This is a genomic window from Phocaeicola dorei, assembly GCF_013009555.1.
GTDB classification, from domain to species: Bacteria; Bacteroidota; Bacteroidia; order Bacteroidales; family Bacteroidaceae; genus Phocaeicola; species Phocaeicola dorei.
The window spans coordinates 5,082,241-5,138,720 of the sequence record NZ_CP046176.1 but is presented as its reverse complement, the minus strand read 5'-3'; the positions used below and the strand labels follow the sequence as shown (position 1 = coordinate 5,138,720).

Sequence of the window (56,480 nt, the reverse complement as noted above, 5' to 3'; positions counted from 1 at the left end):
CAGTATCTCGTTCTTGGCAGGACGGTCAACGCCCACATCCTCCGCCGTGCGGTAGTCCGTGATTTCATTATAGAAGGCGGCAAGCTCCGGCACTTTGATGAAGTAGCGGAAACGCTCCTTCTGGACCACATTGTTCGTCACGTTAAATTCAAAATCCGTCGTCTTCTTGGCAAATATCGCCGCCCAAGCGTCGAAACACCTTATGTCCTGCCGTTCCAGCTCCTTCGGGCGCAGGTACTTGAACAGCAGGTACAATTCAGTCAGTGAGTTGCTGATAGTCGTGCCGGAGAGGAAGGTCGCACCCAAGTCTTTTCCTGTGCGCTCCTGTATGGTGCGTATGGCAAAGAGCATGTTAAGTGCCTTCTGGCTTCCCTCGCTGTTTCCCAATCCCGCCACACGGTCGTGGCGCGTGTTGAAAGTCAGATTCTTGAACTGGTGGCTCTCATCTATGAAGATGTGGTCGATGCCCATCTGCTTGAAATCCACCACGTCGTCCGTGCGTGACTTTATGGCGTGTTCCACCTTCTCCAGCTTCGCTTCAAGGTTGTGCTTGCGCTTCTCCAATCCTTTCAGCATCGCCCGCGACACGTTCTTTCCCTGCTGCCGTAGCACTTCGAGGTTTTCCTCCACCGTGTCAAGCTCTGCTTGCAGGATGCGCTGCTGCAATTCCGGCGACTGCGGTATCTTGCCGAACTGGTCGTGCGACATGATGACGCAATCGTAGTCGTTGTTCTTTATATTATTGAAGAAGCGCACACGGTTGGCGGTCGAAAAGTCCTTCTCCGAAGCGTACAGAATACGTGCGTTGGGATATGCCGCCTGATAGGTGGCTGCAATCTCCGCAACGTTGGCTTTCAGCCCGATAATCATCGGCTTGTGTGCCAAATTCAGACGCTTCATCTCATGCGCGGCGATGCACATTATCAGCGTCTTACCGGTTCCCACCTCGTGGTCGCAAATTCCGCCGCCGTTCTGTTTCAACATCCAGACGCAATCCATCTGTGAGGGATAGACGCTCTTGATACCCCGGCTTGCCAGCCCTTTCAGGTTGAGGTCGGGAAAGGTCTGATGGGAGCCGTCGTAGCGCGGGCGCACGAAACAGTTGAACTTGCGGTTATACATCGTCACAAGCCGCTCCTTGAACTGCGGCGACTGCTCTTCGAGCCATTCGGAGAAGCCGTTTCGTATCTCGTCAATCTTGGCGTTGGCGAGTTGTATTCCCTCGCTGTCGCGCATCTTGATGTCGTTGCCATGCTCGTCCTTGCCGATGGACTTCATCATGTCAGGGCAGGTGTTGTGCAGGGCGTGTTTTAGGAGGTGCATACCGTCATAGTTCCGGTAATACCCCTTCACCAGAAACTCGTCCGTGATTTTCATGGTGCGGTAGCCGCACACCACCGAAAACTCGTCCATGCTTGCGGAATAGGCGATTTTCACCTCCGTGTCGAACAGCCGGCTCATGTAGGCGGCATAGACACCCGTCGGAATCCAGCGTTCCCCGAAATTGAAGTCCAGATCCTCGAAGGCGATGCGCTGCGGCTCGGCATCTTTCAGAGCCTCCAACGCCTGCTTCACCTCCGGCATACGCTCATTTTCGGGATTGTCACCCATCCATGCCTCTATGCGTTCCGCTTTCTCTATGACATTTCCGGCGATGAAACGGTCTTTGATTTCGTAACCGGTCACGAGCGGATTGTAGTAGATGCGCCCTTGCAGGGCAGTGAGCAAATCCTCCGCCGTGCTGTCGGTTATCTCCCGCATATAGTCGAGATTGACCGTACCATATTTGTTGAGCGACGCAGACAGGGCTTCTTCGGGAGAGCCTACGTTGGCATGGCTCTCCACCGCGAAGGAAACAGGATGCTCGAAGATGTCCGCCTTGACGAACTTTCCGTTTTCCATCCGTTCCAGCGAAAGGATGTCGCGCCCGCCCGCATCCATCATCACTAACTTCACGTTCTGCTTGGCGTTGAGGTTGCCGTAGCGCATGACAAACTCATCGTAACAGGTATTCAGATGCTCTCGCCACGGAACATTTGCCTCGCGCCGGAGCGATTCATAACGGTACAGACGCTCGTAGGCGTCACGCAGCGACACATACAACAACGCCTTTTCCTTCTGGTATCCTTTCAGGTCGAGCGGCTGGAATGTCGCCCCGTATGGCGTGATGTCTTTCAGGTAGCCGATGTTATGACGCCCCCGGTCAGCCACCAGCGACCCTTCGCGCAGGTGCATCTCCGGCGTGCGGTGGTAGGCACGCGGAGAAAGGTCCACGACTTCCTCCTTCGGCTTTTCCGCTTCGATGTCGGGGAAAAGGAAAGTCCCCACCGCTTCCGATGGGGTATCTGTAACGGCAGGTGCGGCGACTGCCTCCGGCTGTGTTTCCTCCTGTCGTGGCTGCTCACGGGAAGTTTCCGGCACGGCTTTCACTTCCGTCTTTTCCGCCACTTGTTTCTCGTTATGCTGCCTTGCCAGTTCCCGAAGTTCTTTCCTACGCTCCGGCGTCAAACCCATCATCATTTCATAGAAACCGTTGATGGGAGGATTGGTATCCCAGTCCAGTGTGGCATAGATGTCGTCCGGGTCGGCAGGCTTGGCGGTGTTCTCCGCTTTCACCTCCTTATTCTCCATTGCGGGTTTTGCAGTTGGAGCTGTCGGTGTAACCGTGACTTTCGGTTTGGGCGGAGTGGACTTTGCCGTAACTGCCTTTTTCACCGTCTTTTTCTTTTTGGAGGTTTTCGGTTGGCTGACCTCTTCCGTCATCCCCCAGAGGTCAAGCAGGGTGAGCTGCACGCCTGCGGAATATTGCGGGCGCGGTTCTATCTCCGGCTTTTCATCTGCGGGTTGCGGCTTTTCTGTCGGAGTTTCCACCGTCTGCGCCGAGGATACTGTTTCCAATTTTATGGCAGGACGCTCTACTTTATTTTGAACGGCAACTTTTTCTTCCGTTCCTGCCTGCCGGATTGAACCCGAATACAAGCGCATGGCAAGCCTGTAATGGAAATCCTCGTCGAGCATACGGCGCAAATCCCCGGCGATGCCTGCTGCCTTGCCCTCGTGCAGATAAACCATAGCGGGCTTCCCGTAGGGGTCTGTGTCAAGTTTCGCCATCGTATGCACGATGCGTTCCGGGTGGTGGATGAAATAGGCGTTGTCGGTCAGGGCGGTTTTCGTGTCCGTCTGTATCACGGTCATCAGCCGCTCGTCCTGCGACATTTCCTTCTTGCTGAGGTTCTTTTGCAGGACAATCAGGTCACTGCCCACCTCCGTGCCCGCGTTGTCCGTGAACAGGTTGTTGGGCAGGCGTATCGCGGATACCAGATTGGCCTGACTGAACAGCTCGTTACGCACGGAGGTCTTGGTGCTATTCAATACCCCTTGCGAGGTGATGAACGCCACGATACCGCCGTTGTAATTTGCAAATTTTCTTGTGCCTTTTTTTAGAAAAGTTAAATATGCCACAGAATACACCAGTAACTAAGGCTTCATAAGTTCGTTTCTCGTTCCTGTTGTAGTCTTGAAAATCGTCTGCCTGTTTTCTAACCGGTAGCTACTGCCGGTGAACTTGATGACTTCACATCGATAAAGCAGCCTGTCAAGCAGAGCGCTGGCAAGGATTTCATCATTCAATGTTTCTACCCATTCTGTAGGTGCCTTGTTGGTTGTAATGATGATGGATGTCTTCTCATGTAGGGTGTTTATCAGGTTGAAGAAGGCAGTTGCTTCCTCTCTTTTCACAGGAAACAGCATGATATCATCTATTGCCAGCAGCTGTGCGCGCAGAATCTTGTTATAAGTCATCATGGCCGGAGTTGAGATGTCTTTAAGTCTGAGACAATTTACGATATCCTCCATTGTCATCAGGTATGCCTTGTAACCGGCCTTGACCGCATCAAAGACAAGACCGGCTGCCAGAAATGTTTTTCCAGTCCCTGATGGTCCCATCAGGATCAGGTTATAAGCTTCACGGAGCCATACCAGTTCACGAAGCTCCTTCATCTGCCGGCGGTCTATGCCTTCATAAAAATTGTAGTCGTATTCGTCAAGATCATGTTTTCGGGGCAGACGTGCCGCAACAAGGCGTCTCTCGTAGTCTTTCCTCTCTTTCATCTCAACTTCGGTGCCTAATACCAGGGACAGGAATTCCGGGTAGGTCGGTTTTTCTTCCTGTGCATGATGCAGAATGCTGTCCATGCGGTTTGCAATGTTGTAAAGCCGCAGACGTTTGGCGTGCTCTTTCAATTTTTCACTTTGTATCATTCAAAAAACTTGTTATATTGGTTTATATCTGTTTTTTCAGGATGACAGTCCGCTGTTTCCGGAATGGATGTCGGAGCTTGGAAAGTCATCCCGTTCATATTGTCCTTGCTCCTGTGGATTGAGCCGGATATTTCCTGCACGGAAAGGCTGTTGTATATGTTTTTTTCCAGACAGGTCCGCAGGGCTGCTATCACTGTTTCTTTGCCGTATTCGGATATCACATGAAGCAGCAGTTTCATATTGTCTCTGTAATAACGCGGCTTTTCCCTTTCCAGATTCCGGAGCCACAAAATAACGGTGGGGTCATCTTCCGTCCGCTTTCGGATCCGGACCTGCAAGTCATTCACACTCCGTGTCTTGTCCTTATGATGTCTTTTGTCACATACATTTTTCCCTTTTCCGGGACACAACTCATGCCTGCATATGAGTTTACCGCTCTCTTTGTCGTACAGCTCGATATGTCCGTTATTCTCAAGAAGCCATACAACGGTGTTCCGATTTTTATAGGTGCCGGAGGGCACACTGTAGTAGTTGGTCAGATACCGTACCGTATTGTCCTTGCGGACATGATACTCTTTCGGCTCGTCTTTGGGGGGCACCGGTTCTCCATAGTATGGCAACAGATATTTCCGTTCAATCTCAAATTCCTCAGCCGGAACCAGGCGTGTGGTTCCATGTATCTTGCCGTTTCCTGTTTTTTCCAGCCATTGCAGGACCTCGGTGTTAAGGACTTCCAGGCTGTTAAATGTCCGTCCGGCAAGAAAGTTACGCTTGACATATTTGACCACATTTTCCACTTTTCCCTTGCTTTCCGGATCAGCAGGACGGCAGAACACGGGCTGGAAATGCTGCTCGTTGACAAAGGCACGGAATGTTCTTGTCAATATGAGGTCACCCAGGTTTTCTCTGACCAACAGGACTTTGTCCTGGTCATAGATTATCCTTCTTGGCTTCCCTCCGAAATATGCGAAAGCCAGTTCATGGGCATATACGGCTAGGGCTGATGTGAAAGGCGTACAGGAAAAATACACGAACTTCTGCCTGGAACGGCTCATCACCATGACAAAAAAATAAACTTTGACAAAGTCGTCCCTGTATGTGGGCATACGGCTTTCTCCGAAATCCATCTGGGCATATTCCCCGTAAGGGGTATCCGGCATTTTCTCATAAACACGTTTGGAAAGACCCTCCTTGTCCAGATTATACTTACGACGTACAGTTTCCACAAAATTGTATACGGTTTTTCCGCAGACAACAGGAAGATCAGGATACTGTTCCTTCATCCAGTCATGAATCTGGGAGGCGGACAGGAACCTGTACCGGGAAAGAACGTCACAGACATAACTTTCGTATTTGTCAAGTATGCGGGGATATCGCCTGCGATGCTGCAATTTTGCAGTTAATGTGTCCTCGTCCATTTTCAAGTACCGGCGCACCGTACTTCTATGCAGACCAAGCTGGAACGCGATCTGGGTCTTGTTAAATCCTTTTGAATATAATTCTCTTATTTTGTACCACATGATGACTCTGTTGTTTGATTGGTGTCTGCATGCGTCCTTAGTTCTGTCCATATCATTTATATTATTGAAACGCAAATATAGACATTTTCAGGAGGCATAATGGCATATTTCCTTTTTCTAAAAGGACATGGGGCAAAGATACGGATTACAACTCCATACCCGTCCGTGTCAATATTTTAATGTTGTAATATTTTAAAATTAAAATTGTTTGATATTTTAATTTTTAAATATTCTGATATTAATATGTTTTCAAATCGAACCGTCGGCATCCCTTTGAAAAAAGAATATCCATTGATTCTCACATAATGTAAAGGGTGGATTACAGAATTACGTGTATGATATTTTTAACAATGATACGGATTCTACATATAAACAAATATCATAAAACAACAGATCATGTAAAGTGTTCATGACCGAAGTTTTAACATTTTAATATTTAAATGCTTTAATGTTTTAAAATTAAAACACTTTAAAATATTGGCATTAAGTATTGGATGGATATTTTGAATGGCTATTTTCTTAAAAAAAAATGACACGTCAATTTGGAATGTATACCTATCGGATTCGCGGAAAAAGAGGACCATTCAAAATAATCCTGCCCGATTCCTTTTGTTCCTTCTTGACGCCACCAGCATGTCCGGTTCTCCACCATCATTTTCAGATTACCTATATTTTTATTCGTTCATGAACAGGAAGATTCATGCACACTTCCATTGGCAACCCATAAGTATTGTCAGGTATTGTTCATTTTCTTTTTTCCGGGAAGATTATGCAGAAACAGTTATTGTACTTTTCCTGATTTTCAGAATCGGTTTGTTTGATAATATCTGCCCGTATTGTCTTCCGGTTTGTCCGCCGGCCCGCCGCCACTTCTCCGATCCGCTCTGAGGACACTTTCTTTTTTCCGGGATTACAAATCAGGTCTGCCGTCCGTTCTCCCGCATCTTGCGAGATCGGAAACGGCACATACTCCTGGAAGTTCGCACCGGCAATATCGCCGGTCTCTCTGCAAGCCCCCAAGGACGGAATACGCCTCCCTCAGTCTGTCACATATCTTCCGTATCCATCTCCGTACCGCATGGCTTTCCTTCTCTCTAGGGAAGGGCTCTGCCCGAGAAATTCCATTTTTTCTTTGAAAAAATAATAAGGAAGAGCAAGCGGCGCGCACGTTTTGACGTTCGCTAAATCACGCAGAGCCGTGATTGTCAATAGGTTGTGAGATTTTTTGTAGACAAATTGTCTACTTTTTCTGTAGATTTAAGTCTTTTTCCTGTTGATTATCAAGTAATTGTGTTGTCTACATAAAATCGACATGTTTTTTATATATAGTTGATTGTTAACAATTTGCGATGTAGACAAAAATCTACAGAAAAAAAGATGGAGGCAGCACAAAAAGGTTGTGCCGGTCCGCCCTTACATTTGCGGAAAGATTCAAGATTATGCAAACAAAAATTACAAAAACCATTCGTGTATCCATAGATGTGAAACAGCATCTGGACGAAATGAAAGGAAGCGTGTCGGCCAGTGAGTTCATTGAGACAATGCTGTCCTACTTTGAGCGGAACGGGGTGGATCCCCGAACGTCAATCAACGGGAAGTTCAAGACACTGGAACTTCAGGGAATCGAACGGATCATCAAAATCATCCGTGCCATAGAGAAAGACAAGATCGACAAGCTGCTTCCGGCGCCGGAAGCGCACAGTGATGAATTGCTGGACCGGGCCGACAAACAGGTCACCCAACTGAAAGCGGAAGTGGAGCGGTTGAAGCAAGCAGGTGCTCCTGACGTGGAGGACAGACGGAAACTCGGACAGGTTGTCAGGCTGCTGGAAAACGCTTTCGACCAGAAGAACTTCAAGAAGGCGGAAAAAGGAACAGATTATTTTGTCGCACCGGTTTATCTGGAAATGTTGTTATATAAGGTAAAGGAAATATGTTCGTAAAACAGGTAATGGCCCGTCCTGTACCGGCTCATCCGAAGTGGAAATACAGTTTGAACAGAGAAAGTATGATACTTTTTTTTCACAAGAAAATATTATATGGCGCCAATGCGGTTTATGCGGAAGGCTGGCAACAATCAAAAAAAAGAATGGCATATTCTACCATATTTCCAGCAATCCTTTACAGAATGAAGTGTCCATATAGTCCGGCGAATTATCTGAAAGGGGATTATGAAGTTCGGGCTGTCACCATGAAGGAACAGAGGACGACAGGCGGTGAGTTGAAAAAAATGCAGTATCATACATGAATCTGTATTCAAGAAATTTCAAAAGGAACCTTATGATTATTATCAGAACTAAATCCAGGTGGAATGTTTGTAAAAGTACATAAACCGGTCAACACACCCTGTGTATGCGACAACAAGGACAGGTGCCGGGCACTGGTGGAATACCTGTTGAAGGAAAGTCTTGAAGACAAACCTTATTATGACACGTTCTTCTCCCATGAGGAGGATTATGTCGCACCGGTGACGGTCATGCAAAAGATTGACAACAACCATAAAAGATTGAAGAAGAGGGATGATAAATTCTATATGCTGTCCATCAATCCCTCACAGGATGAAGCGGCCCACCTGATCCGGCGGGTTACAGGAAAGCAGGTGGCGGAATTTGAGCGGCTCACCGTGGAGGAACAGGAAAAAGTCATTCATGAGTTGAAGAATTACTCCCGGAACTGTATGGACCTGTATGCAGAGAATTTTCGCAGGGAGAAGATAAGATCAGGAAAGGATCTTGTTTATTTTGGGAGGGTGGAAACGGAACGCCATTACAGGAACAGTGATGAGGAAGTGAAGGAGGGACGGGCAAAAGCCGGGGACAGGAAACCCGGGCTGCAACTCCATGTTCATATCATCGTTTCACGGAATGATGTGACACAGACGGTAACATTATGTCCTCTTGCCAACAGCCGGGGATCTGTTAATATCTTGAATGGTAAAAAGGGAATTATCGGCTTCGACCGTATGGAATGGAAAGCCCGGTGTGCGGACCGGTTCATCAGCATGTATGGTTACAAGGCCACGCACAGGTATTACGAGGACGGCAGGGAACACACCTACCATTATGTTCCGGGAAAGAACGAGGCGATGAGCATGGCCAAATCCGCCATCCTGCAGAAAGAATTCAGAAACGAGAGGAAGATGCTGGATGTGTCTTACCGGATGTTCCGTTTCATGGTGAATCCGAAACAGGCTCTCATAGCGGAAGCTAAAAGACTGGTAAAGGATGCGCTTACCGGAAAAATCTAAATCAATTTATGAATATGGATCATATGTTTGTTATGAAACTGGCAGCCCTGCTTTTTGGCGGCGGCATCGCCAGCTGTCTGTTTCCGGGAAAATCCCGGATGTCACATGTCCTGTTCCTGCTGCTGGTACTTGCAGAAACAGCTGTCGCACATGCCACCATCCCGGACGGGTGGTGGTTCCTGCTTCCGGGTGTCGTTTCCGTACTTCTCCGTCTTTCTTTCAAAGGAGGAGCAGAAAGCGGAAAGGACGGAAAAGCCCTGCTCTCCCTTCACGCCACGGACGGGACAATTATCAGATATTATTACTGGTTCTCCAATTTCCTTGTCTATGGAGGAGCCGGTTCCGGCAAGACCAAATCCATAGGCAAACCGCTGATGGAACAGTACATCAGGTCCGGATTCGCCGGTTTCATCTATGACTTCAAGGATTTTGACTATACCCGGACTGCATACAACCTGATCAGGAAACACGGATACCCCCATGAGTTCTATTATGTAAACTTCACGGACATGAACCGGACTTACCGCTTCAATCCGCTGGACAGGAGGAATATAAAGGACAGGACGATGCTCATGCAGCTGATGGAGGACGTACTGGGCGCGTTGATGCCGCCCACATCCAAACAGGACGAATGGTATACAGGAGCGCTTGGCATCCTGAACGGCGTGGCGTACAGGCTTTGGGACGAGTTCCCGGAATGCTGCACGCTGCCGCATATCGTCAACTTCGTGATGAAGGCCGATACGGGACAGCTTCAGGAATTCCTGAAGCTGAACGATATCAGCGCCATGATGGCGGGGGCGTACCTCAAGGCGGAAGGCAGTGAGAAAACACAGGCCTCCTATGTGTCCACTCTCAGCAACTATGTGGCGAAGCTGGCCACCAATGAGAACATATGCTATGTGCTGACAGGGAATGACTTCGACTTCAATCTGATTGATCCTGAACATCCGAAACTTTTTGCAATCAGCAACAACTATGCGACGGAGTCGGTGATATCCCCCGTCATCGCCATGGTAATGAGTATCGCCTCGCGCTCGTTTTCCATGGAGAACAGGGTCCCCTTTGTATTTATCCTGGACGAGATGACCACCTTCAAGGTGCGTGACTTCGAGAAGCTGCCTTCCGTCCTGCGCGAGTACGGGGCGGCGTTCCTGCTGCTCACCCAGTCCGGAGCCAAGCTGGAAAAACTGTACAGCAAACTGGACAGGTCGTCCATCGAGGCGAATTTCGGGAATATCTTCCTGGGCCGCACACAGGATGTGGAGGCATTGAAATATTACCCTCTCTTTTTCGGGAAATACGAGAAGGAGAAGAAGTCCACCAGTTCCGGCAGCAGCGGTGGCGGCCGTAATTCCAGCGTGACCATCAGCACACAGAAGGAAGAGATCTATGAATCGAAGGACTTCGCCTCACTGGAACCGGGGGAATTTATCGGAATGGGAAACCGTTCCAATATCAAAGGGCATTTCAGAAAGAAGTTCAGGCTGTTCGAACTGGAGGAGGAACCGCTGCCGGTAGTCGCGTTCAGGACGGAGAAGGAAATATCTGACAATTATACCAGAATACTGAAAGATATCGAGAGGGTGCTTGGGATGGAAGACGCAGAAGTGGATGTAAATTCTTTATTCTCTGACAGGTAGGAAAGATGTTCATGTCCGTTTTACAGTATATAAAGGACATATATACAGCAGAATTATGAGAACAGCTATTTTTTGTCAAGCTGGTATGGATGCAGACGACAAGCCAGGGTTACTAATGGTTCTATAATGTGGATATGAATGTGGAAGGGAGCCAATAGCAAGGCGGGATACTATTTCATTACGGATGGGACTAACCAAGATGCCTTTTATGCAATTCTTTTCGGACAGATACGGCAGACCTGCTCATACTGTGGCTACTGCTTCCGACTATGGCTCTCCGAGGAAAATTACCGTTTCATGTAAGAAAACGATGTGGCGTTCAAAGTATATATGTTGCTGCGGAAAGTATTGTCCCATAACAAGTCGTCCAGTTCTGATAGCAGGGATATTCCTAATATATTAGACACCAGTTCTTCCAGGAGCATGAATCAGCAATTTCTTTGCTAAAGATTGCTAACCTTGATTAGCCCAATGTTGCCTATTTTTCAGTTCTGAAGGATTTATATAATTAAATTTGGAATAGTGTATTATTAAAACAATCAAGAGAAAACCCAAAAGTACAAATAATGATTTAAAGAATATTTATGCATTAAATCTACAATATACAACATTTTTAATCAAATAATTTTCAATTTACTTGGTTTGTGCCTTTTTTTTCTGTTTCTTTACGGCACAACCATTAAACTTTTTACATATGAAAAAGAACTTGCTTTTTATCCTAATTCTAGCTATGCCTATAGTTCTTATAGGTATAAGCATTTACAATAAAGATATTGAACGTATAGAAAGAGCTTTCTACTTTTTGCTGTCAATATGGGGGGCATATATTATGTCTTCTTTGAAAGAAGCTAAAAATATAAGGATCAGCAAGAAGACGAAAAGAATTATTATATTCTCATTTATTGGGGCTCTCTTTTCAATTTTTGTATCTTTCTTCCTAGAGAACATCTATTTAGGCTGCATTATAGCATCAATGATTGCTATATATCCATTCTCTCTGATATATAAAGAACAAAAGTCTTAAAAAAAGAAGCAGGGGGTAGATTCCTTCTGCTTCTTTTTTTTTCTTTCAATTCGCATTTTTCAGTGTCTAACTGCATTTTTTGATAATTGAATACGTTGTATAATTAGTTTTCCCATCATTGTATGGGTAAAATTCAACATATTCTTTAGACGTAGTTGGGTCGTTCAGTTCTCCCGTTCTATCGTAGAATGAAAAGATTGTCTTATCCAGTTCTTTAATATCCCAATAGTTACTACCGCCAAAGTATAATGTGCTAAAGTTAGGAGTGGCGAAAGACCATCTTCCACGAATCTCACCTTCTTTTTTGTTCCCATCCTTATCAATCTCTACATTGGTTCGTGTATATGTTCCATCTTTATCGAAATTCCAAATAGATTCCCAAGAGCTTCCATCTTCATACTCTTTTTTTCCACCAGTCCAGGTTATATCACATATTAGTGCAATTATGCTTTCTTCCCCACTGTCATAATATCCTTGTTTCTCAACACAACAGGAAAGAAGCGCCATCTGTACAATCACTGCAAAAAAAACGATTATTCTTTTCATAATTAATATATTAAACTACACAAATGTATACAAACTTTTGTAGATTTGACAATCTGAACTTTTAATTTAGGAAAATTAAGGGAAATACAGAACTATAAACCTTAAACTGAGAATGATTTGCCTACTTTTGCAATATAAAAATTAGTAACATGAAAAACCTAGAAAAATATATCATAATAGCTATTTTAGCCAGTGTTGTTATATATTTATCAGGATGTGCAAGTCTTACTTATAATCCGCACAGCCAAACAGAAAAAGTAAAAGTGACTTTAAAGAATAAATAACTGTATCATATCAGTTTATGCAACTTGTAAAAGTCATATATATAACATTGATGCTCTGTCTGTTTACATTTGGAGCTAACGGGCAAGAAAACATCAGAGAGAACCATATCAAACTTAAAAATGACAGTTCAGGAATTCTCTCTGATAAAGCACGTATGCCGTTCAATAAGACAGATTTATTATTGCCCAATCCCAATGCGAAAGACGTAGAAACAGCCATTGACAACACAAATTTTAAAACGGATAGACCTTTCTATATACCACCATATTACATTAATCCTACTCCAATGTTTTATGGGGACTATAGTACAAGCGGACATATTTTCTCTCATTTCTATGGCAGTGGCTCACAAGCCACGCTGCCGGGAATAGGACGGATAAACGAGGCTTCAATAATGTTTCATCATCAATTCAACAATTATTTTGAAACCCGACTGGGTGTTAATGCCACCAAATATTACTTCCCCAAAAGTACCGGACAGGCTTTTGGCATCTATGGCGCAATGATTTATCACCCAAATGAAAGATTAAGACTAAAAGCGTTTGGAGCATATACACCGACTTACCAGTATGGCTTTTATAGAAATACATATGGCATTACTGCCGGGTATGATTTTACAGACCGGTTGGAAATGGAAGTCGGCATACAAAATTATTACAATCCGGAGAAAGGTTGGGATGTGGTTCCAATAGTCATACCACGCTACAAGTTTAAGAAGTTTGATATTGGAATAGACGTAGGCGGGCTGCTTTATGAAACAATACGGAAATAGGAAAGGAAAAGCTGTCCTTCCATATCTCTGACGTTTTTTTGTCATATCCTTAGTCTTTTTCCTTACCGTTTCTTTCATAGCTTCTTGCTGTACTGATCGTCCCTTTACAAATGTAGCGTGCGGATCTTTCTGGGCCGCACACAGGATGTGGAGGCATTGAAATATTACCCTCTCTTTTTCGGGAAATACGAGAAGGAGAAGAAGTCCACCAGTTCCGGCAGCAGCGGTGGCGGCCGTAATTCCAGCGTGACCATCAGCACACAAAAGGAAGAGATATATGAATCAAAGGACTTCGCTTCATTGGAACCGGAGGAATTTATCGGAATGGGAAACCGTTCCAATATCAAAGGGCATTTCAGGAAGAAGTTCAGGCTCTTCGAACTGGAGGAGGAACCGCTGCCGGTAGTCGCGTTCAGGACGGAGAAAGAAATATCCGACAATTATACCGGAATACTGAAAGATATCGAGAGGGTGCTCGGAATGGAAGAGACGGAGGAGGATGTAAACTCCCTGTTCGCTTCCCGGTGAAACATGTACTGCTGCGGATATCGGTTTCCCATCTGCAGCAGTGCCCCTTGCAGGGGTACAGGTTATTTACAGGCTTGCGAGCCATTTCTTCCCAGATTTGGTTTTGAGCCAAATCAAAAATGCTCCTGCTACTATAATGCCTGCGGTGAATATTGCTGCTAACATTTCCATATTGTGTTATTTTAAAATTAAGTTTCCAATATTGGCTAAAATTATGGTCAGTGTAATTCCGGCTACTAATATATACCAATTTATTCCTACTTCAATATTAGTGTATAGTGGAGTTACACCACCTAATACCAATGCAACAAAAGTCAGTTGGGAAAGGTTGAAAAAATATCCTGCGAGTTTATCTCGTCTGGTTTTATCTTTTTCTTTCCGTTCTTTATTTGCTTCCTGTTGTTCGCTCCAATTTCCCATATTATAATTTTCCAACCATCCGGTTTTTCCAATAAGCGGCACGATGCTAAAATCGGATATTGGACCTTACCAAAGTTTGTTGCAGCAAAATTACCAATAATATGGCAGATTCCAAACATTCCAATATTAAAATACCGAAACATTAAAGCATTAAAATGTCCGGATGCCTTCCTTTGAAAAAAGAAACGGGTACTCAGGAGCTCCGTCCAGCTCCTTGCCGAGCCCTTCCGCATAGTGCCGCATCACATCATCACGGACATCCTTTCTCCTGTTTTCCCGCCTCTCTCTTTTTCTCCATATCCTTTTCAACCAGGGTTGTGATCACCCTGGATGGGGAGGAATTATGGATGTACATGAACAATCCCGGATTTTCTTTCAGGGCGACAATCACCGCCTTCTCGCAGGGTTCCTCTATATATCTGACCGTCTCACAATCTTGTGACACCGCACTTATCTGTAGTTTTTCAGACGGTCTGGATATATACATGATATTGTCCGCACATGCGCTGACCGCCGCATACCTGACCTTTTCCGTCGGGGATCCGATATAAATGAAAAGCTCCGGATCGGCCGTGACAGCCCTTATCTGAACCTTCTCGGTGGGATGTTCAATGAATATGATGGAGCCGCAGTCACTCTCCACAGCCTGCATCTGGAGGTTTCCGGACGGATTGTCCATATAGATGATCTGTCCGCTGTCACTCTTCAGCACCTCGGACTTTACCTTCTCCGTCGGTTTGTTGATATACAGGAACACCCCTGTGTCCTTCCTGACCGCTTCCAGCTGTACCTTCTCGGATGGCGCATCAAGAAGCATGATCAGGGAGGCGTCCTTTCTGACCACCTCCAGCTGCACCTTTTCAGACGGCGTGCCGATGAATTGTATCATCTCCGGATTTTGTCTGACGACATACAGCTGGGCTGCCTCGGACGGGTGTTCCATGCCCATTATCTCCATCGGATCTTTCCTCACCCTCCGCAAATCTGCTCCGGACAGATTGTCAATCAATCTTTTCAATATATTTTTTCCCATCTTTATACTTCTCTTTTCTTCAGTCTTTGATCATATTTCCTGAGCGGCAGCCGAATGAACCTGTTTGGCGATCTGGAAGGCCTTCAGGCCGTAGCCCGCCGGTCCCTTGACAATAGCGAACACCGAGTTTCCCGATGCTCCGGGCAAAGCGGTCTTGTTGCCTTTCAACATCTCGCTCATGGCCTTTCCGGATACCCTGCCTATGTCAACCCCGTGGGCGCTCATGCCTTTCAGGATATCCGTCGCGTCAAAACTCTCCCCGTTGGTGCGGAGCACCGCACTTCCGTTCCTTATGGTCAGTTCACGGCGGCCGCCCTTGAACCTCATTTCTCCGGAGGACGGTTGCGCCTCCGTTGCCTCTGTTTTCTCCATGGCAACAGTCTTTTCCGGAACAGCGGAAGTTTCCAGGACCGCCTCTTTCCTGAACGTGCCGACTGCCGCGGAAATTTTTCTTGTACGGTAGGCTTCCGCCTTTTCCGTCGCTTCGTATCTGGCGTCGTAGGTGTCCATATGCCCGGCATCCCGCATAAGCTCTCCATATCTCTCCTCTATTTCCCCGAGCCTGGTAAAAAGATTCTTTACCGCTTCTGAAATGTCCTCCTTGAAATGGATGCCTGCGGTCCCTCCGGGCATGACGGAACCGAGACATGACAGGTATGCCTGCCGGGACGGGTTCTTTATCCTCAGGATGTTTGCCGGACTGTCATGCACCGCCATCAGCTGGACTTTCTCCGTGGGATTCCTGATATGGCCTATCAGGGAGGAATTTCTGCCAACGGCCAGCATCTGTGCCTTTTCCGTGGGGGTTCTCACGAGTCTTATCAGGGAGGCGTCCCCGTTAAGGACAGACAGCTGTACTTTTTCCGCCGGTTCGCTGATAAACCTTATCAGTTCCGGATCCTGTCCGACCGCATACAGCTGGGCCTTCCAGTCGGGTACGCTTATCTCCCGGATGAGGTGCGGATCCTTCCTTACAACGGAGAGCTGCGTGTTTGCGGAAGGGCTGCCGATAGCGGTGATCAGCCCGGGATCCGCCATCACGGCCAGCAGCTGCGCCCTCTCGCACGGATTTTCCAGAAGGGTGATCATTTCCGGATTCCGTCTGACGACCAGCAGCTGCATCTTTTCCGTGGGTTCATGGATATAGCGTATCATTTCCGGATTTTCGGCTATGGCGGCCAGACAGACCTTTTCTGTCGGCTCACGGAGCTGGAGCAGACAGTCCGCCTTTTGTCTGACAGCGGCCAGCTGTACCTCCTCCGTAGGATTGTCCAGAACCGAAACCAGATCCGGATTCTGCCGGACGGCGGCCAGCTGCATCTTCTCTGACGGATTCTCGACCGCGGTGATCAATTGCGGGTTTTTTCCCAGTTCTCTGAGCTGGGCACGTCTTATAAAAAAATCTGTTATTCTCATATATGTATGCCCGTCATGCCGGTGGCTCAGCGTTTGGTTGTCATAATTCTCTTTGAACTGATGAGGAAATCTTTCCGCTGATGTCCGCTATACGCACACCGTAGCCGGAGGGCTGTTTCCGGATAGAGAACAGCATTTTCTGTTTTGCGGGGTTCAGGACGGTTCCCCGTCCCCGTAACATGCTTTCCCATTGGCTGCCGGATATGTTCCTGACATCTATTCCGGCTTTTTCCAGCCCCTTCAATATGCCGGTCGCATCATATTGGTTCCCGTTGGTACGTATGACCGCGCCTGCGGATGTGATCTCTATCTCACGACGGCCGCCCTTGAAAAGAAGAGGGGTCGTCATGCTCTTGTCCGGCGCGGCTGCTTTCTCATAATGGTTGATTGTGACCTTGCTGCCTGCCTTGATTATACTACGGAGATGCGTATCCAGATCGACGTGACGGAACGAGGCTGTCATGACCGGCGTGCCGTCTTTTCCCGACACCGCTTTCCTTGCGCATACGCCAAGTACCTCATGGAGTCTTTCCGCATCCTGATTATATGCCTTGTATTCATCCCCCACACGGATGAGGGCCATTGCATCCGGATATTGTTCTTTCGAGCGGTCATACATATCGAGAATGCCGGAAGGAACCGTTTCGTTGTTTCCTTCTTCTTTTATGGGAAGTGGGGATACGTCCTCTTCCCTGGCGGATGTGTCTGCCAGGGTGTGCTGTTTTTCCACACTTTCCTCTATCATGGCGGATGCTTTGCCGGCCTCCCGTAACACACTCATGACATAGCCGGGGTCCTCCTTCAAATTTGACAGCCAGCTTTTCAGATACTGTGCGTTCTCCTTTCTCGGAGTTACGGCTATCCCCAGGTCCCTGCCTGCGACGGCAGCTGTGAATTCGGCGATGATTTCCTCCCGGGCATATCCGCACGTTCCGAACGGGTGATGCAGCCCTCGGTCCAGTCGTGAGGAATGCCCGGTGGAGTGGGCCATTTCGTGAAGGGCGGTCATCTGGAATGATTCCATGTCCTTGAATTGTCCCGGAGCCGGAAGAACGATCCTGTCTTGGGACGGGCTGTAATATGCCCTGTCCTGCACCTTCAGTTCTATGGGACAGAGCCATTTCTGTTCCTTTATCATTTTATCCAGCCGGGGGTTCCCGTTTCCTTTTACGTTGTCCGCTACGGCAGGACCGGAGAATCTGACCCTCATGTCCTCATACCGCTCCGGATATTTTTCCTTGAAATCCGTCTGGTCTATGTTGAACACATAGAAATGTTTCATGAAGGGAGTCACCTTATATTCCTGCTTCTGAAGTTCCGGGAGGCTTTTGTAATCATCGAAGCTGATTTTTTCTCCCGTCGTCTTATGCTTCACGGTGATATCGTAAAAAGTCACGGGAAGGGCGTGCGATCCTTTTATGACCATCAGGTTCTCATCCTTCAGCTGACGGAAGGTCATGAATACCGGGAGGGTGTATCCCATCCTGTCCATCTCCATGTAGAGCATAAGACGGTTCATGCTGTTGTACGGACGCCCTGATATGTTCTGTGGCAGGCCGGTACGGGGGGTGAACCAGGGCTTCTGCCATTCACCGGCGGACATCTGCCTGATCTTGTCAATCATCAGTTCCGCGTATCTTTCCAGTACCTTCCCGTTCATGGCAGCAGTTCCTGATAAAGCCTTTCCTCGTATTCCTTCAAAAAACGCACCGCATCCGCTGCTGTGGGACAGGTGATGCCATTGCCCCGGGCATAGTCCGAAAACGGTTCCTTCAATTCCGGGTTGAGCATGACATAACCAAGCATGTCCAATTCCCCGTTTTCCACCTTGTGTATCAATTCCATTTCTTCCATTGTGTATTTTTTTATGGTTAATGGGACAAATGTAAGGGCGGACCGGCACAACCTTTTTGTGCTGTATCCATATTTCTACAAAAAAAAGAGATCTTCCCTTTTCTTTCTTTGGCAGTTTAATGTATTATTCGTATATTTGCAGTGCCAAATACCATTCAATGTGTTTCATTGTCGCTGGGCAGCGATTAATTGCTCACAAATAGTCGGGCTTTTTTTATGCCTATATATAACCATTTTCATGAGTTTATGAAAATGATAAAGATACTAAGCTACGGCTGTCTTTCCCGATTTACAATTCTGCTCTGGCAGTGACTGTGATGGTGTTTGGCGACACGGGAAATGGCAGCCGTTCTTTTTTCTGCCTAAAATGCCAAATACCATTACAGTTATGAAACAAACAGTTTCTATTTTTGCTCCCGACATAAATGTCGCAAGCAAATCTTCAGCTATTCAATTATGGCTGAACCGTAAAAACCAATTCTTTTCTTCTGTACTTGAAGAGGGCGTATCCAACCGCCAGGTCCTGCTGCTTGGTCATGCCTCTTTTGTTTTCTCTGCATTAATATGCGCATCTTTCGTATCACAGGTTCCCGCTCTGATTTGTCTGGCCTGGTTCATGGTGGCATTACGGCTTTGTGTGAAAGGAGGCCTGGGATGAAGTTCATTATAGAGCCTTCCGCGGCTTCCGGTATGGTCCGTCTTCCTTTGAAAAAAGAAATGAAAGTTCCTTCGTTATGGGAGATCATGGTATCAAAATATTTTAGTGTTAAAATATATAAATATTAAAGCATTAAAACATCAAAATATTGGAAAAGAGAATTATTTTCCTTAACTTCGTAACACACTAAAAAACAAATAGATATGGTGAAAATTATAGCAGTCCATAATCAGAAGGGTGGAGTTGGCAAGACTACTACCACTACCAATGTGGGGTTCGAACTGGCACGAAAAGGATACAAGGTCCTTCTTGCTGATTTGGATCCGCAAGCCACTCTGACCTCGGCTTTGGGGGTGACAGATCCGGAAGAAACGGTTTTCTCGGCCTTGCAGGGTGCGGTGGATGGCAAGGAAACGCGGCTTCCACGGATACGGTTGCAGGAGAATATATCCCTGTGCCCGTCATGCAGGAAAATGGCGGATGCGGAGTATCTTCTGCAGAACGAATACGGGAGGGAAAACTTCCTTAAAGAACTGGCTGCCAGAACGGATGAAGGGTACGATTTTGTGCTCCTTGACTGCCCGCCGGCCGTCGGACTGATCACGGTCAACGCGCTTGTGGCCGCCACCGACCTGATTATACCGGTGCAGCCGGAAGTGGCTTCTTTATATGGTCTGGTTTCCATCCTGGATACGGTTGCTGTAATACGGAGGAAGATCAACAGGGAACTGAACCTGCTCGGCATGCTGGTGACACAGTATGACAGAAGGACTACATTGCATGCGGAGATATTGGAAGCGATGCGGAAACAGTACGGGGAAACGGTCTTTTCCACGGTCATCAGCCGTTCCATCAGGGTGGCAGAGTCCATGGGCAGAAAGACGGATGTCGTATCTTACAGCAGGAACAGCAGTGGAGCGGCGGACTACCGGTCCCTTACCCGGGAGATCCTGTCCAGATTGAATATGGTTGACAACAAATAAAAGTAAAAAAGAATATGGGAAAATTTATTGGAATTGACGAGATTCTGCAGGGCGGGACACCAAACCGTCCCACACACTCCACTCCGGAGGAGGGGAAGAAAGGGGAAGCACTGGCCAGAACCTCACTGGAGTATCCGTTGGAACTGCACCGCAAGGTGAAGAAATACGCTGTTGACGCCGGAATGAAGGAGAAGCAGGTCATAGCACAGGCCATACGGGAGTTCTTCGAGAGAGTGGAGAAAGAATAAAGAACATAAAAATGAAGAAAATGAAGACATTCGGATATTTGTTGATGGCGGTCATGGCGTGCATGACATGTTCCTGCCGGGATGAGGAACCGCTGCCGGCCCCGGTTCCTCCCGTAGTGGAGCCGGAAAATCCCGGAAACCCGGAAGAGCCGGATACGGGAAAGGTGTACCTCGGCATCGCCCCTATCATCGAGAACATGCAGGAACAGAGGGCCGTGGTGGAGAACTGGAAGGAGGGGCATTGCCTGGGAGTGACAGCAGCAGGGGATGTGAACATACCCTTCACTTTTGACGGCAGGCGGTGGAAAGCCGGAAAACAGGTGGAGGTGACGGCTGAGCAGAAAGTGTCCGCCTACTATCCTTATAATGTACAATATACGGACATGACCGCCATACCTGTGGACATCACGACACAGGAGGATTATATGTATGGAGAAGGAGGGGTAAGCGTTGAGAAGCCGAGCGCGGCCCTTGTGATGAAGCATGCTCTCTCCCTGGTCAGGATCCTGATAAAAAAGAATGATTATACAGGTGACGGGATGGTGGATGCGGTCACTTTTGGAGGTGTAAGGCTGTCTGCGTCCATGGATGTCACGTCCGGAAAGCTCCTTCCGGCAGGACAGCCCGGAGAATATAAGGCCGGAGGGAACTACACACTGGACGATGCCTCTCCGGTATATGTGGAGGCGATCCTGATGCCTGTGGGTACGGCTGAGGGTATCACTGTCAATGTACATGTGGACGGGAGGGATTTCACCTATGCCCTGCCGCCTACCCATGTGTGGAATCCCGGCATGATCTATACTTACACTCTGAATATGAAATCCGGTTATAACTGTGAGGTGGACGTGGACCATGTGCCGATGGATGAGGAGTATTGGAGCACTTTCGGAAAGACCGACCGGATTGTCATGAGGAATTGCGGGACGGACAGGATTTATATACGGCCGAATTATACGGGATATGGCTATGACACCTATACCGGTGAGGGTAAGGTCTGGGGATTCTTTTTGCGGTATAGAAACCGTGGAGGTGGGGAAGACTTCGCCGGACAGGCACGGTTCGTGCTGATGGATGGGAACAGGATTGTGGAACAGTACCAGCCGTTTGATATCAAATGCGGAAACGGTGCATGGGACGGATACTGCAAGTATTGTTATGTGCAGGCTGTGCCGGGGACATACCGGCTGGCAGTGCTGTTCAAAAAGAACGGGGAGTCAACCTGGTTCAAGCCTTACGGATACGATCAGAATTCCAATGACGGGGAATGGATGTATGAGGTGAGACCGGCCACTGATATACCGGCACTTCGTATGATAACATTGGAGAACCAAAAATGCAATACGTTTCTGGCATATCCTGTTCCTGATAATGACTGGTTCAATATAGTCTATACGCTTTCAAACAAAAGCAGGAAAGCCATGAAAGGGACTGTAAAGGTTGTATGGGAGAGGGAGTTTAAACTGGAATCCAACTCCTACAGACCGAGTGCCAAAAAGGAGAACAAGATTGATGACTATGAATGGTGCGATGAACTGGGAAGCTGCACTGTTGACATAGCGGCAGGAGTACGTTTTTGGAAAGGGATAGTATCCTGCAAGTTCCCGGTCCAGAGAAAAGAGCCGAGAGATCCTGTTAGCGGTGTTGGTTATTGCACTCCAATGGTACATTTGTATTATCGGGAAGAAGGAAGCAGTGAGTGGAAGCTTTTGCGGTGTGACACAGAATACCTGTTCAACCGGAACTATCCGGGTTCCGAGTACGCAAAAATGGATGAAGCGTTCAATTATCTCTATATCGATCCGGAAAGCTGGAGTAGGAAACAGTAATATATTAACCTTCAAAAGCAGGAAAAATGGAATGGCATGAACTGTTTGACAGCCTGGCAGGGAGGCTGCAGGAAGGATGGCCGCAGGTTGTCCGGACTATACAGGACGGAGACTTCGGGGAGCTTCTGCAGCAGCCTGCAATGATCATGGCTGCGGCGGGATTGCTCCAACTGGCGGCACTCGTGGTGCTGGTGAGGATGAGACTTCTGGGACCCGTCCTGAAATTCATCGGGTTTGTATTGATAGCCGGAATAGTCCGGCTGATGGTAGCAGCCATCAGGGAGTCCATGCGCTGGTAGTACCGAAAAGAGGCGTATCAGAGCTCAGTCCTTGATAATATGAACCTGTAATTTGAAATTTGAGCATCCTGAAAAGATTAAAGAAAGGATCGTATCATAACTCGATGAAGAGTCTGATATGGTCCTTTTAAGCGTTATAATTAGTAACCGTAACTTTTCGGAGCTGTCATTTTAGTTTTGAAGCACCTCTTTTCCTATCACAGGAACATGGTAAAAAACATACAATAAAAAGATTGTGCTCTTGCCGCTTTTGGGCTGGCCGGGAACAGGGTAGAATTCCGGTAGAAAATGTTTTCTCCACCCTTTTGAAGGAGAGAAAGTACGGACAGACGGTCTTGCAATCGCTCCGTTCCGGTGTTTTATCTTGAGTTTTGTTATGTTTTTTCTATTTTCTACCATTGTTCTACCAGTAGGGCGGGGAAAGTAATGATATCACACTTTTATCAAGGAATTACATATAGAATGCAGGGTTATATTGGTCAGATTTAGTATCTTTGCAAAAAATGGTACTGATATGGAGGACAAGTTGATTTCCCGATATGATATTTTAGTGAACCGGTACAAGGAACTTGTATCTGAGAAGCTGAGCAGGAAAGATTTTATAGAATACAATGAAATTCTATTCTCGGCGCATAGCTGTGCTATAGAGGGGAACAGTTTTTCAGTGGACGAGACCCGCACCTTGAAAGAAAAAGGGCTGGGCATGATCCCCAAAGGCAAGACCTTGCTGGAGGCATTTGAAATCCTGGATCATTTCCAGGCTTATGAATATCTTCTGAAGAATTTGAACAGGCCGCTGACCGAGGAACTCCTGAAGGAAACCCACCGGCTGCTGACGGAACATACCCTCTCTTACAAGACCCAATACGATGAAATACCGTCCAACCCGGGAGAATATACAACAGTGGACATGTGTGCCGGTGATACGATATTTGGGGACCATGAGCAGCTGATAAAGCAGGTCCCCCGCCTGTTGCAAAGCACCCAGCAGGTCCTGGACTCCGGGAAGATCCATCCGATGATCATCGCGGCAAGATTTCATGGATTTTATGAATATCTGCATCCCTTCCGGGACGGAAACGGTCGTCTGGGACGTCTGATGTCCAATTTTATATTGCTCAAAAAAGAACAGCCGCTGCTGATAATCCCCGGTTCGCAGAGAGAGGAGTATATCACCGCCTTAAAATATATCAAAAAAGAGCGTACAGATGAATTTCTGATAGATTTTTTCTTCCGGACATCCATAAAACGGATGGAACAGGAAATCGAGGAAAAAAAGAATCTCACGGAGAATTTTATCAGGGGGATGGAATTTGTTAGAAATGTAAAATCATCCAATGAGGACATTTCAGAAATCTAATATTACATTCTGACAGTCCGAACAGTACTTTGCAGGCGAACTTTACAGCCTCCAAAGATTATCAGTACACCATAGGAGTGGTCAATCCTCCAGAAGATACCTCTTCCGCATTATGCATATCATCATCCAGTAACTATGATGACATTTATGAAGGATACAACAACCAGACTTACAAGGCCCGGTATGGTGAAACTATAGAACTCAGCATACGTTATCAGTCAGAAAAAGTGGATTTTGCAGGATGGTATGAGAATGGCACGTTGCTGTCAACAGCGGAGGTATACACATTCACCCCATCTGATACTCCGGACAGGGTACGGTATATAACAGGCAAGTTTGTGATGAAAGCTACGGCGGAGCCCTCGCTGACATTCAATATCAGTGCCGAATCACCAGCCGGTTTCATCTCTTCCGGAAGTATTGAAGTGAATATAGACGGTAATAAAACAACATTGAATACAGCATCCGGCATCAGAAGTTTTACCATTACAGGACGGCAGAAGGCGGTTCTCACTGTCAAGGACCTTCCTGACTATATCAATGGAGAGGGACGCTGGCTGGGATGGTATGTATTTTATAATGGCAGCGAAAAACAGGTGTCTACCTCCTATACTTATGAGATCACCACACAAGGGGATGCCACTGTTTATACCGCCCGATTCCAGAAATAATATATACCGTCTGTTATAAATCGTATGCCAGTTATTTGCCGTATGGATGTCCGCACATGGCGATGTACATCAGGAACTGGACGGTTCAGATATGGTACCGGACCGTCCAGTTCAAATGATTTGAATCTTGTTTGAAATCACATTTTAGCAAGTTAAAAAATCAATTATCTTTGTATCGTTAAAAAATAAATTGGGCAACATGGATAAAGCTGATCTGATTGATAAAATAAGAAAGGTCTGTAGAATACGGAATGATATCAAAATAGATATGACGGTTAAAGGGGAAAATTGGTTTTTTGATGCAATATATGTGTTTTTGGGTGAAACCGAAATATATGTGACGGATACCTTATATATAATAGATATAGAAGAACTTGATACAGAGTCCCTGGCCGGAATATATCAAAAAATTGTTCTAAAATAGATTTTCACAATGTACTGGCAGTTATGAACGGCAACATAAAAATTAAAAAGAGCAACTGTTCATCTCGGACAGTTGCTCCTGTAAAAACGGTTCAATATTAGTAAAAAACGACAATCTTTATGAATGAAATTATTTATAAAGACCCTGTATCTTTTGATAAGAACTGTTCTCTTCTTATGAGGGCAAATTCAGTTCTTTATCAAGAAAGACGCAAAATATATTATTTCAGTATTTCACCTTTCTCATTGAAGAACACCGTACTTTCAGCTCCCTCCTTGTCTGTCAGAACAACCTGATAGGTCTTGCTGCCATCCTCTGCCGCTTCCACCGCCGCTTCCTTGACGGTTGATTCCGCAAAATTTTTGGCGATTGCTTCCGTTACCGCTGCCGGAAGGTCTTTCACTTCAATAGGGGTGAAATCATTTACTGCCATGACTGTTTCAACACCTGAAGTCAAATTTTCGGCAAATGCCACTGTTGTTCCTAATCCCATTACCAATGCTACTGCAACAAAAAATTTTTTCATAATCTTATATTTTTAATGGTTATTGTTTTACGATAATGATAGGGCAATTCCCATGCCAAAAGAATATTTATTCTGATTATCAATTAATTGTCGTTTTTTTTACTATGTAACAAATGGAAATATTCCTCATATAGTGTGGTCTGATGTAGAATGTTTCCACACTTATAAATAGGCAGGAATCCTGCCTATTTTGTGCGTAAAGCCAAAATCTGTTGCACATTAATTTCTGTAACAGGTCCTTTTTTATTTTGTATGACAAGATAAAGGCTATTATAACAAGAGGCTGTCAAGTCATTCTTTTAAGACAGCCCCTTGTATTTATCTGATAGTGGGCATGAATACAATGTTAATAGTTATATCCTTTGTCGCTGTAAATGAATATGAACCGGCTGATGTCTGGGAGTATTCCCCAAGATCGTCCAAAGCCTGCCATCCGGTAGTAAAGAAACCTCTCAGATAGTTATATCTCCAGCGGTCACCTTCTCCCGGCACGGCGTAATCCGCACCATCCGCATATATTGTCACACGGTCTCCATATGAGAACTCACGGGTTTGCTGGCCGGAACTCAGACCGGTAGCAGAAAAGCCAATTCTGAAATCACCGTGCGTATACAAGGAGAAAGAACTGTTACTCCACATGCCGGTCTGTATAGTCACCTTTATAGGATTGTCCGCTTTGAAATCGTATACGAATCTGGTTCCATCAGGATAACGGCTGTAATCGTTGTACGTAAATAAATATTGACCGTATTGTCCGGAGGGTATCCCGTTACCATTCACATACCATTCATCCTCTCCATATTTCCAGCCGGATTCCGGCTCTGGAGATATCAGGTAACCACCTCGATCCAAATTTTCATCATCCGGTGAAAGATTCAACACTATTTCTGAAGCGGATGGCAGCAATGTGGTTTCACCACGTTCATCAAAGACATCCAGTTTGCCTCTTCCCGTCCGGATGGAGAAATAGAACGTTTTACCGGCTTTTGTAAAGTTCGCCTGCAAAGTACTGTTCGAACTTTGCAACTGCACAGTGGTGCTGGCTGAGGAGGCATTCATAATTTTTGCATCTCCTTTAGTCACAGTCCATCCGGAAAATGTGTATCCGGATTTTGCAACAGCGGTGATGGGGATATTGGTTTTTACTTTGTATGTTCCCCCTCCGGTAACAGTTCCTCCGGAGGTCGGATTGGCAGTCAGGGTCAAAGTGCGTTTCTTTTCCTTGAACTTGCACTTGAAATGGTGGTCCTCGCCACCAAGAGGAACTTTATATGATACGGAACTTCCACTGCCTGTATAATTGTACCTTTTTGGTTCAGCTGACGGTCCCCCGTAGAAATAGTCTATCTCATATCCGTCAGAGGCTTCAGCACCTACCGTGGGTTTTTCTTCACCATCATAAAGTCCCTCTCCATAAGCGGTACCACCGGTAAACGATACGGTACGTGAGTCCGCATCCTCTTCTCCGTCAACCTCGATAGTCACCGCGGTCTTTCCGGTTGTGAGCTCTTTTTCAATTTCTTCACTGCATGAGCAGCCTAAGAAGATGGTTGCCAGCAGCACAATGTAATGTAAATGATTTGTTTTCATAAATTTTATTTTGATAGTTTTTAATATGCAAATGTAAGTGGGAAGCAGCACAACCTTTTTGTGCTGCCCTTCACTAAATTTTAATTTTCAGTTGGATATCAAAAGATTTCTTGAAATAATATGTATTTCGTTCATTGTCATATTCAATCTCTGCACCCATGGCCCGGAGCTCTAAGAAGTAATTAATGATTGTATTGCGATGTACGCCCATTTCCTTCGCTATTTTCGCGGCACTTCCTGTATGTTCTTTTTTCAGCAGACGGGTCAGTGTCTGTAATCTTTCCATGTAGTCCAGTATTCTCATAATCCTCTTCTTTTTCTGATGTATGGCCTGACCGGCCTTCCGTACTTTCTCACTTCATAATGCAGATGGTTTCCCGTGCTTTTTCCGCTTGATCCGATGAATCCGATCACTTTGCCACTCCTGACCTCTTCCCCTTCCGGAACATAACAGGCGGACAAGTGCCCGTACAGGGTCACAAAGCCATAGGCATGGCGTATCATCACACAGTATCCATATCCTCCCTTTCTTCCTGAGTATATGACCTTTCCATCAGCTGCGGCATGCACGGTCGATGCAAGTTCCGCCGCAATATCCACTCCTGAATGGAACCTGCGCTGTCCGGTAACCGGGTCGCTCCTCCATCCGTAGGCGGAACTGATACGGTGGAACCGGTGTACAGGGGGATGTACCGGTATCCTGTATTCCAGATGATGCCTCTCCACGATGTCCATGATCTCCCCGATGCGCTCAAGACTGGAACACCGGGAGAGTGCGTCCTCCAATATGGCCCTTTCCTTATCAGGTACCGGACAGAAGAGGCATAGGAACAGAACTAGTTTCGTTATCATGTGGTATCCTTTATGGTTTTCCTACAATCTCCGGGAACAGTATCTCCGCATTGATCAGCTGTTTGTTCTTCAATTTGTAATAGAAATGTCTTCCCCCGTTTCTCTCCTGTATCTCTATGATGAGCACCTTCTTGTCCGGTATGGTGAATTTCGGAAGGGCGACCGTAAAGTCACATGAGGAAAGCGCAGCCACCTCCTCCGGACGGTTGAAAGAGAAGAGGGGCTGCTGCTCCAGCTGCTGGACGGCGGTCTTTTTCCGTTTTTTCGCATCCTGTATATAAAAACGGATGAAGTCTATGGTATAGCCGATCTGGGAACGGTTGTGCAGCCCGAAGCGGAACAGCAGGATATCATTGTCCACAAAGATATTGGTCACGCAGAATCTCATGCCGGCCACCTCGTCCCTTATATTGGTCAGCAGCTTCGGCCTCCGTGATATCTCTTTTTCAAGCAGTGCTTTCTGCCGGGTATTCCGCTCTCTTCCCTCCAGTATGGCCACCTGCTTCTTTTTGGTGTCCTGTTTGTCCACAATGAAGGAAAATCTCTCACATCCGGGCGCATACCGCAGGTCAAACGTATAGAACCTGCCGCTTTCGGTGATGGCTGTAAGGTTGGTCTGCAGGGCAAACGGCGACACGGCCCTGAGTGCGACAATATTGTTCACATTCTCCGCTTTCTCCACCTGTACGGTGGTGTTTCCGAAATCCACATACACGATTTTTTCCGGATAGATCACATGGGTCAGTTTCTCGTCAGAAACCGGAAGAACCGCCGTTTCCGGCATGGTACCGCCCTCCTTGTAGACAGCCTGCGCTCCCTCGTCGAAGGATATGCAATAGGTGTAATACCTGCTGTCCTCCGTAACAACCGACAGGTTGGTCTCTCCTTTGAAATCCCTTACCGTTGATTTCAGCCGGATGACGGACGGACATACCTGTATGACTTCCCCTATGATGTTCTCATCCCCCATGTTCAGGTATTTCACGGGAGTGGGGAATATCATATGGAGCGTCTTCTCATAACCGATCTTCAGGTTTCTGCACTCCAGCTCGTCAATACGGGGCTGCTGGGCTCTTCCTGATAAAAAAGCAAACAGGAGAAGTATTCCTGTGATGTAAATTCTGTTTGGTCTCATATGATTAATTCTATATTTTTGCGGCTTCATAAAAAAATATCTAACATGTACAGAAAAATAAATTCTCTTTTTATACGTCTTAAAAACTTCATACGGATTCACTTCAGCCGGAGCTACACAGCCTCTCTTGAAGGAGCCTATGATTTTACTGTCCGTAATTTTGGTCATCAATTCAAACTTCCCGATGTGCGTTTTCCAGTTGACAAAGACACCTTGAATGCCAATGACTTGCCGGAAGTATTCTCTTGTATAGTTGATTATATCGAGGAACAAGGAGAATCCAATATTGCATTCAGGTGTAATATAGTATGCATGGAAATTCATGACAGACTAAAAAGCCAATACAACATTGATTCGATTGTCACATCTGGTGATTGCCGGCTTAACGGGAATAAGATATGGTCTGCCACGAGAAGGCAGCTCCTCGCCCAATTTGGGCATAGGGTACCTACCATGTCCCATCATGTCTGGCTCACTATCGGAGAATATATAATAGATCCGACTATCATGACGACCATCCGCCAAAAAAAACGGGAGTTGTTTTCTAATAATATTTATGAGGTAACACATATGATATTCCTCTGTAAACATAAGCATAAAACCATGCGCTTGGAGAACGTAATCCTTGAATACAAGCCCCGTTTAGTAGGATGTGAATTTTATGAACATACTCAGTATGGCATTCCGGTCTTTTCCATATCTTCGGGTGCCCCATCAAGTAATTCGAGATAATTCGATATAAACAGGCGGAGTGGACACTATTGGGTTTATGTGTGGCCGGTGTCCCTCTTTTTCCCTTTCGGCATCTATCTTTCTGAGGATTTCGGCATAAGAAGGTGGAAGATCCGCGTATTTTTCTCTTTCCTTAGTGCTGTTCCTTCTGGCTTTCAGAAAGGTCGGATCTACCGTGTCGAAAATACAGTGGGCCTGGCGTATCAGCATTTCGACCCTGACGGGTATGTCATCCGGTTGTAGTTCCGGCAGACCCGGTAATCCACCCATATCCGGAATGAAGCATTGTCCGGTAGAAGGCTCTTGCAAATACAGGCTGGTTTGACCGGCCTTCTCCTTTACGATCCATGCGGGGAAACATGCTTCCGGTTCATATTCCGATCTTTCTATACCGGTATCGTCTGCTCCCGGATAACGGAGCCGTATCCGATACCGTACTGAAACTTCGGGGCTTGAACGAATCTGCAGATACTGTTCATCCCAGTCATAAACCTGATGAAAGGCGGAGATATCGGGGGAGAGTAGCTGTCCCGGAACATATTTTCCATCCTCTGCAAAATGTATCCGGTCATTCGCATACAGGACGGTTTTCTCCTCTGCGGTGAACATAATCCACACAAGCACACCTTCTTTCATCAGGTCGCTTTTTCTGTTTGTTCTCTTTTCCAGACACTCGAATATTCGGGGAAACTCCCCAAGAGGACTTGCTCGTCGTATCAGCATTTCGCCCCTTACGGGTACACCGTCCGGCTGCAAATCAGGCACTCCCGGTAATCCGGTTATATCCTGAATAGCGCATTGGTTTATGGATGGTTCCTCAAGGTATAGGCTGACCTGTCCGTTCTCCTGTGGCACTATCCACACGGGAAAGCACATTTCCGGCTCATACTCCGATTGCTTTACTACCCTGTCCTCAGTTCCCTGATATCGTAGGCGCATCCTGATCCGTATCGAAATCCCGTATTCAGGAAGGGAAAGAAACCTGTCAGCATCATCCGGTGTGAGGATTTCATGCAGTACGGATACATCAGGGGACAACAACCTTCCATAGCCGACTTTTCCATTCTCGGGATGTACTTCGTAATCCATACGCAGGGCTGCTTTCCCCTCTTTGGTAAATATGGCCCACATGATGACACCTTCTTCCATCAGGTTGCCTCCAAATTCTTTTTTATCAGTCATATTTGAACTTTTTAAGTCGTTATTCTTATCATCCGTCATTTTATCTTTATTTCGTTTCTTTCTCGGTGGAGTATCCCAAAACCGGGGGATAATGAAAAGAGCTCCCATAACCCACCATATTGTGGCCGGCCATTGTTTTATTGTATCTATAATTTCCTGTATGGTTTCCATTGTATAATTTTTGTTTTTATTTATTGTTTACTTTTCAGGTTCCGGACCATTATCCGGGACTTTTGCTTCTCATCCACAGATGCCTTTTCATCACTTCTTTGCCCTGACTGTTCGTGGCGTGAATACACACCATTTTAATGTTTCAATATGCCGTTTCCGGTCAGCTTTCCCCCGGTTCTTTTTTCTCCATCAGAAACACGGCATAGTTGGTCTTGATGGTGACCTTCACTTTCTTGATATTCTTGCTTGCGGCCTGCTTGGTGGCGTTCACCACACCGTTCACGCCTCCGGCAATAAGCTGGCTGCCCATGTCCAGGCCTCCGGTTATCTGCGGATTTGTCCCGTCCACCGCCCCGGCCGTGGCATCCTTGTTGATTTCCGCCTTTGCGTTCCCCGGTACATAGATACCTTCCATTGCGTCAGAAGAATATACTTCTTTTTTAAACGGAAGGATATTGCCGCCCACATTGACTGTCCTGATCTCCACAATGACCCTTTCGCCGTCTATCTTCCTCACTTCCCCGTACACCGGCGAGTCCTTCCTCACCCGACGGCCGTCATCGGTGAGACAGTCCTCACCCAGACGCATCTTCAGCGTGGATCCGGCCATCACGACCTGGTCGGAATGCACGTACGCGCGGATGGCGTTCCGCCTGCTGCTCTTGTGCAAGGCGACCGTGTTGAATCTTGTCCTTGCCTCAGGGGCTTCCTTTGTCTCTTCCTTCTTCTCCACCTTCTTTTTCTCCTGTTTCCTTTTTTTCTTCTTCCGCAGTTCACGGGTGATACTGTCCAGGTTCTCTTGTGTGGGAAGGATATAGGAGGCGGTATCCGCCTTCCGCCCGTATTCCTCTTCCGGCGGCATCTCACTGTTGATGATGAGTTGACGCATACGCTCTATGTCCACCGGATTGTCCCCGCCCTGTCCCTCCGCCTGCTTGCGCAGGGGGGTACGCTCGAGCTGGGCCTTCACATCCGTAATGGTCACATCCTTGTTGTCCGTGCTAAGACGGACGGTGTTCTGATTCTCTTCCTTTCCTTTCATCGCGGAGATTGTCCAGATGACAAGAAGGACAAGTAACCCGAACACGCTGACAATGATTACTTGAGTCTTCTTCATGTTCTTCTGTTTTATTCAATTCCTTTCTTTGTTTCCATCCGAGCTATCCAACAGCTCGTATTCCTGTGTATAGTTCCGGAAGAAGAAGCCTGTCACATTCTCCGGATAGGACGGGGTGGTGCGTATGGCGTCGCCCCGGCTGTATATCCTTATACGTTTGACCCCGCCGGCATCATGGATGGACAGGATGGAGGTGAACAGCACGTTGTAACCGTCATCACGTATCCCGACCCTGTGCAGCTTCTCAAACACGCACTTGTAGATGACACCCCTGTCCGCCGCGTCGGCATAGGCGCGGTCGTTCAGGTATTTGTTCCAGATGGCGTTCAGCTCGGATTTCTCCACCAGAAACACGGCCTGCGCCTGGTTTCCGGAGATGCTCATCCTGTCGAAAGAGTTTACATAATAGGCCACCGCGTTGCAGTGGGCCTTCAACAGGGTCTCGTATAACTTGTCCGTTTCCATGGACTTCAATTGCAGGAACTCTCCGCCGGTATTCACGACAAGGATCCTGTCCGTCACTCCGCGGACGGTCATGTTCATGAAGAACAGCACCAGGGCGACGATGGCCGCACACAACAGGCTGACCGCCTTGACATAGACGGAGGACCGCTTCTTGGCCTCTCCCAGTGAGGCGAAGTCCCTCACCATATTCTTTATATCCATTTTCATATTCTTCCGTTGTTTTAAAAAAGGTTATGGATCCTGCCTCTCACAATCGCCAGCAGGGACAGTTTCAACGCAAGGGAAAACAACACCTGCAGGACGACATTCCACGAGGTGTTCATGACATACTCGCAGACGATGGCGTCCGAAAACTTGCTGGCAAGGATGAAGGCCGGTACCATCAGATAACAGACCAGCAGGTTCTTGCACCACGTATGGAAATACGTCCGGGTACTCTCGTTGTAGAAACAGGCTATCGCCACAGGGGATATAAGTTCCAGCAGGAGCAGGAACATGTATCTGCCGACTATGAACAGGGTCTGCGCGTACATGTAGAAAGGGGCGGCTATGACGCCGGCCACATACGCCAGCAGATAATCGAACGAACTGCCGACCGGATTGAGCAACACGCCGGCAACGTCCATTACCGACATGTCGCTGAACTGTTTCTCGAACTGTGCGATTATCGGCTTCTGGAACAGGTCGGCCACATCATAGACCTTTCCGCCGAATCCGGCCTGCAGATCGTCCATCAGTTTGCCGAACACCGTTTCCAGGGCTTCCAGCAGCACGGGGAACAGTGCGACGGCGGCTATGCAGAATACATACTGCCACACCAGGTTCATGTAATCCTTCATGGTGGGCGTGCCGTCCTCGTTGGACTGTACCTCCCGGTATACCGTATACAGACGGTGGATGAGCGTGACAGCCATGAATCCCGTCACTACCGCATAGAAGGCTTCCACGGCGATGTTCCCCCGGATACTTTCATAAGCATTGTGGATATGCTCGACCGATATTTCTGTTATTGATGCCATATTCCTATTCCGTTACAAGTCCCAAATTCCGTCTGATGGTACGCGTATGTGACATGATCTGTCTGATGGTGCCCAGTGAAGCCTCCTGGCGACGGACTTCCTGAAGACATCCGTCGAGCTGCTCCATCCGTTCGCTGTCGTTCATTTTCAGGTCACTGCTGAGTATATCCCCGGTCAGGGAGATGATGGCGGCGTTGTTCGCCACCACGTCCTGCACGGCCGAAGTGATGCCCGGCAGCCCCTTCATGTCCATCTTCTCCGCCTCTTCCAGCGTCCTGAGGCAGTTGCTGTTCAACCGGTTCTGCCGGTCTATCAGGTCCGTGAACATCCGTGCGCGTCTGACGGTGGCGGACACCTTCTGGACATAGTCCAGGGCGGTCTGGAGCCTGTTCACCTGTTCCACCGTCTGCTTCACCGTACTGGCCGTATTGGCGGCATTGATGATTCCCTGTGCCGTATTGCCGGGGTCGGTGACCACCCACTGGGCTCCCGCCGTCACGCAATGCAGCGACATTCCTGTAAAAAAGAAAAAAATTGAAAGCAATCTCATGATATTCCTCCTTTGTTCTGATTCCTATTTTGTTACAAGTCCCAAATTCCGTCTGATTGTCCGTGTACGGGAGATGGTCTGACGGATGGCGGACAGTCCCGCCTCCTGCTCCCTCAGCTTTTCCAGACACTTCCTCAGATGCTTTATCCGTCCGCTGTCGTTCATTTTCAGGTCACTGCCGAGTATGTCCATGGTCAGGGAGATGATGGCGGCGTTGTTCGCCACCACGTCCTGCACGGCCGAAGTGATGCCCGGCAGCCCCTTCATGTCCATCTTCTCCGCCTCTTCCAGCGTCCTGAGGCAGTTGCTGTTCAACCGGTTCTGCCGGTCTATCAGGTCCGTGAACATCCGTGCGCGTCTGACGGTGGCGGACACCTTCTGGACATAGTCCAGGGCGGTCTGGAGTCTGTTCACCGATTCCGTCACCTGTTTCACCGTTGCAGCGGTATTTCCCGCGGTCAGTGTGCTCTGGGCGGTGTTGAGAGGGTCGGTAATCGCCGCCTGTGCGGCAGCCTTCAAGGTCATTCCGCCGCACAGGAGCAGAAGCAGAAGCGGCCTGTATCCCTTTAATCCTTTTTCCATACGGTCTCCTTTCATTTCCTGTCCTTTGACGGGTGTCTCTCCATGTATCTGCCTATCGCTTCCTCCATCGGCATGGTCCTGGAATAGCCGTCAATCTCAGCCCATGTCTCCCCGTCGGTCTGGAAGGCGAGGAACTTCTCCCGGCTCAGTTCGTTGCGCACCACCACCGCATACCTCCCCTGGCCGCCGGTGAAGCGGATGAAGCACTCGGAATGCGGACGCTCCCCGGAAAAGTCGTTGCGGATGGACCGCATCATGTTGCACTGGGCGGGGTCGCCCCCCATCTCGAACCTTTTCTCCACGGCCCTGTATACCACATCCGTTGTGGGAAGGATGTACAGCAGCTGGGTGTTGGTGATCATGCCTTTGGTAAATTCGTCATCGGGAAGCTGGTCGGGACTCTGGACGATGGTCATCACCGCACCGTTCTCCTTGCGTATCTTCTGGTAGCAGAAGGCGACTGCGGAATGTATGCTGATATCCTCGCCTCTGGACTTCATCTGCGCCGTCTCGGCATACTCGTCAAAAATGATCATCCCCCTTCTGGTCCGGTCGGAAAGGATCTTGTCATGAATCACGTCGAAGATCAGGGCCATGACCAGGTCGGAGAGGAACTTGTCCTGTTTGATCTGCGTCAGCTCGAACACGACCAGCCGCCTGTTCCCGAAATCGGGCACTCCGTCGGTCCTGCATACATTGGCATACCGTTCACCGGGAAGGAACTCGCTGCATATGAGGCGGAAGGAGGACAGGTCAAAATAATTGGGGTCTACGTCCTTCCGCCGGCAGATATCCTCATAATGCTCCGTCACGTGGCGGTAGAAAGAGGGAAAGGAATGGGGCGGCAGGCAGGTGGTGTAATAATCCTGGATGAATTTTGTGAGGGCTACGGACTGCTCCTCCTCGTCCTTCCCGAACATGCGGCGCCAGAAACGCTGCACGATACCCGATAGCACCTCTATCTTGTTGTTGTCAAGGGAACGGCCCTCCAGATCGAAGGGATTCAGGCCCAGCGGTGTCTCCCCGTCATAGTCCACATGCAGCGAGATTTCAGGATAAAGCTTGCAGAGCTGTCCGAAAGAGTACCCGAACTCCACCACCACCACGATATAGCCCTGCTCGATGAGCTGCTGCACGATATTCAGTGTCAGCACGGACTTGCCGCCGCCGGTGGATGCCACCACGATGCCGTTGCGGGCCGGTATGCGTTTTTTCTTCGCGTCCCAGATATCCTTTTTCAAAGGTATCTGATAAATACGGTCATTGAAATACACCCCTTCCTCATCCGGGGTGAATGTCGTGTAGTTGATGAACAGACAGAGCGCGAGGGAAAGCGGGGTCAGGAACAGGAAACCGCTGTCAAGCCCTTTCTCCTGTCCGGGAACCGAAGCCAGGTATATGTTGGCCAGATGCTCGTAGGACGGTATATAGAATTTGAAGTCCGAGACGGTCAGGTATTCCCGCAGCTTCTTCTCGGCCCGGTCCAGCAGTTCCGGGCTGTCATCCCATATCATGACGGAAAAATTGGCACGGCAGAGGAGCTGCCTCTCCTCCATGATCTCCTTCTGCATGTTCTCGAGCTCGTCCGCCTTCGGCTCCAGCATGGCCCTGTCCCATCCCTTGTTGGTGCGGTAGACCGCCACACGGCGGGAGAACTCTTCATAAAGTTTCTCCGAGCCCTCGAAATAGAGGATCTGGTTGACCGCATGGTTGCAGTGCAGGTGCACGCCCAGGCCTTCCAGTTCCGCCATGTACAGGCTGCATCCGGACACGGGCAGTGTGGTGTCCTCCACATCGCTTCTGACGGTGCGGTCAGGCAGATAGTCACCGTCACAGACGGTATAGCAACGCGCTTTCTCCCGGTCGACGGTGATCTCTCCGGAGAAATGGATGTCACGGTCGCAGTCAGCCCGGGGGAAGAAGTTGATGTACCGGATGACATACTCCCTTAGGCTGGCGGCGGCCATCCTTTCCAGACGGGTGTCCCTGATACTGTTTATCACACCAATGGCGGAGTTCACCCCCTCCAGAAATTCGGTGAGTTTCTCCCGGTCGGACACATGCAGCCTCTCCCGGTAGGAGAACGGGTTGGCATTGTACGAGGCTGCCAGGGAGGACAGGCCGGACAGGGTGAATATCAGAAGACAGTCATGTTCCAGATACTCACGGCCGGAGAAATGCCTCTGTTCCGCCTTGTCGATGAAGCTGTCCCCTTCCAGCTCATGAACGTACTCCCTTTTAAGGAACACGTCCTGCTTGTGCACGAAGCTGCCGGAGGGCAGGTGTTTGAACGCCTGGTAGAGACGCGCGTTGCGCTCCTCCAGGTCGGTACGGTGCAGGCTGTAGCATTCCGGATTGTACATGCGGAACGCTACAGACACGCAGCCGTTTCTGGTAAGGATGACACCGTATTCGTCATTGATGACATCCAGTATGGAATATCCTTCGTTTGCCATTTTCTTATTGTTTGTTTATTTTTTATCCATTCGGTTGTTATTTGTATCTTTGCACAGGAATCAAACACTATTATTGTCTAACTTGATCTGTCTTATGATATGTTAAATGAATTGGGAGATATCTACCAAAAAATGGAAAGGGGCATACGGTATACTATTGTTTCCCTTGCCGCCTGCACTATTATTGTGTATCCGTTTTTGTTTATGTATATATCATCTTTCAGTAGCTATACTTTTGTCGTACAACTGATGTTGGCTACGGGAACTGCCGGAGCATATCTCAGTTTAACCACTCTTGTTTCCTGTCCGGTACAACCACCTCCATATGCTGTATTCGTTCCGATTCCTGTTCTCGCTTTTGGGGAGTTGATTTACCTTTATCTGATCGAAAGTAAAGGAATACAGATTTCTTTGGCCTGTTATTGGACAAGGTTTCTTGTGCTATATTCAAGTGTTGCCTACTTTAGTATTCTTCTCCTGTTTGCAAAGATTTGTTTGGGTAAGATTACATTGGGGGGCAAACACTGTTGGCAGCTCCTTAAAAAAAAAGTTGAATCATGCAGACGATGAGTCGTTCCTTTCTTTAGAGGGATCATTGATTTTTTTTTCGGTATCATTGCCACTCTTGCCATACTTTTTTAAGAACTCCATGTTCCCATGTATGGCAATTCTTATCAAAACATGCAGTGTCAGCATCCCCATGATAATGATGCATATATAATCAATTGGCATTCCGATTGTTTGTTCCAGCCAGTTTCTAACACTTTCCATACTGTCAATAGTTTATCTGTCTTTCATTAAAGCATTTCTCACATCACGGTTTGTAACCGTCTTCTCCCAATGCGGCGGCCTGTACTTCTTCCTTGAGGCATTCTTATAGAACTTCCTTGCCAACAACAGGCCACATCCGACAAGCAATACGAATATGAAAAGCATTTCACCGCCTGTCGTACCGTCCTCCAGCCAGCTCTTGACGTTCAGCAGGAGCACGGCCACGGCGAATCCGCCGTAACCGAGCAACAGATAGAAGTCGCGTACCAGCAGCCCGTGTATCTTGCACGGGTTCTCGATCCCTTTGCGCACCTTGTACTCCATGGCGGTCAGATTGAGAAGCTGACACCGGCTATCTTGCCCACGCAGAAGCTGATGACGGTCACCGCGATAAGGACATAGCCGACCATGTAGGCGACGTTCATCCATCCCTGTTTCTTGTTGCCCTCGCTGTTCTCGTCATTGATGAGTCTCCAGTTCTTTCCTATGCCTACGGCAAGCGCCATGACCATCACACCGAGGAAAACCGGCAGTGCGATGTCGTTCAGGACGGTGTTGATGTCACTTTTGATGGATTGTGCCCCTGCCGGAAGAACCGCCGCCAGCAGGACGGATAAAGTATAAATTTTCTTTTTCATTGCCTTTCTTGTTCTTTTTCAGTTATTGTTCCTTCATAATTGCCTCCGGGCTGCCAGCCGGTGATGGTGATGTCCTCTATCTCCACCCCGTTTCCGGCGGTTTTCAAAGTGTAGACATATTCCTTTCCGGATCGGAATGCCGCCGCCGGCATGACGAAGTCGTATGGATGTCCGCCGGCCACCAGCGCCACGTGCATGGCCGGACTGTCACCGGGATAGAGCAGCAGGCTTCCTGTCCCGGAGGATATTGTGCCTTTTTCCGGTTTTATCTCCAGTGAGCCCGTCAGAAGACTGTACGAAGCGGAGTAGCTGTAATCCGCCACTCTGACCGCGGTGACGGCGGCGGGCATTCTGAAAGTCACCTTCGAAAGAAGATGATACAGGGTGATGGAGGCGGAGGGTGCGTTCCCGGACACCATGGTCCTTTCCGAATACAGATAGTCTGTCTGGCTCCTTGCGTCCAGGCCCATCTTTCCGCCGCTGAAGGACGGGTTGTAAGGATAATACGCATATATGCCTTTATCCCCGTCCGACAGGGAAATCTCCGCGAATGTCCATTTCCCGGACCGGTTGAGGACTCGGATGTTGTCCGGATACAGGTTTCCCGCCGTATCCGTTACAAACATGCCGAACTCGCTGACGGACATTTCCTGCCCGTCATCACCACGTGCCGTGCAGGAGCTGATGGACATGACGGCGTCCTGCTCCGGACTGTCGTTAGGGCCGGAGCAGCCGCTGAGGGCTGCAACCGGCATTACAAACGTCAGACAAATAATGAGATGATTGAATGGTTTATCCATATTTATAGTTTTTAGTTTATGTCCACCGATACCTTTCTGTCCTGGTATACAGTGATTGACAGTTTCCTTCCGCTTTCGTTCTGGGTCAGCGTAATCGTGCCGCTACGGTCGGAAGTTGTCGGGTTTTCACTGACGGTTGCCGAGTTTGTGCCGGCACTGATCCAGGACACGTTGGCGGAAGCCGACCAGCCGATATTGCTGCGGGAGGTTTCGCTGCCGTTGGTGTATGTGATCTTCTGTGAGGTGACACTGTAGGTGACGGTTCCCCCGGTGGAGACGACGTCATCACCGCTGACGGCTCCGAGCGTGAATATGTACCCGTAGGTGATTACATCGGCGGGCTTTCCATCCTGATGGATTGTCACATGGCCTGATTTTCCTCCGTAACTTGCCGTATAGGTACAATTGCGGGATGAAGTGCTGCCATTGGCCGCCACTGTGACAGTCGTGCCGCTCCGGCTGAAGCCCGACGCGCTTCCTGACCATGAGGCGGATGAGCTCACATCCACACTCCGGTATTCTGTGGTGGTGCCTGTTGTTATGCCGTTCCACTTCGTGTATTTCGGACGGCTTTGTGATGCTGTCGCACTCAGGCGGCTTGTGCCTCCGGATGAGCCGATACCGGACGGGCTGGCGGACACTGACAATGAGCCCGTGGTCCAGTTGCCGTACTCCGTTGTCTGACTGCCGGCGGACTGTCTGACCGTACAGGCGGCCGACCTGCCGTTTGAAGTGGCCGTGACTGTGCAGGACCTTTCAGACGCTGTTGTGTTGTTGCCTGCTGTCAGTGTTGTTCCGGACAGGCTGAATCCGCTGCCGGCTGCCGACAATGACGGTGTGGCCCTGTCTGTTTCCGTACCGCCGGAACCGCTGACACCGTTCCACGTCCATGTGCGGGTACGGGTTGCCGCCGCGCTGATGGAGGATGTGCCTCCGCTTGCGGCTATCGTGGCCGGATTGGCTGACACTGTCACGTTCCAGGCACTCCATGACGCATATTGCCTGTTTCCTGCAGACTGGGTGATCGTACAGCTGGCTGATTTACCGGCATGGGTTGCCGTATATGTTATACTTCGCGTGCTTGTTGAGGTGTTGTTGCCGGCGCTGACTGTTTTTCCGGACAGGCTGAATCCGGCTGCACTGCCCGAGATGACAGGTGTGGCGGTTTCCGTACCGGTCTTTACCCCATTGGTATATACGTCACGCGCAGCCGAGCAGGTCAGCGTTGACGTTCCTCCGGCGGCCGCGATAGTGGTCGGACTGGCGGATATGTTTACTTTCCAATCTCCGTAACCGGTTGTTCCGGCCGGCTGCTTGACTGTACAGGTCGCTGATTTACCGGCATGGGTTGCCGTGACTGTACAGGATCTTTCAGATGTTGTTGTGTTGTTGCCTGCTGTCAGTGTTGTTCCGGACAGGCTGAATCCGCTGCCGGCTGCCGACAATGACGGTGTGGCCCTGTCTGTTTCCGTACCTCCTGAACCGCCGACACCGTTCCACGTCCACGCACGGGTACGGGCTGCATCGGCCGTGATGACGGATGTACCTCCCGTGTTTGCAACCGTTTCCGGATTGGCCGATACGGTTACACTCCAGTCGCTCCAGGATGCGTATTGTTTTGCACCGGCATCCTGTGTTATGGTCAGGCTGTTATCCGATGTTATGCCGTTGTAACTGCCTTTTACGGTAATACTTCTGGCATTTGTCGTAGTATTGTTGACAGCCAGGACCTGATTCCCGGACAGGCTGAATCCCGTCCCGGTTCCACTGAGGGAAACCGTTACATTTTCTTTTTTATCAGGATCCCGGTGGTCGTTATAATAAGTGCTGAGAACGGCTGTGACAGCCTTGTTTCCTCCGGCAGCGGGTATGTTTCCCGCAGTTGTGCTGATTTGCAAGGTCTGCCGCGTGGTAGCGGAGGACTGTTGTACCGGCAGGATGTAAGTCCTTCCGGATTCTGCCTGGGTAAACAGGACCTTGCCGTTTCGGGGAGCGGTATTCAGGTTTTCCGCCACCTTTATTGTTTTGCCCGCCTTGTCCGGGGTTATCCAGACGTCTGTCGTTGAAACCGTGTAATCCAATGGACTCTCAGTGCCGGGCAATGGCTTCCCGTTTATTGAATAATATTTGTTTGAAACCGTTTCGTAGTTATAGATGCCGCCGGAATAGCCGCTGCCGATGGTTTCCGGACTGACGGTAAAGGTATACTGCAGCTCTTTGCCCATGAACGGAATTACGGTAGTATGCCCCGCAAGGAATTCTTTCTTTGCCGTAAGGGTGTAGTCCTTTTTTGTGCCGTCGGCAAATAAAAGGGTAAGGAATGTACCGTCGGCATCCCGGTCCTGCGCCGGAATGACCGCAGTGAATGTGCCGCCGTCATTATACATCCGTATATCCGAGGTGGCTCCAAGGGTATTGGCGGTGCCGGTTCCCAGGTTGATATTGGCTGTAGCCTTGGCCCTTTGGATGGTCACGCCGGAAAGTGCCTCTCCCGCTTCCGGCGTATAAGTGACCTGCAGCCGGGACAGCCGGTGGGAGAAGGCGAGCGTTATGACCTTATCGGTTGTTCCGCTCCTGTTGGCCGCATACATGAAGTCGGAAAGCGTGATGCCTTCCCGCTGGTCCCCCTGTATGCTGAAATCATAATCCAACGGATTGCCCATGTCTTCCCTGTAGGGGTAATAGGCATAATAATCCGTTTCATAGCCGGCGGCTATTTCGTTGGCGTCCCCGTCCGCCACGAACTGCGAGCCGTTCCAGACGAACCGCTTGTTGTCCGCATAGTTTCCGGACGTTTTCAAGGTTGCAGGCGCTGATGACATGCGTACTGCCGCATAGACGCCGATGGCATCCCCGGTCTCAAACGTTGTCTCGGTTGCCCGTGCTCCCCCTGCGTCAATTTCAAAGGACACGGTATCACGGCTGTGGATTGCGGTGCCTTCCTCATTCTCACAGCCCTGCAGGGACAGGAGGGTTGTCACGGCCAGCCAGGGGAAAAGGCTGTTTAAAATATTCTTCATTTTCATCGTTTTGTCTGATTATGGGGGATTGGCAGCCCCGATATGGTTTGTAACAGGGCGGGAAGAAAGGCTTCCCGCCCCTTAAAGTCAGATTACAGGTACAAGCTGGATTTCACCTTTCACATCGTCTGTCCAGGGTTCGATGGTCACACCGCTGCCATCGGCACCGCCGATGACCAGACCGTTATTCCCCAGTACGATGTCGTAGATATTACGGTAAGAGCGTTCCCATTTCGTTCCGGCCGGGAAGGTGAATTGCAGCTGCTTTCCGTCAATGGTGAACACGGCCTGCATATCCTTGCCCGCTGTCGCATCAACCGGAACGACAATGGATGAAAAGGATACGGCCTTGTCTGTCAGAGTGGCGCCGGCGCTGAATTCCACATTGCCTGCCGTCGTTTTTGTCAGGGAACCTGTTGAAATATCCATAGTGGCACGGGTATACAACGGAGTGGCGGAACCGACATTCTTCAGTGTGATTCCGGTAAGGACGCCTTCCTGTCTGTATCCTTCCGTTTTCTTCATGCGGAATACGACCTGTGAAAGGGCATGTTTCATCGTGATGTTCACATTACGGTTCAGGATGCTCGCCTTGGTGTCGCCCTGTCCGTACAGATGGTCCGTCTGGGTGGTGATGTCCACCGGAAGGGCGGAGGGGGTGGTCAGCGTGGCATCATACGGATAATAAGCGAACACCGTCGCCTCGTTCTCATCCAGCAGGATCTCTTCCGAAGTCCATCCGGCAGCTGAATAGGTGAAAGGGGTGTTGGTATAGACGGCATTCTGGTTGTACGGAGTGCCCAGAGTACCGTTGCAGACATAAAGACCCAGCTTGTCACCGGCTTCCCAGGCGGTCTTTTCCGCGCGGGAAACAGCGGGAGCACCGATGTTGGCGTTGATTTTCAAGGAGGCACGGACATCCTTGACGGTTCCTTCTTCATTCTCGGAACAGCTGCATGCCAATACGGCAAGACACGCTGCGAACAAAAACATTTTCTTCATTTTGTAAAATTTTAAATTGATGATAAAAAAACAGTATTAATAAGTAATTATTCCCTGGCCCCATTCCACATTCTGCCAGTCCTCGATGGAAGCGGATGCGGTATGTAGGGACGGGGATACGCGGACGGTGATGTCCACACTGATACCGTCAGCGGTGAAGTCCTTGAACACATCACTCAGGTCAAGATCCGCATCCACGGGCATGTCCCCGTCCAGATGAAGACGGATGACATTGCTCACCCCGGTATTGATGCCGAACACCAGCACTTCCTTCCGGAAGAAATTCTCCTTTTCAGGGGAGACGGTGAAAGGCAGGGTGGCGAAACCGCTTCCCTTTTCCCTTGTACGTACATACCGGCTTGTGGTCACGCCGTCAAGTTCGGCGGTGATTCCGGTATATTCCAGGATTCCCGTATTCGTCACCGTGATGTTGAAGACAATCCGCTGCACCATCAGTTTGCTCTCGCAGGTGACGTGCAGGGTGTCGTCAGTCATGACCGTACCGGTCACGGAAGAGGAATACGCGTATCCCTGCTCCGCCGTGATCTTTCCCTGTTCCGTCGGAACACGCAAGCGGACGGTGGCGGCGGAGCCCGCATCCTCCAGGATGTTGACATCCTTGTTGCAGGCGAGAAACTCGTAACTCCCGATATGCAAGGTCCCATACGCATCACCGCTTCCATTAAAAGGAATGGAAAGATTGTCATATTCCGCCACGCCGTTACCGGTCAGCGGAAAAACCATCAGGTTCATCTCCGCCTGTTCCGGTGTGCCCATATCGGAAGGGTGATGGAACCCGTTACGGGCGTGCAGGTATCCTTTGTAGATACAATCCTCGGTGAACAGGCCGTCACAAGAGGAAAGTGACAGCAGGGACAGGAATATGCCGGGCAGAATTCTTACTATTTTATTCATATTGCGACAGGTTTAAATTATACGTTGTTATCAGCCGGTTGATTTCCGGATCAAGACGACCGCGATAGGCTTTGGAACCGTCCAGTTCCAGTGAGCGCATGAAGGAGGACACGGCTTTGCCGTCGTCTTTCAGACGGCTGTACAGGATGGACAGCAGGTAGCACACATTGGAACTTTCCGGCAGGGATTCCAATATTCCGGCAGCCCGTGCATCATAGCCCAGTGACATCAGGCAGATGGCCGTGTTGTAGTCGTTATAGTCCGACAGTATCACCAGCGCGTCCTTGTACTGCCTGTCCTCCATCAGGTCAAGACCGTGCATGTAGGCCGAGTCAAGGACGGTGGTGTATTTGAATTCCTCTATCATATCCCGGCGGTGCAGGTAGAATGCGAAGTTCACCGCACGTGCCAGAGGATAATAGTTCTCCCTGATATGCTTGTAGGCATCCGGGAAACGTTTCCGGATCCCGGCCTCCCTTGCGTCCGGATCCTTTACGGAGGACATGATATCCAGAACGGCTGACCTGTCATCCATTTCCGTATCCTGTTGTACCTTGCGGACAAGAAGCTGCCAGTCCTCGCCAATCCACCGGGGACGGATCAGGGTGTCGATGCCGGTCCTGTCATCCGTCCTTCCGGACAGGTACTCCTTCAAGGCAACGGCACGCTGCCTGGACAGGATACGGTTCGCGGCCGCGCTGCCTTCCGGGGATGCGGTGGCGGTCATGTCAATACTGTCCATCACCAACTCACCGGTATAGGTCAGCTTGTTGATCGCTTCCAGGACTTTGTCTATTTCGGAACGGTTGTTCCCGTATTCCTCGTCAAACAGGTATCTGCCTGCCGGATAATTGATATAGGCGGTCGTATTGGCCGTGGCCTTGCGGTATATCTTCTCCTTCCTGTACCGGGGCGCATGGTCCAGGAACTGCACCATACTGCTTATATAATAGGTAATGGTATCCGAGGACGGTAAATTGGCGGAACTGCCATTGACGGCAAGTATCCTTCCGTCTACTGTCAGGTCAATACGTTTCGTGTTATCGGTAACATCCATCTCCTGCCGGTAATAATAGCTGAAGGTATTGTTCCTGTTCCTGATGACCGTATCCAGACGGGCGGCCTGGTAAGGGAAACGAACCAGCTCCTCATATTTGCGTGACACCGCGTCACGTTTGCGTTCGTTCTCCGCAATGCGCTTGTAATCGAAGTATCTCTCCGCTATACGCGCCGAATCTTCCGGCGTCACCCTGCGTACCTTCAGAGGGGTGCCTTCCGAGAACATGCGGTAGCGGGACGGAATCAGCGTGGTGTCCAGGTCACGGCGGAGCCAGTAGGCGGGAAGTACGGACAGGATGGTGTTGTGGCCGGCGATGGCCATGCGGTTCCGTTCCATCTTCGCGTTGAAGTGCTGGTAACGGCGGTTCCATCTCTCAGTCCAGTCAATCCATTCCTCGCGGGCGATATAGTCATGCTTCCATGCCTGGTAGAACTCCTCCTCCAGCTCGGCCATGGCACGGCGGTAGCCTTTCATGTCGAACATCTCTTTCAGATAGGCGGAATCCGGGATGATGCTGTTTATGAAGGCCTGGTACTGCGCGTATCCTTTTTTCTGCCGCTTGACGAAGTCGGCGCCGGACAGGAAGATCCTCTCCAGTTCTATGCGTCTGCCACGCTTGTAGGCCACAGGGGTCAGCTGTACCTGCCATTTGTCATCTATCAGCCTGCCCGGAACGGTCACGACAAAATCCAGATTCACTTTCCCGGCACGCTCGGGGATGTTCCTGTTACGCGCGACAATGGTCACCTCGTCCAGCTGCAACACGGTCATCTCTTCACCCGTAACGCTGTCACGTTCGGCCATGGTGACAATATGTTCCACTCCCGAACTGTCCTTCCAGGTGATTTTTTCGGGAACGGAATAGCATGTCGTGTCCGGTGCAGGCCGCTTGCCGGCCTGTGAGAGACCGACCTTGCTGATGCTCCTTTCCATCTTGTGGGACAGGGAACAGGATAAGGACAGCAGTGGAAGTAAAAGGATTACAGGTATGTTTCTTTTTTTCATAGGACCGTACATTTAGAAAAGATATATCATGTTCAACGCCACACGTGAAGGTATCAGATACCATCCGTGTTTTCTGCCCAGGAAGGCGCCGCATTCCCGGCAACGGTATTCGTTGTACCTCGCCCAGACCGCGGCGCCGCCGAGTTCCCATTCTATGTTCCATGTTTTTGACAGGGGGTAGGCCTTGCCGATGGAGAGGCCGATGCCGTAGCCTTCCCCCTCATAGCGTTTCTTGTTCCATATCCTGCCGATCGAATAGCCGCTTGCCAGGGTGTTCATCCCGACAAAAAAATTGGAGTAGGACTCCACGAACCAGTAGCGCACGCCCGGCATGACAGTCAGGTTGCGGAACTGGCGGTTGTCCTTAAAGACGAAGGGATTGTACTGGACCGGTAGATGAAGCGACCATCGGCGGTTCAGCGTCATGGACCCCTCCAGGTTGATGTTGCCCGTTGCCAGCCCTATCAGGTTGGTACGCGCGGAATAGAACTGGGCCGGGGATGCCAGGCAGACGCCCAACAATATCCCCAGAAAAAAGAATTTCTTTCTCATCTGTTTTCTCCTTCCTGATTGGACGGCCGGGAATTCAGCACGGTGATGTCCCATGCCGTCAGCGTGTTGAAGTAACGGCCGTCCCGTTCACGGGCGGAAATGTCAAATTTGACACTGACCTCCATACCCTCCTCCATGGGAAAACGGTCCATGTTGGCATTCATCACTTGCAGGCAGATCCTCTTCGGATACTGGTCTTGCGTTTCTATCACAAACTCACGGGACTTCCACGGAGTGCCCGATGTCTTTCCGACTCCTTCCTTGACCGGAAAGAGGGTAAGTACTTTTCCTTTTATCTCCATATTTTTTTCGTTTATGTGTTTTTAATCAAGTGAACGGGGATGAACCGCAACCATCCTTTTCACGATCTGCTAAAACCATTCGGCATCCGGATCGACCTCCACGGAAAGCCGGTCCATGATCCATGTGATCAGTCTGTTGACAAAGCCCATGTTCTTATCCTTTTAAAAGTATTATCCTTCAATTGCCTGCTCAGACTTATATGGCGGCCGTCATCAACTCCGGTCATATAAGCCTTGTGGTTCGTCTTATGCCTGTTCGCCACAGGCTTTCTTCTGACAAGCCTGAACCTGCCCATATAGTCGTCTATCAGTTTTTGGTGACAGATCATGAGGCCGGTTTCCTGCGGCGTCTGCCCGGAATTCTCCAGCTGCATGCGTAAACCGGGTATGCAGCCTTCCAGATAAGACCGGATATAGTCCTTCTTACCTTTGGCGGTTCTCCAGTAACCGCGTCTGCCTTGCGCATACCCGGAATACTTCTCTTCGGACAGACGTCTGAAGGTTTTACGCAGGTAGTCAAAGAGCGCAATGACAGTTGCCGCATTTTCCTCTGTCCCGATTACCACCATATGGGTTGTGCCCGCGTAGAGCAGCATCTTGCAGTAATTGTATTCACATAAGACCCTCATCAGGTCCCGTTTCCAGATATTGCCGGCCGCATCCTTGTAGCTGATTCTGTCAGATTCGCAGGCTGTCAGCCGGTTTTGTGGATTCTCACCGGCAAGATCAAGCAGGGAGAGGTTGTATTCCATAAGCAGGCGGTGTACCGCCGCTGCCGCCGCATGGGCTTCACCTTCAGATCCGATCTGTGTGGCGGATTCTTTGAGCCGGATAAGCTTGCGGATTCTTTCCGTTATCTTTTCTGATACTTCTTTCATATTGTTTGCTGTATTACATCTCATTTCCTGCAGTCATTGCTTTTTTTTTACAGGCTTGCAGGAACTCGTTGAAATCGTTATGCCGGGGATACAGCCGGACGGACTCATTGACCAGTACCGTATCCTTCCCAAGATTCCCCTCCAGTTTCTCCAGGGCGTCCATGCCTGCCTTGTCGTTGTCCAGAAAGGCATGTACCAGCCGGTGCCGGGAAAGGAACTCTCCGGACCTGCCGGCCATGGCCGTGGAGTTCAGGATGCAGAAATTCATTGGCGGCAGTCCGGGATGTTCCCTGGCATACTGGAGATAGCTGAGAAAATCCATGAATCCCTCGAAAACGGCACAACGGTCGCCTCCATTGTCAAGACAGGTGACGGCTTTTACTCCGGCACATCCCTTGAATATCGGATTCCTGAGCTCCATGCCTCCCTTGTCATTGGGGAAAGCTACGGCGAAACAGCGCCTGTCCTTCCTTCCGCTGAAATGGTAGTATGCTTCCTTGCAATATGCCTTTGCAATGTCCGCATCAATTCCACGCCGGCCCATGTATTCCAGAAGCATCCTGTTGGTCAGGGGATTGATATTGTCGACAGTCAGTCTGGGGCTGGTGCCGGCATCCCCGGCGGAAGTCGGAACAGGGAGGGGGTCGGACGGGGCGGACAGGTCGCTTTTTTCAATCCGCCGCATGGCGGAGTGAAAATCGCACCGTTCCAGACGCATGACCAGGTCAGCCACACCTCCCGAGCTGTCCTCACCGAAATCCTTCCATTTGTTCGTGTGCAGGTTCACCATGAAGCTGGGGGTCTCCTCATTTCTGAAAGGGGAGCTGTACATGAGATAGCCGTGGTAGGACCTGACCGGTTCATGACCGTATTTTTCCAGTATCTCCCGCAAGGGGATCGCATTGGCTTCCTGTGATTTCATAATCTTTCGTTTTTTTTAAGTTCCTGCCGCACCGGCTTCACAGCGGGACGGCAGGATGGAATGTTCTTTCACATACTAACTAATGTCAAAATATCATGCGGTCCGGACGGACGTCAGCCTGCTCCTGAGAAAACATAGCGGGCTCCTGATGCGCCCGTTGCTGCGCTCGATTTCCTTCAGGGCGGCTTCCAGCACACGGGGGGAGTCCGCGGACAGATGCAGGATCTCATGCTGCTGTGCCGGAGAAATGCCTAGACGCTCAAGGGCGGCACGGAAACCGTCCTGCCTCTTTTCTCCTGAACATTCAGCGTTGTACTTGCGGATATAGTTCTCTATCAGCGGAGTGAGGCAGCCGCCCACACTGTAACGGTAGTCACCGTTACGGATGCTGTCCTTGACGGCGGCTATGGCGTACTCCAGGGGCATGGCCGGATAACGGGCTTTCAGAATGCACGCCCAGCGGATCTGGTCATCCTTCAGGTTCAGGTATTCCAGATCGGATTTTAAAGTCCGGATGGAATTGTCCTCCTCATCCGTCTTTTCCTGAACGGATGTAAAGGAGCTTGAGGATGATATGTTTTCTTTTCTTTCCTTTATATTGTAAGCTTCCGGAATATTCACGGATTCTTCCGGAATAAATCCGGTTTTTTCCGGAAGAATCCCCTCTTTCAAAGGAACGGGCGCTTCTGAAGGTTCCGTGAAGGGAACAGAGGTGACTGCCACAGATCCACAGATCGGAACGGACGCCGCTTCCACAGGGAGCTGTGCCCGGGAAACCGGGAAGGAGGATTTTTCTTCGGAAAGAAGATTTATTTCTTCCGGAATGACTGTCTTGCGCTTGGCCGCGTGACACATGGACACATATCGGATCTGGATGGAGTGCCCTGTCAGAATGCCGTACTGTTTCCAGATTCCGGCATTGAACAGCCCCGTTTCCGTACAATAGTTGATGATCCGGAGAACCTCCTCTTCCCTCATGTTCCAGTATTCCGCACAATCGAACAGCTCGTCCTGTGTGAAACGGATATAACAGCCTTCCACACGGTAGATCTCATTCAGGACATACTGGTATATCGCATAACCGGCACAGCTGTGTTCCTTTCTCAGCTTGCGGATCTTGATGTCACGGAACCGGTCCGTTTCGGCCCTGTAGTACTCAAAGCCTTTTCTGGCAATTCTTCCCATAATTATACGTTTTAAGAATTTTTTTTCAGTGTGAAACAAACAGGATTCGAACCTGTATCACCAGCCTGCATACAATGCGGTGACTTGCCTGTTAGTCCATTGTTCCGTTACGATTCTGATAAATATCTCATTAAACTATCCTTATCTCTAAAAAGTCTTTTTCCCCATTGTGGATAATTGTTTCTGGGCACACTTAGCCCATCTGACAGCTTATAAACCATAAGAAAACTATCATCAGTATAGGATATTTCGATAATTATTTTGCTTATACTTGTATGGATAATGTTATCCCCGCTCAGATAGCATACGCTATCTCCTACGTTAAATTCAGTATCTATATTCATACCTATATCGTTATTAGTCAATTACCAATCTCCACCATCATTTAATATGCCATCAATAGTAGTTACACTATTTTCAATATTGCTACCTCCATATTGCGTAAATTCCGGTGTAGGATTATTGTCTGTATCTCCATGCATCATTACATGAAGCGAACCACTGGCTGAATACAGCCAAAGACGCTTACCATCCTTTTCCCACTTTTTTGCAAGTCGTTTCAGAGAGTCAATCAACTTACATTCTTCGGGAGTACATTCTATCCCAGCTTCTGTTTGATATTTGCTCATATCGAATTAATTTTAAATATTAATCTTTTTCTAAAAAAGTGTTAGTAGTATTCAACACTCCGGCTGAATCCCGATTTTTACCATCACGCACAAAAAAACTATCGCTTAACAGCCTTTCATAATCGATTTTATTCATAAGAATAACACTCGCATTGCCATCTATATACAGTTTGCATTGCATGAATTGAGTTCCTTTTACTTCCTCAATTACATCTATTTGCATTGTTCTTTTTTTACTCATATCTGTCCAATTTTAAAATTTCATCAATAGATGATAAAACACTCTCCAGTCTTTCCAACTGCTCAGAGTATTTCATAAGAAGATTTTCTTCTCTTTCCGTAGCCTCCCCTCCATTGTGAATATCATTATACTTTTCGTATTTTGATTTTACACTCTTATATGCTTTCTGAAAGAACGGAAGCAATATCTTACATTCCTCTTTGGTCATACAGACCGTTATCTCGTATGGAGATGAATACGATTTTCTAGTGCCATCTATGTGACTCATTTCTGTTCGTTATTGAAGTCATTAATATAACTACGCCCAGCATCAGTTGGACGATAAACAACATCACCAAATGGTCCAGCCGATTTCGTCAACAAACCGTTTTTTACCATTTCTTCTAAATCATCAGAGGGTTTACTATAACCACCCCATCCTTTTTTGCAGATATTCCTTAAATGAATAAGCTGCATCTTACTTAATTCTATATTCATTTGGTTCATATTTATTCGAGTTCGAAGATTCTGTTGATGGTGTCAGCTAATTTATCATTGATGATTTTCGAGTTCCAACTGTCAAATTCAAGAATAATACCAACTTGTCTGGAACTGCCGGAGTCTGTATAAGACCTGCCCATTGTGATATTTACAGGCAGGTTCTCCTCTTTGGCTACCTCTATAAAAGCGTTTGCCAGTTTTTTTAACATTTCACATCTTATCAACATAGTATTTTCGGATTAGTGATTATGAATTGACAGCCATGAAGAAACCGGCATTATTATACTGTTGCCTGATTTCTGCGGATGTAAGAATATGATACTTGGTATACAACTCAGCATTGAACAAGTCAACCTGAATACAATACTCCACGATTTTCTCCACTTCTTCCGGAGAGAGTGCCCAATAGTCCGCTACTCTGCAAAGCATATTCTTACACCAATACAATGAATGGTTTCCTGTACGGAATATCTCATTTTCTATATAATCATAAACCGCATATCCATTACATCCATATACAGTTTTCAGATCACTAACTTTGGTTTCATGCAACTGTGATGTCCTTTTATAACAAGGCAGGAATGGAATAATCTTATTGTCTGAAATAACGGATTTCATAATGTCTTTTATTTAAATTTCGGTAATAAGGATGCAGTTCAGATTCTTATTGAATTCTGAACAAAAGATTGTTGCTGCAAAAAATTATACTCTTGCAGGTATATCGTATCTTTTACGTATTTTTTTTACGTAATTGAAAACAGTCTTTTCACAGACTTTTGGAAAAGAGGGATTATTCTCCTTTAGATATTCATGAATCTGGGTGGAAGAATAATAAGGACAGGTTATCAGCAAATGCTTAACTGACTCCTCATAAGGATCGAGACGGCAGGAATAAGAAGGGCGCGGACGATTGCCATGTTGAAGAAGCTCATCAACATTTAATCGGGAAAGCCGCATGACTCTGCCGGGAGGAAGTTGCAGCTTCTTTGCTATTTGAGAACGGCTCAAGCCAAGAAGTCGAAGTTCGGCAATGTTATGCCAGTCGTGGTAGTCTTCTGTAATCTTTTTTGCATCCATTTTCTACATAAATATAGTTTTCGTAAAGTGAAATATTTAATGTTACGAAAAAGTGATGCGGCAAAGTTACGAGTTACAGCCGTCACGCACGGCATCCAGTCCTTTGAGAAAGAAATAGTTGTGGATGGTTTTCTGGGCGGAGCGTCTGCCGAAAGAGTCGCTCCGCTGAAACTCCGCGTCGAACACGGCAATGTCACCGAACGGAATGTTGGACACCGCCAAGTCGAAATAATTGTTGAACGGTCTTTCGATTTTCTCAAAACCGCAGGTGCGCATTTTCTGGTCGGGATAGAGATGCCTCAAGATTGTACCCGTGAGCAGATCCTTCTCGAAAGCCATCACATCCGCATTGGGGCTGTGCCGCAGCATGGAATCCACGAACACGCCGACACCTGCCGACGGTTCGAGCATACGGGCGGGGCGGACGCTGTAATCTGCCAGCACGTCCGCGATGGTGTCGGTTATCTCTTTGGGGGTGTAGAAAGCGGTCAGCACGGACGCTTTCAGCGAATCCACAAACCGCTTGTACTCTGTTTCGTCCTTGCTGTTCTCACGGATAAGCCTGTGCAGCTCCACCGTCGGGGCGAACAGTTCGAGGTCGGATTTCGCCCACCGGACGGCATCCGTCAGTTCCTTTGCAGGGTTGAGGATACATTTCAGACCGCCGAAACCGCAGTACCTTTGAAGTATGGCACGCTCTTCGGTTGTCGCTGTCCTATTTTCCCTGTCAAGGATGAATGCCGTCCGTATCGCCTCGATGTTGTCCCGCAGTTTCTGTTTGCGGTTAAACGCCATATTCGTCTAAGTAAAGGACGGTTGCTCCCGTCAGCTCCGTGTAGAGCAGGTCGTAATCGGAAGACAGGGCGAAATTGTCATCCGAGAGGTCATAGACGGAGAACACGTTGCCGACAAGCGGCAGCAGTTTCAGGACAAAGGCTTCACGCTTCTCTTCCGGCACTTCATCGGCAAACTCGTTTTCCACGACTTCGCGGAGGATGGCGTAACGGGAATAATGCAGCCCGCGCAGCAGCGTGTCCATCGCCAGTTCCTGCGCACCATCGGCGGGATAGCCTTCAAGCCGTGCCCTCTCATACGTTTCGGCGGCACGGTCGGCCCGTTCCCGTATGAAAGCGGTGTCGTCAGCCTGTTCAAACTTGTTCGTGCGGAGATAGTCCAGCAGGTACAGACCGTAATAGGAAAAGTCGGTCTGACCCTCGTTTTTCTTCTTGTTGTTCATTACTTTGGATTTAGCGGATTGATAATTAACGGGATAATCGGTTGGAAAAAGGAAGAAAAAGGCACTCGGTATCCCTCCGAGTGCCACCACTAAATCCAAAGTATGAGTGTAATCCGGTATCGAAGAACAATTCATTACTCTGAACAAGTGGCAAAGTTAATACTATTTCTTCCGTCCTGAAAATTTCTTGTCCTTTTTAGCCTCCGGGAACACAAAAGTCGTGTTATATTCCCCGTCAAAGGCGACAACAGCATCGAAACTCTTGCCCTGTTTGCTCTTGAACCCTTTGAGCAGCTTGGTATGCCCTTCGGTGAGCAGGTCTTTGATTTCATCGTCGGACAGGGTGCGTCCCGCTTTCAGCCGGAACACGGGCAGTCCGCACTCCGTGTTGTCGCAGCGTACCACCTTGCCGTAGAACCGCATCCTGCCCGTGCCACACTTGGGACACGCGCAGCCGGAGTCACGGCTGCCGAAGAGCTTGTCGCACGAGATCAGTTCGGAGGTTATCTCACGTGTGTACGCCTCTATCTCCTTGCGGAAGGTGTCGTCGGACAGTTCCCCGCGCTCGATACGCGCCAGCTCCTTTTCCCATTCGCCCGTCATGGCAACATCGGCGATGCGCATCGTCTTGACGACGGAATTGAGGGCAAGTCCTTTTTCGGTGGGAACAAGCGACTTCTTGCAGCGTTCCATGTAACCGCGCTTGAAAAGCGTTTCGATGATGGAGGCGCGTGTGGCGGGAGTACCGATGCCACAGTCCTTCATCGCCTGCCGCAGTGCGTCGTCCTCAATTTCCTTGCCCGCCGTTTCCATTGCCGAGAGCAGGGTGGCTTCGGTATGCAGCGGCTTGGGTTTGGTCTTTCCTTCGGTAATGGACGAGCCTTTCGGTGTCAGCGTGTCGCCTTCCTGCCAGCCGGGGATGGTAATTTCCTCTTTTTCCTCGCCATAGACGGCACGCCATCCGGTTTGCTTCACGACGCTGCCTTTTACGGTAAACTCCACTCCGGCACATTCCGCCGTGACAGTGGTCACATCCTTGACGCATTTCTCAGAGAATGCCTCGACCATGCGCCCGGCAATCATCTGATAGATGGTATTGTCCTCTTTGGAGAGGAAGAGCGGTTTCTCACCCGTGACGAGCAGGGCATGGTGGTCTGTCACCTTGCCGTCGTCCACGCTGCGGCGTGTCGGGGCGGCTTTTGCCCGCACCTTGTCTTTCCATTCGGGCTGTGTGCCGATGAAAGCGAGCAGTTTGGGAATTTCGGCAAACACGTCTTCGGGGATGTAGCGGCTTCCCGTTCTCGGATAGGTTATCAACTTCTTTTCGTAGAGTTTCTGCGCGATTTCAAGCGTCTGTTCCGCCGTGAAGCCGTGCTTGGCGTTGGCTTCTTTCTGGAGCGTGGTCAGGTCGTAGAGCAAGGGAGTTTCCTCCGTCTTCTCCTTGCGCTCGGCTTTCGTGACAGTGGCGCAACCTGCCGCCTTTACCTTATTATATAGTTCCATCGCCGGTTCTTTCTCTTTCCATTTCTCGGAGGATGAGAATTTCACGACTTCGCCGTCGCAACCGTCCGTTGCGATATGGAGCTGCCAGAATGCTTCGGACGTAAAGCGGCGGTTCTCCCAGTAGCGTTCACATACCATAGCCAACGTTGGTGTCTGCACCCGCCCCACGGAATACGTGCCGTGTCCGGCGGCGATGGATAACGCCTGTGTGCCGTTGATGCCCACGAGCCAGTCGGATTCGCTCCGCGCTTTGGCGGCGAGGTAGAGGTTGTCGTATTTGCTGCCGTCTTCGAGTTTCCGCAGTCCCTCGCGGATAGCTTTGTCGGTGAGAGAGCTGATCCACAGGCGCACGAAAGGAGTGGTGCAACCCGTATAGTGGTAGAGGTAGCGGAAGATAAGCTCTCCCTCGCGTCCGGCATCGGTCGCCACGATGATATGTTCGCTTGTGTCGAACAGTCTTTTGATGACTTTTATCTGCGACACCACGCCGCTGTCGGGCTTGTAACCTTTCTCCGTCCTGACCTGACGGGGGACGAGCGTGAATGTGTCGGGAATAATCGGGAGGTTGTCACGGACAAATCCGCGCACGCCGTAGCCGTCGGGCATGGCAAGCTGAACGAGGTGTCCGAATGCCCATGTCACGGCATAACCGCCTCCCTCGAAATATCCTTCCTCTCTCTTTGTCGCGCCCACGATGCGGGCGATTTCACGTGCCACGGAGGGCTTTTCTGCAATGATTGTCTTCATGTCTTCTTCTTTTTTGTTGATACTTTGGATTTTATTTTGGATTCAGTGGCGGACACGGGATTACATTTTCATGCCCTTGCCCGTTTTCTTCTGCGGCTTCTCCTGCTGCTGTTGCTGGC

General features: G+C 48.8%; 61 protein-coding genes, 1 tRNA gene and 2 pseudogenes (2 of these 64 only partly in view). 17 read left to right on the top strand and 47 right to left on the bottom strand.

The annotated features are described in order from the left end of the window. The 3 genes and pseudogenes from GKD17_RS21110 to istA all read right to left on the bottom strand — a co-directional run. Window positions 1–3,411, bottom strand: a pseudogene (locus tag GKD17_RS21110) (helicase-related protein) (its annotated part extends 1,695 nt beyond the left edge of the window); the annotation flags it as partial. Between the two features lie 66 nt (window positions 3,412–3,477). After that, the gene (istB, locus tag GKD17_RS21105; protein WP_005839930.1) at window positions 3,478–4,260 is read right to left on the bottom strand and encodes an IS21-like element helper ATPase IstB; all 783 of its coding nucleotides are present in this window, start codon (window positions 4,258–4,260) and stop codon (window positions 3,478–3,480) included. Beyond that, a complete protein-coding gene (istA, locus tag GKD17_RS21100) occupies window positions 4,257–5,831 on the bottom strand; it encodes an IS21 family transposase (protein WP_170272849.1) in 1,575 nt (524 codons plus the stop codon). Before istA ends, istB begins: the two co-directional genes overlap by 4 nt. A gap of 1,388 nt (window positions 5,832–7,219) precedes the next feature. On the opposite strand from istA, the gene GKD17_RS21095 reads away from it, so the two are divergent. From GKD17_RS21095 to GKD17_RS21075, 5 genes are all read left to right on the top strand, one after another. Next, window positions 7,220–7,723, top strand: a complete 504-nt coding sequence (locus tag GKD17_RS21095) for a BfmA/BtgA family mobilization protein (protein WP_007833665.1) — start codon at window positions 7,220–7,222, stop codon at window positions 7,721–7,723. Next, window positions 7,714–8,028: a hypothetical protein gene (locus GKD17_RS23500; protein WP_254881496.1), complete on the top strand. Its 315-nt coding sequence runs from the start codon at window positions 7,714–7,716 to the stop codon at window positions 8,026–8,028. The genes GKD17_RS21095 and GKD17_RS23500 overlap by 10 nt, the downstream gene beginning before the upstream one ends. Before the next feature lie 63 nt (window positions 8,029–8,091). Further along, a complete protein-coding gene (locus GKD17_RS21085) occupies window positions 8,092–9,027 on the top strand; it encodes a DUF5712 family protein (protein WP_118430333.1) in 936 nt (311 codons plus the stop codon). Between the two features lie 14 nt (window positions 9,028–9,041). Then, the gene (locus GKD17_RS21080) at window positions 9,042–10,670 is read left to right on the top strand and encodes a type IV secretory system conjugative DNA transfer family protein (protein WP_118430334.1); all 1,629 of its coding nucleotides are present in this window, start codon (window positions 9,042–9,044) and stop codon (window positions 10,668–10,670) included. A gap of 694 nt (window positions 10,671–11,364) precedes the next feature. After that, the gene (locus GKD17_RS21075; RefSeq protein WP_007833657.1) at window positions 11,365–11,694 is read left to right on the top strand and encodes a hypothetical protein; all 330 of its coding nucleotides are present in this window, start codon (window positions 11,365–11,367) and stop codon (window positions 11,692–11,694) included. Window positions 11,695–11,760: 66 nt separating this feature from the next. Here the strand turns inward: GKD17_RS21075 and GKD17_RS21070 are convergent, their stop codons facing one another. Then, the gene (locus GKD17_RS21070) at window positions 11,761–12,240 is read right to left on the bottom strand and encodes a hypothetical protein (protein ID WP_007833656.1); all 480 of its coding nucleotides are present in this window, start codon (window positions 12,238–12,240) and stop codon (window positions 11,761–11,763) included. A gap of 149 nt (window positions 12,241–12,389) precedes the next feature. Here GKD17_RS21070 and GKD17_RS23495 point away from each other — a divergent pair, with 149 nt between their 5' ends. From GKD17_RS23495 to GKD17_RS21060, 3 genes are all read left to right on the top strand, one after another. Then, window positions 12,390–12,524 carry a hypothetical protein gene (locus GKD17_RS23495; protein WP_007833655.1) on the top strand — a complete coding sequence of 45 codons (135 nt, stop codon included), beginning with the start codon at window positions 12,390–12,392 and terminating at the stop codon, window positions 12,522–12,524. 17 nt (window positions 12,525–12,541) lie between these two features. Then, window positions 12,542–13,297 carry a hypothetical protein gene (locus GKD17_RS21065; RefSeq protein ID WP_007833654.1) on the top strand — a complete coding sequence of 252 codons (756 nt, stop codon included), beginning with the start codon at window positions 12,542–12,544 and terminating at the stop codon, window positions 13,295–13,297. Between the two features lie 117 nt (window positions 13,298–13,414). Then, window positions 13,415–13,825: a hypothetical protein gene (locus GKD17_RS21060; RefSeq protein WP_007833653.1), complete on the top strand. Its 411-nt coding sequence runs from the start codon at window positions 13,415–13,417 to the stop codon at window positions 13,823–13,825. A 177-nt stretch (window positions 13,826–14,002) separates the two neighbouring features. On the opposite strand, the gene GKD17_RS21055 is transcribed toward GKD17_RS21060, so the two are convergent. The 5 genes from GKD17_RS21055 to GKD17_RS21035 form a co-directional block, all read right to left on the bottom strand. Further along, entirely contained in the window at window positions 14,003–14,260 is a 258-nt protein-coding gene (locus tag GKD17_RS21055; protein WP_229508213.1) for a hypothetical protein, read from the bottom strand. A 235-nt stretch (window positions 14,261–14,495) separates the two neighbouring features. Beyond that, the gene (locus GKD17_RS21050; RefSeq protein ID WP_032953425.1) at window positions 14,496–15,278 is read right to left on the bottom strand and encodes a hypothetical protein; all 783 of its coding nucleotides are present in this window, start codon (window positions 15,276–15,278) and stop codon (window positions 14,496–14,498) included. A gap of 30 nt (window positions 15,279–15,308) precedes the next feature. Further along, window positions 15,309–16,694, bottom strand: coding sequence for a hypothetical protein (locus tag GKD17_RS21045; RefSeq protein ID WP_170272848.1), 1,386 nt, complete (start codon window positions 16,692–16,694; stop codon window positions 15,309–15,311). A 40-nt stretch (window positions 16,695–16,734) separates the two neighbouring features. Continuing rightward, on the bottom strand, window positions 16,735–18,354 hold the full coding sequence (locus GKD17_RS21040) for a zincin-like metallopeptidase domain-containing protein (RefSeq protein ID WP_170272847.1): 1,620 nt from the start codon (window positions 18,352–18,354) through the stop codon (window positions 16,735–16,737). Further along, window positions 18,351–18,548, bottom strand: a complete 198-nt coding sequence (locus GKD17_RS21035) for a hypothetical protein (RefSeq protein ID WP_005841751.1) — start codon at window positions 18,546–18,548, stop codon at window positions 18,351–18,353. Before GKD17_RS21035 ends, GKD17_RS21040 begins: the two co-directional genes overlap by 4 nt. A gap of 388 nt (window positions 18,549–18,936) precedes the next feature. Between GKD17_RS21035 and GKD17_RS21030 the strand changes: the two genes are divergently transcribed. From GKD17_RS21030 to GKD17_RS20995, 8 genes are all read left to right on the top strand, one after another. Beyond that, a complete protein-coding gene (locus GKD17_RS21030) occupies window positions 18,937–19,206 on the top strand; it encodes a hypothetical protein (RefSeq protein ID WP_005841749.1) in 270 nt (89 codons plus the stop codon). 203 nt (window positions 19,207–19,409) lie between these two features. Next, the gene (locus GKD17_RS21025) at window positions 19,410–20,189 is read left to right on the top strand and encodes a ParA family protein (RefSeq protein WP_170272846.1); all 780 of its coding nucleotides are present in this window, start codon (window positions 19,410–19,412) and stop codon (window positions 20,187–20,189) included. Between the two features lie 14 nt (window positions 20,190–20,203). Next, complete coding sequence (locus GKD17_RS21020) at window positions 20,204–20,437, top strand: hypothetical protein (protein ID WP_007836052.1); 234 nt, start codon at window positions 20,204–20,206, stop codon at window positions 20,435–20,437. Window positions 20,438–20,448: 11 nt separating this feature from the next. Beyond that, on the top strand, window positions 20,449–22,266 hold the full coding sequence (locus tag GKD17_RS21015; RefSeq protein ID WP_170272845.1) for a fimbrillin family protein: 1,818 nt from the start codon (window positions 20,449–20,451) through the stop codon (window positions 22,264–22,266). Window positions 22,267–22,342: 76 nt separating this feature from the next. After that, window positions 22,343–22,600: a hypothetical protein gene (locus GKD17_RS21010; protein ID WP_157442412.1), complete on the top strand. Its 258-nt coding sequence runs from the start codon at window positions 22,343–22,345 to the stop codon at window positions 22,598–22,600. 479 nt (window positions 22,601–23,079) lie between these two features. Beyond that, on the top strand, window positions 23,080–23,925 hold the full coding sequence (locus GKD17_RS21005) for a Fic family protein (protein ID WP_170272844.1): 846 nt from the start codon (window positions 23,080–23,082) through the stop codon (window positions 23,923–23,925). Between the two features lie 29 nt (window positions 23,926–23,954). After that, a complete protein-coding gene (locus tag GKD17_RS21000) occupies window positions 23,955–24,596 on the top strand; it encodes a hypothetical protein (RefSeq protein ID WP_007839217.1) in 642 nt (213 codons plus the stop codon). A gap of 199 nt (window positions 24,597–24,795) precedes the next feature. After that, window positions 24,796–25,020: a hypothetical protein gene (locus tag GKD17_RS20995; protein ID WP_117695223.1), complete on the top strand. Its 225-nt coding sequence runs from the start codon at window positions 24,796–24,798 to the stop codon at window positions 25,018–25,020. Window positions 25,021–25,240: 220 nt separating this feature from the next. Here GKD17_RS20995 and GKD17_RS20990 read toward each other — a convergent pair whose 3' ends face one another. The 5 genes from GKD17_RS20990 to traN form a co-directional block, all read right to left on the bottom strand. Further along, window positions 25,241–25,546 (bottom strand): hypothetical protein, encoded by a 306-nt coding sequence (locus GKD17_RS20990; RefSeq protein ID WP_005841735.1) that lies wholly within the window; start codon window positions 25,544–25,546, stop codon window positions 25,241–25,243. A 318-nt stretch (window positions 25,547–25,864) separates the two neighbouring features. Continuing rightward, a complete protein-coding gene (locus GKD17_RS23490; RefSeq protein ID WP_221412998.1) occupies window positions 25,865–27,136 on the bottom strand; it encodes an InlB B-repeat-containing protein in 1,272 nt (423 codons plus the stop codon). A 73-nt stretch (window positions 27,137–27,209) separates the two neighbouring features. Continuing rightward, on the bottom strand, window positions 27,210–27,440 hold the full coding sequence (locus tag GKD17_RS20980; protein ID WP_007839681.1) for an HTH domain-containing protein: 231 nt from the start codon (window positions 27,438–27,440) through the stop codon (window positions 27,210–27,212). Continuing rightward, the gene (locus GKD17_RS20975; protein WP_007836045.1) at window positions 27,437–27,988 is read right to left on the bottom strand and encodes a M23 family metallopeptidase; all 552 of its coding nucleotides are present in this window, start codon (window positions 27,986–27,988) and stop codon (window positions 27,437–27,439) included. The genes GKD17_RS20980 and GKD17_RS20975 overlap by 4 nt, the downstream gene beginning before the upstream one ends. A gap of 10 nt (window positions 27,989–27,998) precedes the next feature. Beyond that, entirely contained in the window at window positions 27,999–29,123 is a 1,125-nt protein-coding gene (gene traN / locus GKD17_RS20970) for a conjugative transposon protein TraN (protein WP_008669849.1), read from the bottom strand. Window positions 29,124–29,168: 45 nt separating this feature from the next. Between traN and GKD17_RS20965 the strand changes: the two genes are divergently transcribed. After that, window positions 29,169–29,855 carry a hypothetical protein gene (locus GKD17_RS20965; protein WP_008669851.1) on the top strand — a complete coding sequence of 229 codons (687 nt, stop codon included), beginning with the start codon at window positions 29,169–29,171 and terminating at the stop codon, window positions 29,853–29,855. Here the strand turns inward: GKD17_RS20965 and GKD17_RS20960 are convergent. From GKD17_RS20960 to GKD17_RS20805, 33 genes and pseudogenes are all read right to left on the bottom strand, one after another. Then, a complete protein-coding gene (locus GKD17_RS20960) occupies window positions 29,838–31,208 on the bottom strand; it encodes a hypothetical protein (RefSeq protein ID WP_007831423.1) in 1,371 nt (456 codons plus the stop codon). The genes GKD17_RS20965 and GKD17_RS20960 overlap by 18 nt on opposite strands. 160 nt (window positions 31,209–31,368) lie before the next feature. Continuing rightward, on the bottom strand, window positions 31,369–32,325 hold the full coding sequence (gene traM, locus GKD17_RS20955; RefSeq protein WP_007836042.1) for a conjugative transposon protein TraM: 957 nt from the start codon (window positions 32,323–32,325) through the stop codon (window positions 31,369–31,371). A gap of 15 nt (window positions 32,326–32,340) precedes the next feature. Continuing rightward, a complete protein-coding gene (locus GKD17_RS20950) occupies window positions 32,341–32,997 on the bottom strand; it encodes a hypothetical protein (protein ID WP_007836033.1) in 657 nt (218 codons plus the stop codon). 14 nt (window positions 32,998–33,011) lie between these two features. Next, window positions 33,012–33,809 (bottom strand): type IV secretion system protein, encoded by a 798-nt coding sequence (locus tag GKD17_RS20945; protein ID WP_032939516.1) that lies wholly within the window; start codon window positions 33,807–33,809, stop codon window positions 33,012–33,014. A 4-nt stretch (window positions 33,810–33,813) separates the two neighbouring features. Beyond that, the gene (locus GKD17_RS20940) at window positions 33,814–34,359 is read right to left on the bottom strand and encodes a DUF4141 domain-containing protein (RefSeq protein WP_008781675.1); all 546 of its coding nucleotides are present in this window, start codon (window positions 34,357–34,359) and stop codon (window positions 33,814–33,816) included. Window positions 34,360–34,383: 24 nt separating this feature from the next. Next, the gene (locus tag GKD17_RS23485; RefSeq protein WP_227194034.1) at window positions 34,384–34,707 is read right to left on the bottom strand and encodes a hypothetical protein; all 324 of its coding nucleotides are present in this window, start codon (window positions 34,705–34,707) and stop codon (window positions 34,384–34,386) included. A gap of 245 nt (window positions 34,708–34,952) precedes the next feature. After that, on the bottom strand, window positions 34,953–37,397 hold the full coding sequence (locus GKD17_RS20930; protein ID WP_008669857.1) for a TraG/VirB4 family ATPase: 2,445 nt from the start codon (window positions 37,395–37,397) through the stop codon (window positions 34,953–34,955). 555 nt (window positions 37,398–37,952) lie between these two features. Then, entirely contained in the window at window positions 37,953–38,168 is a 216-nt protein-coding gene (locus GKD17_RS20925) for a hypothetical protein (RefSeq protein WP_007836008.1), read from the bottom strand. 12 nt (window positions 38,169–38,180) lie between these two features. After that, window positions 38,181–38,492, bottom strand: a complete 312-nt coding sequence (locus tag GKD17_RS20920; RefSeq protein WP_007836007.1) for a hypothetical protein — start codon at window positions 38,490–38,492, stop codon at window positions 38,181–38,183. A 5-nt stretch (window positions 38,493–38,497) separates the two neighbouring features. Further along, window positions 38,498–38,806 (bottom strand): hypothetical protein, encoded by a 309-nt coding sequence (locus GKD17_RS20915; protein WP_007836006.1) that lies wholly within the window; start codon window positions 38,804–38,806, stop codon window positions 38,498–38,500. Further along, a complete protein-coding gene (locus GKD17_RS20910; protein ID WP_227195428.1) occupies window positions 38,803–39,432 on the bottom strand; it encodes a fimbrillin family protein in 630 nt (209 codons plus the stop codon). The genes GKD17_RS20915 and GKD17_RS20910 overlap by 4 nt, the downstream gene beginning before the upstream one ends. Window positions 39,433–39,617: 185 nt before the next feature. Continuing rightward, window positions 39,618–42,632, bottom strand: a complete 3,015-nt coding sequence (locus tag GKD17_RS20905; protein WP_007836001.1) for a fimbrillin family protein — start codon at window positions 42,630–42,632, stop codon at window positions 39,618–39,620. 81 nt (window positions 42,633–42,713) lie between these two features. Beyond that, window positions 42,714–43,628, bottom strand: a complete 915-nt coding sequence (locus GKD17_RS20900; protein WP_057279896.1) for a fimbrillin family protein — start codon at window positions 43,626–43,628, stop codon at window positions 42,714–42,716. A 36-nt stretch (window positions 43,629–43,664) separates the two neighbouring features. After that, window positions 43,665–44,543 carry a hypothetical protein gene (locus tag GKD17_RS20895; protein WP_007835997.1) on the bottom strand — a complete coding sequence of 293 codons (879 nt, stop codon included), beginning with the start codon at window positions 44,541–44,543 and terminating at the stop codon, window positions 43,665–43,667. Then, a complete protein-coding gene (locus GKD17_RS20890) occupies window positions 44,536–46,608 on the bottom strand; it encodes a hypothetical protein (RefSeq protein WP_008669872.1) in 2,073 nt (690 codons plus the stop codon). Before GKD17_RS20890 ends, GKD17_RS20895 begins: the two co-directional genes overlap by 8 nt. Window positions 46,609–46,620: 12 nt before the next feature. Next, a complete protein-coding gene (locus GKD17_RS20885) occupies window positions 46,621–47,160 on the bottom strand; it encodes a DUF3575 domain-containing protein (RefSeq protein ID WP_007835993.1) in 540 nt (179 codons plus the stop codon). Beyond that, window positions 47,157–47,462 carry a DUF3127 domain-containing protein gene (locus GKD17_RS20880; protein ID WP_007835990.1) on the bottom strand — a complete coding sequence of 102 codons (306 nt, stop codon included), beginning with the start codon at window positions 47,460–47,462 and terminating at the stop codon, window positions 47,157–47,159. Before GKD17_RS20880 ends, GKD17_RS20885 begins: the two co-directional genes overlap by 4 nt. Window positions 47,463–47,590: 128 nt before the next feature. Further along, window positions 47,591–48,340 (bottom strand): DUF2786 domain-containing protein, encoded by a 750-nt coding sequence (locus tag GKD17_RS20875; RefSeq protein WP_032936349.1) that lies wholly within the window; start codon window positions 48,338–48,340, stop codon window positions 47,591–47,593. A gap of 13 nt (window positions 48,341–48,353) precedes the next feature. Further along, entirely contained in the window at window positions 48,354–49,262 is a 909-nt protein-coding gene (locus GKD17_RS20870; protein ID WP_007835988.1) for a toprim domain-containing protein, read from the bottom strand. 93 nt (window positions 49,263–49,355) lie between these two features. Further along, window positions 49,356–50,447, bottom strand: a complete 1,092-nt coding sequence (locus GKD17_RS20865; RefSeq protein WP_007835987.1) for a DUF4373 domain-containing protein — start codon at window positions 50,445–50,447, stop codon at window positions 49,356–49,358. 31 nt (window positions 50,448–50,478) lie between these two features. Then, a tRNA-Thr gene (locus GKD17_RS20860) sits at window positions 50,479–50,553 on the bottom strand. Between the two features lies 1 nt (window position 50,554). Beyond that, complete coding sequence (locus GKD17_RS23655) at window positions 50,555–50,791, bottom strand: hypothetical protein (protein ID WP_007835985.1); 237 nt, start codon at window positions 50,789–50,791, stop codon at window positions 50,555–50,557. Window positions 50,792–50,812: 21 nt separating this feature from the next. After that, window positions 50,813–51,076: a hypothetical protein gene (locus GKD17_RS20855; RefSeq protein WP_007839246.1), complete on the bottom strand. Its 264-nt coding sequence runs from the start codon at window positions 51,074–51,076 to the stop codon at window positions 50,813–50,815. A gap of 19 nt (window positions 51,077–51,095) precedes the next feature. Next, entirely contained in the window at window positions 51,096–51,317 is a 222-nt protein-coding gene (locus GKD17_RS20850; RefSeq protein WP_007839248.1) for a hypothetical protein, read from the bottom strand. Continuing rightward, on the bottom strand, window positions 51,310–51,585 hold the full coding sequence (locus GKD17_RS20845; protein WP_007839250.1) for a hypothetical protein: 276 nt from the start codon (window positions 51,583–51,585) through the stop codon (window positions 51,310–51,312). Before GKD17_RS20845 ends, GKD17_RS20850 begins: the two co-directional genes overlap by 8 nt. Then, the gene (locus tag GKD17_RS20840; protein ID WP_227238732.1) at window positions 51,582–51,794 is read right to left on the bottom strand and encodes a hypothetical protein; all 213 of its coding nucleotides are present in this window, start codon (window positions 51,792–51,794) and stop codon (window positions 51,582–51,584) included. The genes GKD17_RS20845 and GKD17_RS20840 overlap by 4 nt, the downstream gene beginning before the upstream one ends. Before the next feature lie 11 nt (window positions 51,795–51,805). Beyond that, a complete protein-coding gene (locus GKD17_RS20835) occupies window positions 51,806–52,024 on the bottom strand; it encodes a hypothetical protein (RefSeq protein ID WP_032953703.1) in 219 nt (72 codons plus the stop codon). Between the two features lie 19 nt (window positions 52,025–52,043). After that, window positions 52,044–52,415 carry a DUF4373 domain-containing protein gene (locus GKD17_RS20830; protein WP_007839240.1) on the bottom strand — a complete coding sequence of 124 codons (372 nt, stop codon included), beginning with the start codon at window positions 52,413–52,415 and terminating at the stop codon, window positions 52,044–52,046. Between the two features lie 84 nt (window positions 52,416–52,499). Next, window positions 52,500–52,874, bottom strand: a complete 375-nt coding sequence (locus GKD17_RS20825) for a hypothetical protein (RefSeq protein WP_007839242.1) — start codon at window positions 52,872–52,874, stop codon at window positions 52,500–52,502. Window positions 52,875–52,952: 78 nt separating this feature from the next. Continuing rightward, window positions 52,953–53,669: pseudogene (locus tag GKD17_RS20820) on the bottom strand (class I SAM-dependent methyltransferase); the annotation flags it as partial. Then, window positions 53,659–54,111: a DUF1896 domain-containing protein gene (locus tag GKD17_RS20815; protein WP_004304266.1), complete on the bottom strand. Its 453-nt coding sequence runs from the start codon at window positions 54,109–54,111 to the stop codon at window positions 53,659–53,661. The gene GKD17_RS20815 and the pseudogene GKD17_RS20820, both read right to left, overlap by 11 nt. Before the next feature lie 162 nt (window positions 54,112–54,273). Continuing rightward, entirely contained in the window at window positions 54,274–56,361 is a 2,088-nt protein-coding gene (locus tag GKD17_RS20810; protein ID WP_004291456.1) for a type IA DNA topoisomerase, read from the bottom strand. Window positions 56,362–56,421: 60 nt separating this feature from the next. Beyond that, window positions 56,422–56,480, bottom strand: the 3' portion of a protein-coding gene (locus GKD17_RS20805) for a DUF3945 domain-containing protein (protein ID WP_004291455.1). The gene runs 1,513 nt beyond the window's last position; 59 of the gene's 1,572 nt are visible here — the last part of the coding sequence; its start codon lies off the right edge, out of view; its stop codon occupies window positions 56,422–56,424.

What these genes read in the sequence shown, in the direction of transcription:
- istB (WP_005839930.1), bottom strand. Translation starts at nt 4,260, where the DNA reads ATGATACAAAGTGAAAAATTGAAAGAGCACGCCAAACGTCTGCGGCTT.
- istA (WP_170272849.1), bottom strand. Translation starts at nt 5,831, where the DNA reads ATGGACAGAACTAAGGACGCATGCAGACACCAATCAAACAACAGAGTC.
- GKD17_RS21095 (WP_007833665.1), top strand. Translation starts at nt 7,220, where the DNA reads ATGCAAACAAAAATTACAAAAACCATTCGTGTATCCATAGATGTGAAA.
- GKD17_RS23500 (WP_254881496.1), top strand. Translation starts at nt 7,714, where the DNA reads ATGTTCGTAAAACAGGTAATGGCCCGTCCTGTACCGGCTCATCCGAAG.
- GKD17_RS21085 (WP_118430333.1), top strand. Translation starts at nt 8,092, where the DNA reads ATGTTTGTAAAAGTACATAAACCGGTCAACACACCCTGTGTATGCGAC.
- GKD17_RS21080 (WP_118430334.1), top strand. Translation starts at nt 9,042, where the DNA reads ATGGATCATATGTTTGTTATGAAACTGGCAGCCCTGCTTTTTGGCGGC.
- GKD17_RS21075 (WP_007833657.1), top strand. Translation starts at nt 11,365, where the DNA reads ATGAAAAAGAACTTGCTTTTTATCCTAATTCTAGCTATGCCTATAGTT.
- GKD17_RS21070 (WP_007833656.1), bottom strand. Translation starts at nt 12,240, where the DNA reads ATGAAAAGAATAATCGTTTTTTTTGCAGTGATTGTACAGATGGCGCTT.
- GKD17_RS23495 (WP_007833655.1), top strand. Translation starts at nt 12,390, where the DNA reads ATGAAAAACCTAGAAAAATATATCATAATAGCTATTTTAGCCAGTGTT.
- GKD17_RS21065 (WP_007833654.1), top strand. Translation starts at nt 12,542, where the DNA reads ATGCAACTTGTAAAAGTCATATATATAACATTGATGCTCTGTCTGTTT.
- GKD17_RS21050 (WP_032953425.1), bottom strand. Translation starts at nt 15,278, where the DNA reads ATGGGAAAAAATATATTGAAAAGATTGATTGACAATCTGTCCGGAGCA.
- GKD17_RS21045 (WP_170272848.1), bottom strand. Translation starts at nt 16,694, where the DNA reads ATGAGAATAACAGATTTTTTTATAAGACGTGCCCAGCTCAGAGAACTG.
- GKD17_RS21040 (WP_170272847.1), bottom strand. Translation starts at nt 18,354, where the DNA reads ATGAACGGGAAGGTACTGGAAAGATACGCGGAACTGATGATTGACAAG.
- GKD17_RS21035 (WP_005841751.1), bottom strand. Translation starts at nt 18,548, where the DNA reads ATGGAAGAAATGGAATTGATACACAAGGTGGAAAACGGGGAATTGGAC.
- GKD17_RS21030 (WP_005841749.1), top strand. Translation starts at nt 18,937, where the DNA reads ATGAAACAAACAGTTTCTATTTTTGCTCCCGACATAAATGTCGCAAGC.
- GKD17_RS21025 (WP_170272846.1), top strand. Translation starts at nt 19,410, where the DNA reads ATGGTGAAAATTATAGCAGTCCATAATCAGAAGGGTGGAGTTGGCAAG.
- GKD17_RS21020 (WP_007836052.1), top strand. Translation starts at nt 20,204, where the DNA reads ATGGGAAAATTTATTGGAATTGACGAGATTCTGCAGGGCGGGACACCA.
- GKD17_RS21015 (WP_170272845.1), top strand. Translation starts at nt 20,449, where the DNA reads ATGAAGAAAATGAAGACATTCGGATATTTGTTGATGGCGGTCATGGCG.
- GKD17_RS21010 (WP_157442412.1), top strand. Translation starts at nt 22,343, where the DNA reads ATGGCCGCAGGTTGTCCGGACTATACAGGACGGAGACTTCGGGGAGCT.
- GKD17_RS21005 (WP_170272844.1), top strand. Translation starts at nt 23,080, where the DNA reads ATGGAGGACAAGTTGATTTCCCGATATGATATTTTAGTGAACCGGTAC.
- GKD17_RS20995 (WP_117695223.1), top strand. Translation starts at nt 24,796, where the DNA reads ATGGATAAAGCTGATCTGATTGATAAAATAAGAAAGGTCTGTAGAATA.
- GKD17_RS20990 (WP_005841735.1), bottom strand. Translation starts at nt 25,546, where the DNA reads ATGAAAAAATTTTTTGTTGCAGTAGCATTGGTAATGGGATTAGGAACA.
- GKD17_RS23490 (WP_221412998.1), bottom strand. Translation starts at nt 27,136, where the DNA reads ATGAAAACAAATCATTTACATTACATTGTGCTGCTGGCAACCATCTTC.
- GKD17_RS20980 (WP_007839681.1), bottom strand. Translation starts at nt 27,440, where the DNA reads ATGAGAATACTGGACTACATGGAAAGATTACAGACACTGACCCGTCTG.
- GKD17_RS20975 (WP_007836045.1), bottom strand. Translation starts at nt 27,988, where the DNA reads ATGATAACGAAACTAGTTCTGTTCCTATGCCTCTTCTGTCCGGTACCT.
- traN (WP_008669849.1), bottom strand. Translation starts at nt 29,123, where the DNA reads ATGAGACCAAACAGAATTTACATCACAGGAATACTTCTCCTGTTTGCT.
- GKD17_RS20965 (WP_008669851.1), top strand. Translation starts at nt 29,169, where the DNA reads ATGTACAGAAAAATAAATTCTCTTTTTATACGTCTTAAAAACTTCATA.
- GKD17_RS20960 (WP_007831423.1), bottom strand. Translation starts at nt 31,208, where the DNA reads ATGGAAACCATACAGGAAATTATAGATACAATAAAACAATGGCCGGCC.
- traM (WP_007836042.1), bottom strand. Translation starts at nt 32,325, where the DNA reads ATGAAGAAGACTCAAGTAATCATTGTCAGCGTGTTCGGGTTACTTGTC.
- GKD17_RS20950 (WP_007836033.1), bottom strand. Translation starts at nt 32,997, where the DNA reads ATGAAAATGGATATAAAGAATATGGTGAGGGACTTCGCCTCACTGGGA.
- GKD17_RS20945 (WP_032939516.1), bottom strand. Translation starts at nt 33,809, where the DNA reads ATGGCATCAATAACAGAAATATCGGTCGAGCATATCCACAATGCTTAT.
- GKD17_RS20940 (WP_008781675.1), bottom strand. Translation starts at nt 34,359, where the DNA reads ATGAGATTGCTTTCAATTTTTTTCTTTTTTACAGGAATGTCGCTGCAT.
- GKD17_RS23485 (WP_227194034.1), bottom strand. Translation starts at nt 34,707, where the DNA reads ATGTTCACGGACCTGATAGACCGGCAGAACCGGTTGAACAGCAACTGC.
- GKD17_RS20930 (WP_008669857.1), bottom strand. Translation starts at nt 37,397, where the DNA reads ATGGCAAACGAAGGATATTCCATACTGGATGTCATCAATGACGAATAC.
- GKD17_RS20925 (WP_007836008.1), bottom strand. Translation starts at nt 38,168, where the DNA reads ATGGAAAGTGTTAGAAACTGGCTGGAACAAACAATCGGAATGCCAATT.
- GKD17_RS20920 (WP_007836007.1), bottom strand. Translation starts at nt 38,492, where the DNA reads ATGGAGTACAAGGTGCGCAAAGGGATCGAGAACCCGTGCAAGATACAC.
- GKD17_RS20915 (WP_007836006.1), bottom strand. Translation starts at nt 38,806, where the DNA reads ATGAAAAAGAAAATTTATACTTTATCCGTCCTGCTGGCGGCGGTTCTT.
- GKD17_RS20910 (WP_227195428.1), bottom strand. Translation starts at nt 39,432, where the DNA reads ATGTTTGTAACGGATACGGCGGGAAACCTGTATCCGGACAACATCCGA.
- GKD17_RS20905 (WP_007836001.1), bottom strand. Translation starts at nt 42,632, where the DNA reads ATGAAAATGAAGAATATTTTAAACAGCCTTTTCCCCTGGCTGGCCGTG.
- GKD17_RS20900 (WP_057279896.1), bottom strand. Translation starts at nt 43,628, where the DNA reads ATGAAGAAAATGTTTTTGTTCGCAGCGTGTCTTGCCGTATTGGCATGC.
- GKD17_RS20895 (WP_007835997.1), bottom strand. Translation starts at nt 44,543, where the DNA reads ATGAATAAAATAGTAAGAATTCTGCCCGGCATATTCCTGTCCCTGCTG.
- GKD17_RS20890 (WP_008669872.1), bottom strand. Translation starts at nt 46,608, where the DNA reads ATGAAAAAAAGAAACATACCTGTAATCCTTTTACTTCCACTGCTGTCC.
- GKD17_RS20885 (WP_007835993.1), bottom strand. Translation starts at nt 47,160, where the DNA reads ATGAGAAAGAAATTCTTTTTTCTGGGGATATTGTTGGGCGTCTGCCTG.
- GKD17_RS20880 (WP_007835990.1), bottom strand. Translation starts at nt 47,462, where the DNA reads ATGGAGATAAAAGGAAAAGTACTTACCCTCTTTCCGGTCAAGGAAGGA.
- GKD17_RS20875 (WP_032936349.1), bottom strand. Translation starts at nt 48,340, where the DNA reads ATGAAAGAAGTATCAGAAAAGATAACGGAAAGAATCCGCAAGCTTATC.
- GKD17_RS20870 (WP_007835988.1), bottom strand. Translation starts at nt 49,262, where the DNA reads ATGAAATCACAGGAAGCCAATGCGATCCCCTTGCGGGAGATACTGGAA.
- GKD17_RS20865 (WP_007835987.1), bottom strand. Translation starts at nt 50,447, where the DNA reads ATGGGAAGAATTGCCAGAAAAGGCTTTGAGTACTACAGGGCCGAAACG.
- GKD17_RS23655 (WP_007835985.1), bottom strand. Translation starts at nt 50,791, where the DNA reads ATGAATATAGATACTGAATTTAACGTAGGAGATAGCGTATGCTATCTG.
- GKD17_RS20855 (WP_007839246.1), bottom strand. Translation starts at nt 51,076, where the DNA reads ATGAGCAAATATCAAACAGAAGCTGGGATAGAATGTACTCCCGAAGAA.
- GKD17_RS20850 (WP_007839248.1), bottom strand. Translation starts at nt 51,317, where the DNA reads ATGAGTAAAAAAAGAACAATGCAAATAGATGTAATTGAGGAAGTAAAA.
- GKD17_RS20845 (WP_007839250.1), bottom strand. Translation starts at nt 51,585, where the DNA reads ATGAGTCACATAGATGGCACTAGAAAATCGTATTCATCTCCATACGAG.
- GKD17_RS20840 (WP_227238732.1), bottom strand. Translation starts at nt 51,794, where the DNA reads ATGAATATAGAATTAAGTAAGATGCAGCTTATTCATTTAAGGAATATC.
- GKD17_RS20835 (WP_032953703.1), bottom strand. Translation starts at nt 52,024, where the DNA reads ATGTTGATAAGATGTGAAATGTTAAAAAAACTGGCAAACGCTTTTATA.
- GKD17_RS20830 (WP_007839240.1), bottom strand. Translation starts at nt 52,415, where the DNA reads ATGAAATCCGTTATTTCAGACAATAAGATTATTCCATTCCTGCCTTGT.
- GKD17_RS20825 (WP_007839242.1), bottom strand. Translation starts at nt 52,874, where the DNA reads ATGGATGCAAAAAAGATTACAGAAGACTACCACGACTGGCATAACATT.
- GKD17_RS20815 (WP_004304266.1), bottom strand. Translation starts at nt 54,111, where the DNA reads ATGAACAACAAGAAGAAAAACGAGGGTCAGACCGACTTTTCCTATTAC.
- GKD17_RS20810 (WP_004291456.1), bottom strand. Translation starts at nt 56,361, where the DNA reads ATGAAGACAATCATTGCAGAAAAGCCCTCCGTGGCACGTGAAATCGCC.